Source organism: Nonomuraea solani, assembly GCF_900108335.1.
Classification (GTDB): Bacteria; Actinomycetota; Actinomycetes; order Streptosporangiales; family Streptosporangiaceae; genus Nonomuraea; species Nonomuraea solani.
Map to the genome: position 1 here is coordinate 1 of NZ_FNVT01000041.1, position 49,830 is coordinate 49,830.

Consider the following 49,830-nt stretch of genomic DNA (forward strand, 5'->3'; position numbering starts at 1 on the left):
GTCAGGCCGTCAGCGTTGCAGGGTCAGCAGGCCCGGCCGGTAGGGCAGGAGGCCGTAGTCGCCGCCGGAGTTGGGGCTGCGGCCTTGGTAGAGCAGTTGGAGGTTGCAGGGGTCGACGGTGAAGGTCTGGTCGGCGCTGGTGCGGATCAGTTCGCCGTGGCTGATGTCGTTGGTCCAGGTGGCGCCGCTGTTGGCCTTGCCGGCGAAGGGGTTGCTCTCGGTGGCGGCCTGGGGTGTCCATGTGCCGTTGAGGCTGGTGGCGGTGAAGGAGCGGAAGTAGCGGCCTTGTGCGCCGATGGCCTCGACGAGCATGAGGTATTTGTTCTGGTTGTGGAGTTTGTAGACCTGGACGGCTTCGAACAGGTTGTTCCTGGTGTCGCTCATGATCACGGTGGAGGTGCTGCCGAAGCTGGCGGGGAAGTTGCCGAGGGGCATGCTGGCCCGGTAGATCCTGCCGTTGTCGCCGGCGAAGAACAGGTACATGTTGGTGCCGTCGCCGATGAGGGTCTGGTCGATGGGCCCGGTGCCGGAGTCGGTGATGCTGCCGGAGAAGAGCACCTGCTGTGCCGACCAGCCGTTCGGGTTGGCCGGGTCGGTGGAGGTGCGGTAGGAGAAGGCGGTGCCGCCCCATTGGTAGGCGAGCACCCAGATGTTCTTGGGGGCGAAGTAGAAGAGTGTGGGGGCGACGGTGGAGTTGGACATGGCGTTCTGGCCGGCGGAGGCCATCTCGGGCCAGTTGGTGAAGAGGCTGAAGTTCATCGAGCCCCATCGGGTGCCGGTGTCGTGGGTGGTGGCGTAGACGAGGTGCCGGCCGTTGTAGGGGGCGACGGTGAAGTCCTTGAGCGAGACCCAGCCCGATTTCGGGGTGGCGAGCTGGCCGGTGGAGGTCCAGCGGTAGGTCGCGGGGAGGTCGCACGGGCCGGGGTTGCCGCCGCCGACCTGGACGAGCTGCCATTGCTGGTTGGTGCCGCCCCAGTCGTCGTATTGGACGATGCCGGCGTTGTCGGCGGTGGAGGCGCCTTGGACCTCCAGGGCCTTGTTGCTGTGGCGGGAGATGAGCCGTACGTGGCCGCCGGCCGAGTCGGCCAGGCGCCACTGCTGGTTGGTGCCGTTGCCGTCGGCCCATTGCACGATGGAGCCGCCGTTGGCGGTGGAGAAGTTGTAGACGTCGAGGACCTTGCCGGAGTGGCGGGACTTGACGCGGTAGTAGCCGCCGCCGGAGTCGACGAACTGCCATTGCTGCTGGTTGCCGTTGTTGCGGGTCCACTGGGTGATACGGCCGCCGTCGGCGGTCGAGGAGTTGTAGACGTCGAGGGCCTTGCCGCTGTTGCGGTTGACCAGGACGTACCAGGCGTTGGTGTCGACGGTGGCCGCGCCGGCGGACTGAGTCTGCAGGGCGGCGAACAGGCCCGCCAGTAAGGTGGCCACCGTCGCGAGGACGGCCAGGGATCTGAGTTTCACGGTGTGCTCCGATTCATCCGACTCGGACGAGTTGCCATTGCTGGTTGGCGCCGTTCCAGTCGTCGTACTGGACGATGCCGGCGTTGTCGGCGGTGGAGGCGCCCTGGACCTCCAGGGCCTTGCCGCTGTTGCGGTTGATCAGCCGGAAGTAGCCGCCGGAGTCGGCCGCCCGCCACTGCTGGTTGGTGCCGTTGCCGTCGGCCCACTGGACGATCGCGCCGCCGTTGGCGGTGGAGAAGTTGTAGACGTCCAGCACCTTGCCGGACAGCCGCGACTTCAGCCGGTACCAGCCGGTTTCCGAGCTGACGAACTGCCATTGCTGCTGGTTGCCGTTGTTGCGAGTCCACTGGGTGATGCGGGCGCCGTCGGCGGTCGAGGAGTTGTAGACGTCGAGGGCCTTGCCGCTGTTGCGGTTGACCAGCACGTACCAGGCGTTGGTGTCGATCGGCCCCGGGTTCGAGGTGCCGGCGTTGAGGGCGTCGAGGGTGGCGGTGTAGGCGGCCTTCTTGTTGCCCGAGGCGTCGAACAGCAGCGGGTTCGCCCCGACGCGCCAGGAGTCGCTGTCCCGGATGCCCCAGACCGTGATGCCGGTGCAGCGGGAGACCGCCAGGCAGGCGCGGGTCACCGAGGCGTAGATGTTCGCCTGGCCGGAACCCTGGGCGATGTCGAGCTCGGTGATCTGGACGTCGACGCCGAGGTCGGCGAAGCGCTGCAGATTGGCCTGGTAGTCACCGGACAGCGAGGTGCCCAGGTGGGACTGGAAGCCGACGCAGTCGATCGGCACCCCGCGCGACCTGAAGTCGCGGACCATGGTGTAGATGGCGGTGCTCTTGGCGTTGATCCCGTCGGTGTTGTAGTCGTTGTAGCAGAGCTTGGCGCCCGGGTCGGCGGCGCGGGCGGCCCGGAAGGCGGCCTCGATCCAGTCGTTGCCGGTGCGCTGGAGGATCGAGTCGCGCCGTGCGCCGCTGGTGCCGTCGGCGAAGGCCTCGTTGACGACGTCCCAGGAGTGGATCTTGCCCCGGAAGTAGGTGGCGACCTGCGTGACGTGGTTGTTCATGGCGCTGCGCAGGGTCGAGCCGGACAGGCTCTGCGCCCAGCCGGGCATCTGCGAGTGCCACAGCAGGGCGTGGCCACGGATCTTCATGCCGCGCCCGATCGCGTGGTTCACGATCCGGTTGGCGTTGGTGTAGGTGAAGGAGTTCCTGGACGGCTCGGTGGCGTCCCACTTCATCTCGTTCTCGGCGGTGACCGAGTTGAACTCCCTGTTCAGGATGTTCACGTACGTCGAGTCGCCGAGTTTGCCGGCCGCCACGGCGGCGCCGAAGTAACGGCCACCTCGTTCGGCCGCCGAGGCACCCAGGGTCGAGGCGGCATCGGCCGGCCCCGAGAACGCCATCGAGAGGCTGATGGCGACCGTGAGCAGGGACAGGAGTCGTTTCATGGACGGTTCGGGCCTTTCTGGTCACGGGGTGGTGAGGTCGAAGCGGCGTACGGTCACCGCGCCGCCGAGGGCCTGGGTGGCGTAGTTGAAGATCCCGTAGCGGTAACCCATGAAGAACTGCCAGGCGTTGTTCAGGGTGAAGGCGGGGCCGAGGCTGCTGAAGGTGGTGCCGTTGGTGCTGTAGGAGAAGCGGGCCTGCCTGCCGGAGCCGGGCCGGATGTCGGCGTTGACGCGCAGCCAGACGCGGCCGCCCGAGATGGTCGCGCTCGCCGCCTCGGTGCCGGTGCCGGTGGTCTGCCACGAGCCGTTCATGGTCAGCCCGTTGGTCATCACGACCCGGTGGACGCCGTTGTCGCGTTTGACGCCGATCCAGGCCGACTGGTCGCGCAGCATCGCCAGCCCGCTGCGGTCGCCGTTGGCCATCTGCGAGTAGTCGAGCTCGATCGTCGCCGTGGACGACGGGCCCTGGATGCGGTGGGTGAGGGTGTTGCGGGCGTTGTAGAGGTCGCCGGTGACGGTCGCGGTCTGCAGGCGCAGGCCGTTGCCGGTGGCGAAACGGCCGGTGTCGGGGTTGTGGTTCCACTCCCAGCGGTGGCCGAGGCCGCTTGTGGTGAAGGTGTCGGGGCCGGTCATCGGCGCGACGGTGCGGCTGGTCTGGATGTTCGGCTTCGGGTAGCTGACGCCCCACCCGCCGTTGACGGTCTGCACGGCCGGCCAGTCGCCGGTCCAGGTGATCGGCGCGAGCGCCGGGACGCGGCCGCCGGGGTAGGCGTCGACGAACGCCATGTAGTACCAGTCGCCGTTCTGCGTCTGGACGAGCCCGCCCTGGTGGGGCACGCCGCCGCCGGAGATGGGGCCGGGCATGTTCAGCAGGACCTGGCGCATCTCGTACGGGCCCCAGGGCGAGGTGGAGCGGAGGACGTACTGGCCGTTGGCGGGGCGGGTCAGCCAGATGTAGTAGTAGCCGTTCCGCTTGTAGAAGCGGGCGCCCTCCAGGGTGCCGACGCTGCTCGGGGTCTGGAACACCTGCTGGGCGCGCACCTGGCCGAGCCCGTCGGCCGAGAGCTGGGCGACGCTGATGGTGCCGTTGCCGTAGGCGACGTACATGGTGTCGTTGGTGTCGATCAGCAGGCCGGCGTCGTAGTAGCAGTTGTTGATCTGCGAGCGCTTGCTCCACGTGCCGTCCACGGCGGAGGCGGTGTAGACGTAGGTGCGGTTGAACTCGACGCAGCCGATCCAGTAGTAGGTGCCGTTGCTGGGCCGGTGGTTCAGGGTCGAGGCCCAGATGCCCTTCACGTACGCCCGGCCGCCGTTGAGGTCGTAGGCGCCCGAGCCGAAGTCGAGCCTCGGGACCGAATGGCCGGCGTACTCCCAGTCGACCAGGTTGTACGAGCGCAGAATCGGCGCGCCCGGCGAGTAGTGCATGGTCGAGGCCGAGTAGTAGTAGGCGTCACCGACCCGGATGATGTCGCCGTCGGCGAAGTCCTGCCAGACGACCGGGTTGGTGTAGGCGGCGGCCGTAGCGGCCGATGCCGGGGACGTGAGCAACCCGCCCACGAGAAGCAAGGACGAGAGAACCGCGAGCACGCGCCTCACACGAACCTCCAGAGGACGAAAGTTGTTAACGCTAACACTCTGTCTTGCGGAAATGCGTGGCCTATCCGGGTGAGTACGTTGCCGCGGAGTAAATCCGACGGTCAGATCCGGCGTCAACGAAGGGCATCCCTTGCCGACCTGGGCATTGCCGTCAGAACGTCGCCGTGCCTGGACATTCGCCAGGAAGGAGATCTCCCGCGCGGGTGAAAGTTTCACAGGAGTCGCCAGCCGGCGACAGGGGAATTCGAGTTAACTTACACTCCGGAATATGACCTCGACCGAAGAACCCCCCGTAAGCGAATCACCCCCTTCGGTGCCGTTGACCCTGGCTCAGTTGGCCGAAAAGGCAGGCGTGTCCACCGCCACGGTCTCCAAGGTCATCAACGGTCGTTCCGCGGTCGGCCCGACGACCCGCGCACTCGTCGAGAGACTCATCGAGGAGCACGGTTATCGCAGGCAGCGCCGCCGCATCAAACCGGCGAGCCTCATCGAGGTCGTCTTTCACGAGCTGGCCGGCGACTACCCGATCGAGATCGTCAAAGGGGTCCAGCGGGTCGCCTGGACCCATGGCCTGAGCGTGGTGGTCTCCGAACTCGGCGGCCGGCACACGCCCGGCCCCCGATGGGTCGGTGACCTGCTCGTCCGCCGTCCCGCCGGGGTGATCACGGTGTTCTCGGGGCCGGAGGAGGACCAGCGCATACGGCTGGCGACCCAGGAGATTCCGCTGGTGGTGCTGGATCCCGCGGGCAACCCGGGGCTCGGCGTGCCGTCCGTGGCCGCCACGAACTGGAGCGGTGGCCTGGAGGCCACCCGTCACCTGCTCGAACTGGGCCACCGGCGCATCGCGATGATCACCGGGCCCGCGTTCGCGCTCTCCAGCCGGGCCCGGACGGACGGCTACCGCGCCGCGCTCGACGCCGCGGAGGTGCCGGTCGATCCCGCTCTCATCCGTCAGGGAAACTTTCAGATCGAGGACGGGGTGGCCCACACCCATGAACTCATGAAACTTTCCGAGCCGCCCACCGCGATTTTCGCCGCGAATGACGGGCAGGCCATCGGGGTCTATCACGCGGCCCATGAGCTGGGGCTGCGCATACCTGATGATGTGAGCGTGATCGGCTTCGACGACATGCCGGTCTGGCGCTGGGCGCAACCGCCGCTCACCACTATTCACCAGCCCTTACGCGAAATGGGCGCCACGGCCGCGACGATGCTGATCAGTCTGGCCGAGGGGGAGTCACTTCAGCAGAAAAGAGTGGAGCTGGGGACGGAACTGGTCGTCCGCGGCAGCACGGCGGCTTTTCGGAAAAGTTGACGAGATACAGTGGCGGATTTATTTTCCTGGCTGATGGGAGCGCTCCCACAAGAGGAGGACACATGGCGCGAGATCTCAGCCGGAGAAGCGTCCTGGCGGCGGTGGGGGCCGTGCCGGTCCTCACGACCATGGCGGCCGCGGCGGTGGTCATCGACCTGTCGGCGCGGCGCCAGACCATCCGGGGCTTCGGCGGCATGACCCACGCGGCCTGGATCGGCGACCTGACGGCCGCCCAGCGGGAAACGGCGTTCGGCACCGGCGAGGGCCGGCTGGGGTTCTCCGTGCTGAGAATCCCCGTCCCCGAGAACCAGGCGGACTGGAGCCGCAATGCGGCGACGGCGAGGCGCGCGGCCGAACTCGGGGCGGCCGTCATCGCGTCGCCGTGGAATCCCCCGCCCGCATGGTGGAGACCTTCGTCCGCGGCGGCCAGACCAACGCGCGACGCCTCAGGTACGACATGTACGCCGCCTACGCCCAGCACCTGAACGACTTCACCACGTTCATGCGGAACAACGGAGTCACCCTGTACGGCATCTCCGTGCAGAACGAGCCCGACTACGCACACGACTGGACCTGGTGGACGCCCGCGGAAATGGTCAGGTTCCTGCGGGAGAACGCCGGCTCCATCAGCACCAGGGTCATCGCGCCCGAGTCCTTCCAGTACCTGAAGAACATCTCCGACCCGATACTCAACGACCCGACGGCGCTCGCCAACGTGGACATCATCGGAGCCCACCTCTACGGCACCTCGTTCGCGAACTTCCCCTATCCCCTCTTCAAGCAGAAGGGCGCGGGCAAAGAACTCTGGATGACCGAGGTCTACCACCCCAACAGCAGCGATTCGGCCGACCTCTGGCCGCAGGCGCTCGACGTGGGGGAGCACATCCACCGCGCCATGGTGGACGCCGAGTTCCAGGCGTACGTCTGGTGGTACATCCGGCGCGGCTACGGCCCCATGCGGGAGGACGGCCAGATCAGCAAGCGCGGGGCGAACATGGCGCACTTCGCCAGGTTCGTCCGCCCCGGCTACGTCCGGATCCAGGCGACGCCGAACCCGGCGCCGAACGTCCACGTCTCGGCGTACCGGGGCGGCAACTCCACGGTCGTCGTCGCCGTCAACAAGGGCACCTCCGCGCTGAGCCAGCAGTTCACCCTGGTGAACGGCACCGCGTCCGGTGTCTCGTCCTGGCTGACCGACGCGAGCAGGAACGTCGCCCCCCAGGGCACGACCGGCGTGTCGAACAACGCCTTCACCGTCACGCTGCCCGCCCGGAGCGTGACGACCTTCGTGACGGCGTGACAATCGACGCGCTTATCCTCATCCGCTCCGCTCTTTCGCGCGAACCGTTCCTGACCTTTGAGCAACTCGGCCTGGTGAACGGAGTGGAGCATGCGCAGCAAGCGAACAAGGATCCTCCTGATGCTGGTCGCCGTGATCGCGCTCGGCGTGGCGATCGCGCCCACATCCGCGACGGCGGGAGTCGCGGTCTTCAAAGCGCCGGCGTTACGTGCCTTCGACGCGGTCACCACCGTGAACGAGCGGAAGGCGTGGAAGCACATGGCGTTGATCGGTGACCAGTACGCGATTTTCAACGACCGCGGTCTCATCGAGGGACCGGCGCTGATCAAGAAGAAGTGGCCGTTCCTGCCCAAGCAGTTCACCCGCGACATCGACGCGGCCGCGATCGCCTTCAGCGGCCCCAAGTTCCGCTGGCGGCACACCTGGACCAAGGGCACCCAGGCGATCGTCTTCGAGGACGGCGGCATCGTCACCGCCCCCATCAGAATTCCCCTCCCGTACGACGGCCTGAGCGACATCAACGACGGGAACGCGATCCAGCACCTGGGGATACGAGGCGGCTCCGCCACGACCCCGTTCACCAAGTCCTTCGCGGTCCCCACCCTGCCGATCTTCGGTGAAGCGATCCTGCCCGAACGTTTCCGCAGCGACCTGGACGACTTCTCCGTGGAGATCGAGAAGAACGCGCCGAAGTTCAGTTACTACAAAGGCAACGAACGGGTCATCTTCGACGGCCGCCGGGTCATAGAGCTGGTGAATCTCGACGTCAAATGGCCGTTCCTGAACACCTGGCGGGCCGGCAAGGTCAGTTGAGGGGCACCAGGGCGGTGATCTCGGCGAGTTCCGCGGCGGTCGGTTCCCAGTCGCCGGCGGCCGCGTTGGCCCGGATCTGGTCCGGGCCGGTCGCGCCGGCGATCACCGAAGCGCAGCCGGGCAGCGCGGCCAGGGCGCCGATGGCCACCTCCAGGAGAGACCGGCCGTGCTTCTCGGCCCAGGCCGCCAGCGCCTCCACCTGATCCAGCCGCTCCGGCGTGACGAGGTGGGGCAGCCTCGCGAGCCGGGACCCGGCCGGCGGCTCCTCGCCACGCCGTACCTTTCCGGTCAGCAGTCCGTGGGCCAGCGGGAAGTAGGGCAGGACGCCGGCCCCGTGGGCCACGGCCGCCGGCACCGCCTCGCGCTCGACGCTCCGGTCCAGCAGCGACCAGTGGATCTGCACCGACACGAACGACGCGTGGCCGCCCGCGCGGGCCGCCCGCGCGGCCTCCGTGATCTGCCGGCCGTCGACGTTCGAGCTGCCGATGTGGCGCACCTTGCCCTCGCGCACCAGCTCGGTCAGGGCGGACAGGGTCTCCTCGATCGGGGTGACGCCGTCCGGGAAGTGGTACTGGTACAGGTCGATGTGGTCGGTACGCAGACGGCGCAGCGACCCCTCGACCGCCCGCCGGATGTAGGTCCGGCCGCCGCGTGCCTCGCCCCGCCCGTCGTCGGGGCCGCCGAACTTGGTGGCCAGCACCACCTGGTCGCGGCGACCGGCCAGCGCCTCGCCGAGCAGTTCCTCCGAGGCGCCGGCGGGGTCGCCGTACACCTCGGCGGTGTCGAAGAGCGTGACGCCCGCCTCGATCGCCGCGTCCACCATCGCCCTGGTCCGGGCCGCGTCGACGCCCCTGCCGATGCTGTTGCACCCCAGCCCGACGACCGACGTCGTGAGGCCGGAGTCACCTAGAGTCCGATAGCGCATGATCAGGCACCTCTCTCGGGAAGAGCGACCGGCAGCCGGTCCACTCCGTACACCGCCATGCGGTCGCGGGTCGGCACCTCGGCCGCAGGCACCGCCAGGCGAAGGTCGGGGAAGCGCTCGAAGAGCGCGGTCAGCGCCACCCGCAGTTCGGCCCGCGCGAGATGCTGCCCGAGACACTGATGGACGCCGTGCCCGAACGCCAGGTGCCCGGTCGCGGAGCGCGTCACGTCGAGCGTGTCCGGGTCGGGAAAGCGTGCGGGGTCGCGGTTGGCCACCGGCAGCGCCAGCACCACGGTCTCGCCGGCCGCGATGACGTGGCCGTCGATCTCGACGTCGACCAGCGCGGTACGCCGTACGTCGAACTGGAGGATCGACAGGTAGCGCAGCAGCTCCTCGACCGCCGGCTCCGGATCCGCCGCCAGGCGGGCCCGCTGGCCCGGGTCGGTCAGCAGCACGAACGCCCCGAGCGCGAGCATGCTCGACGTGGGCAGGTGGCCCGTGGCCAGCAGCACCATCCCGAGGTTGGTGAGCTCTTCCTCGTCCAGTTCGCCGGTCGCCGCGGCGTGCGCCAGCAGCCCGTCGCCCGACGGGCCGGCGAGTGCGCCGCGCACCGTCCCCGTGATCGACATGACGGCCTCGAACACCTGGTCCGGGCGCGAGTCCAGGTCGTTCATCACCGAGGTGGCCGCCTGGATCCGCTGCCGGTCCTCCGCCCGCACGCCCAGCAGCTCACAGATCACGAGCGCCGGAATCGGCATGGCGAACGAGGCGACGAGATCGATGGGCGAATCGGCGCCCGCCATGCCGTCGAGCGCCTCCGCCGTGTACCGCCGGATCGCGGGCATCAGCTCGGCGACGCGCCGGGGCCCGAAATGGTGGCTCAGCAGGCGGCGGAACCGCGTGTGTTCGGGCGGGTCCATGTGCGGAAATATGCCCGGCTCGGCCGGGGTGGGCTCCTCGATCGCGCGGTCGCGGCCGACCGGCTGGTGCAGCAGTTCGCGCCGGGTGCTGAACCGGGGATCCGCCAGGATGGCCCGGGTGACGGAGTAGCCGGTGGCCACCCAGCCGAGGTGCCCGTCGGGGTAGGCCAGCCTGCTGAGCGGGGGCCGGCGCCGCAGTTCGAGGGGTGGGTCGAAGGGGGTGGGCCGGTCGGTTTCCAAGGGATGGGCAATCTGGCCGTCGCTCACGGAGCGACCTCCCACCTGCGTGCTGTTGATCACAATCGAAGGGGATTATGCATGACAAACCCGGTAAATACCACCACTAGCAATATTTGATCTACCCCCTTTAGCATCGGCACTACCAGAAACAGACACATCTGCCAACACACGGGTCACATCGGTGATCCAACGATTCCTCCCGCAGGCTCATGCCCCCGAGCAGAGGTACGTATGGCACAGGTCGTGGTAGTTGGTGGCGGACCGATCGGGCTCATCCTGGCGTGCGAGGTGGCGCTGCACGGCGTACCGGTGGTGGTGCTCGAACGATTGCCCGAGATCGAGACCCACCCGAAGGCCGAGGGCATCACCGGGCGGGCCATCGACATCCTCGATCGCCGCGGTCTCATGATCGGGGTCGACGGGACTCCCGCGCAGCCGACGGCCGGCGAGCGGGCCCGCATCGCCCTGGGTGAGCGACGGGCGGACAGTCTGCAGCCCAAGGCGTTTCCCGGCGCGCGGCACTTCGCCACCATGTTCGTGCTCCGCCCGGAATCTCCCGACCTGCTGGTGCCGCAGCAAGTGCTGGAGAAGGAACTGGCCGGGCGCGCCGCGGAGCTCGGCGTCGAGGTACGGCGCGGCCACACGCTCACCGGGTTCACCCAGGACGGCGACGGGGTGCGTCTCGACGTCGACGGCCCGGACGGCCCGTACCGGATGGAGGCCGGCTGGCTCGCCGGATGCGACGGCGGCCGGAGCACGGTCCGCAAGCTGGCCGGCATCGCCTTCCCGGGCACGGACGGCATCACGACCGGATACCGCGCCTTCGCGGAGATCGACGACCCCGATTTCCACCTGCCCGGCTGGTTCCGCAAGGACAACGGCCTCCTGGTGTACGAGGAGGGGCCGCCCCGCTTCATCACGCTCGAGTTCATCGGCCCACCGGCGAACCGGGACGCGCCGATCACGCGCGAGGAGTTCCAGGAGTCGCTGCGCCGGCTCAGCGGCACCGACGTGACGGTCACCAAGGTCCACAAGATCAACCGCTTCACCGACAACGAGCGGCAGGCCGAGACCTATCGCCAGGGCCGGATCCTGCTCGCCGGCGACGCGGCCCACGTCCAGTCGCAGTGGAGCGGCCCTGGCCTGCGGCTCGGCCTGGGCGACGCCGTCAACCTCGGCTGGAAGCTCGCCGCCGTCGCGCGAGGCCAGTGCCCCGAGGACCTCCTCGACACCTACACCTCGGAACGGCATCCGGTCGGCGCGCAGACCCTGGAGGTCCAGCGCGCCTCCATCGCGCTGATGCGCCCCGGCCCGCACGTCGACGCACTGCGCCGGCTGCTCACCCACCTGCTGCTCGACGAGGACACGAACCGGCGGCTGACCGCCGTGGTCGACGACCTGCACATCAGGTACGACATGGGCGACCCGTCGCTGACCGGCCCGCTGGTCGGGCTCTACTGCCCCGACCTGCGGCTGAAGGACGCGGGCGGCACCGTACGGCTCGCCGAGCTGCAGCGCACCGGCCGGCCGCTGCTGCTCGACCTCGCCGACGATCCCGGGCTCCGGGCGCTGGCCGAGCCCTGGTCCGGCCGGGTCGACGTGGTCACCGCCGAATGCGCCGACGCCCCGGCGGACGCCCTGCTGATCCGCCCGGACGGCTTCGTCGCCTGGAGCACCCCCGCCGGCGAGACGTCGCTGCCCGACGCTCTCGCGCGATGGTTCGGCAACCCCGCCCGGACCTGACCACACGACACAGCCCTGCCGGAGGCCGGGATGACCCACACCAAGCCCATGACCCTGACCACCCTGCCCGCCTCGGCCACGATCGAAGAAGCGATCGAAGCGGTCGAAGCAGCCGGAGCGGTGATCATCGAGGATTTCATCGACGCGGAAACACTCACGGGCCTGTGGGAAGACCTGGGCCCGGACCTGGAACAACAGGCGGACGGCGACGGGCGGCTGGTCGGCGAGAAGACCCGCATCCTGCCCGGCCTGGTCCGCCGGACCACGCGGTCGGCCACGATCATGCGACAGCCGCACTTCCTCGGCGGCGCGCGGCACTTCCTGCAGCGGCCGGTGCGCGCCTGGCTCGGCGAGCAGCGCATCGAGTTCGTCCCGACGATCCAGCTCGGCATCTCGCGGGCGATCCAGATCCAGCCCGGCGTGCCGATCCAGGGCCTGCACAGGGACGACACGGCTCACCTCCGTACTCACCCGAGCCCGGAGAGCCGCGTCCAGGTCATGGTCGCCGCGAGCGAGTTCACCGCCCTCAACGGCGCCACCCGGGTGATCCCGGGAAGCCACAGGTGGGACGACGAGCGAGGGCCGCGCGAGGACGAGGCGGTGCCCGCCGAGATGCGGGCCGGGTCCGCGCTGCTGTGGCTCGGCAGCACGTACCACGGGGCCGGCGCCAACCGCTCGGACAAGCCTCGTACCGGCCTGTCCTACGCCTACGACCTCGGCAACCTCCGCCAGGAGGAGAACCAGTACCTGTCCATCCCCCTGGACGTGGTCCGCGCCTACCCCGAGGACATCCAGCGGCTGCTCGGCTACGAGGCATGCCCGCCGATGTGCGGCCTGTACGAGCTGAGCGACCCGATGCTGCTGCTGCGCGACGGGCAGGGATAGATGCGCACTCCCGGCACGTACCTGCGCAGCATCGGTGTGCACCTGCCACCCGTGGTCACCATCGAGACGGCCGTCGCCGAAGGCCGGTACCCGGCCGGCGAGGTGGAGCACTTCCGCCTGACCGGCGCGGCGGTGGCCGGCGACGTACCTGCACCGGAGCTGGGGCTGCGCGCCGCCCGGCAGGCGTTCGAGCGCTCCGGCGGACTGTCGCCGCACGACCTCGACCTCCTGCTGTACTGCGACGTCTGGCACCAGGGCCCGGACGGCTGGGAGCCGCAGTACTACCTGCAGCAGCATCTGGTCGGCGGGAACGTCCCGGCGGCCGAGCTGCGGCAAGGATGCTGCGGCCTGTTCAACGCCCTGCAGATCACCGCCAGATACCTGCGGCCCGGCGGCACCGCGTTGCTGGTCGGCGCCGACAACCACGGCACCCCGCTGGTCGACCGGTGGCGGACGATCGAGGGCACCGTGATGGGCGACGCCGGGCTGGCGCTGCTCATCGCCACCGACACCGGATTCGCCGAGCTGCGGTCGGTCAACGTGACCGTGCTGCCGGAGGCCGAGGCCGTCAATGACGGCGGCGTGCCGATGTTCCCTCCGGACGCGACCTTGGGCCGGCCGCTGGACTTCGCCGGGCGCAACCGTGAGTTCCGTAAACGTCTTCTGCACGGTGACGGCGCCCGGGTGATGCTGGCGATCCAGACGACGATGCTGGAGCTGGTCGACCGCACGCTCAAAGAGGCGGAGATCACGCTCGACGACGTCGCGCGGGTGGCCTTCCCCCATGTGCGCTGGGACGACGTGGAGCACCGCGGCGTCAACTGGTTCGGGCTGACCCTGGCCGACACCACCTGGGAGTACGGCGCGGGCATCGGCCACCTCGGGGTCAGCGACCAGTTCGTCGCCCTCGACCACCTGCTCGCCACCGGAGCGCTGGCCCCGGGCGACCACATGCTGCTTCTCGGGTTCGGCGCCGGCACCACCCTGGCCTGCGCCGTCCTGCGGATCCTGGACATCCCGCCGGAGTACGCCTCCGGAGACCTGCACTGAGGAGGCGACATGGAGACGGCGGACATGTACATCAGCGGCGTCGGCTCGTACCTGCCCGGCACCGTGGACGTGGCGCACGCGGTGGCGGCGGGCTGGTATCCGGCCGAGGAGGTCGAGCTGCACGGGCTCGCCTCGGTCGCGGTGGCCGGTGACCTCCCGGCGCCCGAGATGGCGTTGCGGGCGGCGCGCAGCGCGGTGGCCCGCAGCGGCCGCTCTCCCACCGACCTGGACCTCCTCCTTTACACCTCCACCTGGCACCAGGGTCCGGAGGGGTGGCCGCCGCAGGCCTACGTGCAGCGCCACCTGGTCGGCGACGGCGTCCTGTCGACGCAGATCAAGCAGGGCTGCAACGGCATGTTCGCCGCCCTGGAACTGGCCGCGAGCTACCTGCGGGCCGACCCAGGGCGCCAGGCGGCGCTGCTGGTCGCCGCCGACAACTACGGCACCCCGCTGGCCGACCGCTGGCGGATGCTGCCCGGGGCCGTCGCCGGCGACGCGGGCAGCGCCGTCGTGCTCGACACCGAGCCGGGGTTCGCCCGGCTGGCGTCGGTGTGCTCGGTGTCGGTGTCGCAGGCCGAGGAGATGCACCGGTGCGCCGAGCCGCTGTTCCCGCCCGGGGTCACCGAGGGCCGCACCGTGGACTTCGCCGCGCACAACGACACGTTCCGGCGCCGCGCGGTCGCCGGGGGCGAAGGGACGATGGTGCTGGTGACGCTGGACGAACGGATGGTCGAGGTGATCGACCGCGCCCTGTCGGAGGCCGGTGTCAAGGCGTCGGACGTGACCCGGATGACGTGCATGAACACCTCCCAGGAGATCGCCGACCAGATCTGTGAGCACCGGCTGGGCATCCCGGCGTCCCGCTCGGCCTGGGAGTTCGGCAGGACCATCGGCCACTGCGGCGCCAGTGACCAGCTTCTCGCCCTGGAGCACCTGGTCCGCGGTGGTGACCTGGGGCCCGGCGACCACCTCCTGATGTTCGCCTACGGCCCCGGCGTGACCATCTCGGCCGCCGTCGTGGAAATTCTCGAGTCGCCCGCGTGGTCGCGGACACGGAGAGGGGACGCGTGATGGACCGCCTGATGGACCGCCTGATGGACCGCTCGTCTGAAGCGATCGCGGTGATCGGGATCGGCTGCCGGTTGCCCGGTGGCGCCGACTCGGCGGACGCGTACTGGAATCTGCTGCGCGAGAAACGGGACACGAGCGGACCGGCGCCCGCCGGGCGCTGGCGGGATTATGCCGACCGGGGCCCGTCCTCCATGGCGGCGGTCCGCCGCACGTTGCCGCACGGCCACTTCCTGAGCGAGGTGGCGGACTTCGACGCGGAGTTCTTCGCGCTCTCGCCGCGCGAGGCGGAGCTGATGGATCCGCAGCAGCGCCTGGTGATGGAGACCGCGTGGGAGGCCCTGGAGCACGCCGGGATCTCGGCCGGCGCGCTGGCCGGGACGGACGCGGGCGTGTACGTGGGCGTCTGCACCGGTGACTATGCGCACCGGCTGCTGGAAGACCTGCCCGACATAGAGGCATATACGGGGATCGGCGCTGCCACGTGCGCGGTGGCCAACCGGGTGTCGCACGCGCTGGACCTGCGCGGCCCGAGCATGGCGGTGGACACGGCCTGCTCGGCGTCCCTGGTCGCCGTCCACCTGGCCGTGCAGGCCCTGCGGGCGGGGGAGACCGACGTGGCGCTGGCGGGCGGGGTCAACCTCATCCTGTCTCCCGGCGAGACGCTGACCCTGGACGCCGCGGGCACCCTCGCGCCGGACGGGCGGAGCAAGTCGTTCGACGCCGCCGCCGACGGCTACGGGCGGGGCGAGGGCGCGGCGGTCGTGGTGCTCAAGCGGCTCAGCGACGCCGTACGGGACGGCGACCCGGTGCTCGCGACCATCCGCGGCAGCGCCGTCAACCAGGACGGCCGCACCGTCGGCATCATGGCGCCGAACGGCCAGGCGCAGGAGCACGTCATGCGCCGCGCGCTGCGGCAGGCCGGCGTCGACCCCGGCACGGTCGGCTACGTCGAGGCGCACGGCACCGGCACCGCGGTCGGCGACCCCCTCGAAGCCGCCGCGCTGGGCGCCGTGTACGGGGCGGGCAGACCGGCGGAGCGGCCGTGCCTGATCGGCTCCGCCAAGTCCAACATCGGCCACCTCGAAGGCGCCGCCGGCGTCGCCGGCCTGGTCAAGGCCGTCCTGGCGCTGCATCGCGGCGAGCTCCCGCCGAGCCGGCTCGACACCCCCACCCCGGCCGTTGACTGGGCCGGCGCCGGGCTGCGCGTGGTCGGTGAGCCGACACCGTGGCCCGAATCCGCGCACCCGCGCCGCGCCGCCGTCTCCGGCTTCGGCTACGGCGGGACCGTCGCCCATCTGGTCCTCGAACAGGGGCCCGCGGCACCGGAGCCCGCCGAGGGACCCGCCGGGCGCCTGTTCCCGGTGTCCGCCGCGTCGCGACCGGCGTTGCGGCAGGCCGCGGGCAACCTCGTGGACGTCGCAGGCCGGGTGCCGCCGGCGAGCCTCGGGCACACCCTCGCGCTGCGCCGGGCCCACCTGTCGCACCGGGCGGTGGTGTCCGCGGTGGACGAGGGCGCGCTGCTTCGCGGGCTGCGCCACCTGGCGGCCGGCACCCCGCACGACGCCGTGATCACCGGGCGGCCGCTCACCGATCCCGGTCCCGGGCCGGTGTTCGTGTTCTCCGGCCACGGCTCGCAGTGGGCCGGCATGGGCCGGGAGCTGCTGGCCACCGAGCCGGCCTTCGCCGCCGTGATCGACGAGCTGGAGCCGATCTTCGCCGACGAGATCGGGTTCTCACCGCGCCAGACCCTCAGCGACGGCGAGCTCACCGAGGTCGACCACATCCAGACCACGATCTTCGCGATGCAGCTCGGCCTGGTCGAGCTGTGGCGCCAGTACGGGGTGCGCCCGCACGCCGTGATCGGCCACTCGGTCGGCGAGATCGCCGCCGCGGTGACGGCCGGAGCGCTGAGCCTCCCGGACGGCGCCCGGCTGATCTGCCGGCGATCCCGCCTGCTGCGCCGGGTCGCGGGCCGGGGCGCGATGGCCATGGTGCAACTCCCGTTCGCCGAGGCGGAGCGGCGACTGGAGAACCACCCCGGGGTGGTCGCCGCGATCGCGTCGTCACCCGGCGCCACGGTCGTCTCGGGAGAGCCGGACGCCGTGGCCGACGTGCTGACGAGCTGGCTCGAAGAGGGGATTCCGGCCCGCCGGGTCGCCTCGGACGTGGCCTTCCACGGACCGCAGATGGATCCGCTCATGCCGGACCTGATCGCGGCCACGGCCGACCTCGCGCCCGGCGTCCCCGGCATGCCCGTTTACTCGACGGCGCTGGACGATCCACGCATGATGCCCGGTTTCGACGGCAAGTACTGGGCGGCCAACCTGCGCCGGCCGGTGCGCCTGGCCGACGCGATCACCGCGGCCGCGGCTGACGGATACCGGGCGTTCATCGAGATCTCCGCACATCCGGTCGTCACGCATTCGGTGCTGGAAACTCTTACCGAACGCGGGCACGAGGACGTCTTCGTCGGCTCGTCGCTGCGCCGGAACCGGCCCAGCCCGCTGGCCGGCGTGGCCGCGGCGCACTGCGCCGGTCTCGACGTGGACTGGCGGCGGCTGCAACCCGCCGGCGGGCCGGTGGTGCTGCCGGCGTATCCCTGGCAGCGCCGCAGGCACTGGCGCACCCCGTCGCCGCCCGACGCCGGTGGTCGTGGCCACGATCCGGACGCGTACACGCTGCTCGGCGACCACGTCGACATCGTCGGGACGGACACCCGGCTGTGGCGGACCGTCCTGGACGACCAGACCCGGCCCTATCCCGGCAGCCACGCGCTGGAGGGCGTGGAGATCGTCCCGGCCGCGGTGCTCGCGATGACGTTCTTCGCCGCCTCCGGCGGTCAGGCGCTCGGCGAGGTGACGATGTCGGCTCCGCTGCTGACCGCCGATCGCCGCGAGGTGCAGGTCGTCCGGCAGGGGGCCGAGCTGCGGCTGGCCGCCCGGATCGCCGGTGAACCCGACGGCGCCTGGCAGCTGATCGCCACGGCCGTGATCCCCGCCGAGCCGGGAGAGCCGCCGGCATCCGGGTCGCGGCCGCTCGACTCGGCGGAGCCCGGCCTGGTCATGAGCCGGTTGGCCGCCGTCGGCGTACCGGAGACCGGGTTCGACTGGAGCGTCGAGGAGCTGCGGCGCGGGGACGGCGCGCTGCGCGCCCGCGTACGGTGCGAGCCGGCCACCACGTGGGCACCCGTGCTCGACGCGGCCATGTCGGTGGCGCCGAGCGTGTTCCCCGGCGACCCGCTGCTGCGCATGGTGACGCACGTCGATCGGCTGGTCACGCTGGGGGAGCCGGTGGGCACGGCCGACATCGAAGTGCTGCTCGACCACGAGCACCCGGACACGGCGCGGGTGCGGATCCTCGACGACACCGGCGCGGTCGTCGGCTGGCTGTCGGGGCTGCGGTATCCGGTGATCGACACCCCGGCCCCGTCCGCGAACGGCGCGCAGGGCGAGCGGTCCACCGAGTCGTGGGCCGACTTGGAGCCCGCGGAGCTGCGTACCTTCCTGATCGAGGAGGTCGGCGCGCAGATCGCCAAGGAGATGCGGCTCGCCCCCGCCGACCTGTCACCGAACCGGCCGCTGATCGAGCAGGGGCTGGACTCGGTGCTCACCGTGGTCGTCCGGCGGCGGCTGGAGCAACGGTTCCGATGCTCGCTACCGGCGACGCTGCTCTGGGCGCAGCCGACCATCGCCGCCGTCTCCGACTACATCGCCGGGGCGGTGTCCGGATCGAACGGGAACGCGCGATGAGCACCCCCGAGCACGGCACGCCGGCCTTCCCGATGGCGCGGACCTGCCCGTTCGCGCCGCCGGACGAATATCGGCGGATGCGCGCCACCGCGCCGGTCGTCCGGGCCACCCTGCCCAACGGCGCACCGGTCTGGGCGGTCACCCGCTACGCCGAGGCGCGGCAGATCCTCAGCGACCCGAGGATCAGCTCCAACACCGGCCGCCCCGAACGACCGCGCGGACCCGACGACGACCGCCCTGACGACGGCTTCTTCGTCGACCTGGATCCACCGGAGCACAGCCGGTTCCGGCGGCTGCTGATCTCGGAGCTCGGTGCCCGCCCCATGGACGCCATGCGGCCGGTCCTCCAGCGCGTCGCCGACACGGCGATCGACGAACTGCTGGAGGCCGGGGCGCCCGCCGACCTCGTCGCCCTGTACGCGCGCCGGTTTCCGGCGCGCGTCCTCTGCGCGCTGTTCGGCGTCCCGGCCGCCGACCACGCGTTCTTCGAGTCACGGCTGCGCATGTTGTCGGTGACGAGCATGGATCCGAGCGTGGCGGCTCAGGCGTCCAAAGACGTCCGCGACTACCTGCGCGAACTCGTCCGCGAGGCCGGGAGCGGAAGCATGATCGGGCGGCTGGCCGCCCGGCACCTGCCCACCGGCGAGCTGACCACGGACGAGCTGGTCAACATGGGTTTTCTCATGCTGCTCGCGGGCTACGACTCGCCCGCGAACACGATCTCCCTGGGCCTGCTCACGCTGCTGCGGCACCCGGCGCAGCTCGCCGCGCTGCGCGCCGACCCGGGCCTGCTGCCGGGCGCGATCGAGGAGCTGCTGCGCTTCCACTCGGTGCAGGACTGGGTGAGTTTCGACCGGATCGCGACCGAGGACATGGAGGTCGGCTCCGCGCGGATCCGCGCCGGTGACCGCCTGACGGTGCTGGCCGCGTCCGCCAACCGTGATGTACGGGCGTTCGAGAACCCCGACGAGTTCGACATCCGCCGCTCCGCCCACCACCACGTCGCCTTCGGCCACGGAGTGCACCAGTGCGTCGGCGCCAACCTCGCCCGCGCCGAGCTGCGGATCGCCTTCGCCACGCTGCTGACCCGGATGCCGGCGCTGCGCCTGGCGGTCGGGTGGGAGGAGTTGTCCTTCGCCGACGACGCCCCGTTCTTCGGGTTACACGCGATGCCCGTCGCCTGGTAGGACGTAGGCGTCTTCGGCCGCGTACGGGAACCAGACGTCGGGGCCGTGGCGGGCGATCAGGTCGGGGAAGACCTCCTGCCAGCCTTGACCATCCGCCACGGCGGGGACGGCCCATTCGATGACCTGGCGCAGCGCGTCGTCATAGGAGACGGCCGGGCGGTATCCGAGCTCGTCACGGGCCTTGTCCAGGCTGAACACGATCGGCTCCGGCACATTCCACGGATGGAAGCCCAGGCCGTCGGGCCGCGACGGGCCCTCGAAGGTGACGATCTCCGCCTCGTGGCCCATGACGGCGAAGACCCTGGCGCCGATCTCGGCGACGGTCAGCGGGTCGTCGGCGATGTTGAGCACCCGGGCCGCCGGTTGCCGAGCGCACAGCAGGATCAGCTCGGCGATGTTGGCGACCGCCGTGGTGGGGAACCGGCTCCGCCCGCCCTGGGCGATCACGACGTGCGGCCGCTTGTCCAGAGCCCGCTTGATGAACGACCAGTGATCGAGCGACTTGCCGTACGGGCCGTGCAGCACGCCCGTGCGCAGAATGCTGACGGGCAGGCCGGGCGTCGCCAGCAGTAAGCGCTCCAGCGCCGCCTTGCCCGCCGGATAGTCGTGGGTGTCGCGCTCGACCGTCGGCCACGTCTCCGGGATCGGCACCGGCAGGCCGGGTGCCTGGTAGACCGCTCCCGTCGAGATGACCACCAGCGAGCCGACCCGGCCGGCCAGCCGGGCGAGCTGCGCGCCGTGGTGCGGCGCGAACGCCACCGTGTCCACGACCAGATCATGGCCGTCGAGGGCCTTGAGCAGCGCGTCGGTGTCGGCCCGATCGACCTGGACCGACACCACCCCGTCGGAGGCCGGGGCGTCCGGCCGGAGCCGACGCTGCCCGAGGGTCACCGTGTATCCGGCCGCGGTGAGCCGGGCGGCCGTGGCCCGGCCGATCTGCCCGGTGCCTCCGATGATGAAGGCGCTTCGGTCGTGAACCGTCACCAGACGATCTTAACCGGACCCGATCAGCTCGTGGAGCCGCCGGGCCACGGGATCGTGCGGGCGCGCGGTGAAGATCATGTTGAGCCAGCCGCCAGCGTCGGTCCGAAGGAGATCGTCGCGGATCGACGGGTCGGCGCCGCGCTCCAGGAGCAGGCGGACCACGTGCGGATGACCGCCCGGGATCGCCCAGTGCAGGCCGGTCCGCCCGAGGTAGGGCGCGACGTCGGGGTGGACCCCGTGGTCGAGGAACCAGCGTACGACCTCGATCCGGCCGTGCTGGCAGGCATGGACGAACGCCTCTCCCACGATCTCCGCCGGATCATCGGTCGGCGGCAGCCGGGACGGAAAGCCCGCGCCGGTGTCGGCGAGATCGGGTCGCGCCCGCGCGGCGTCCGGCCGGAGGCCGCCGTCCGCGTCGAAACAGGCCCGCACCAGGTCGAGCCGGCCGCAGGCGGCGTACGTCCACAGCGCCCCCGGGACGATTCCACGCGCGGCGAGCAGGTCGACGACCTCCGTGTTGCCGTGGTGAACGGCGTTCTCCAGCGGCGTGCCGCCCCATGTCCGCACGCCAGGGTCGGCGCCGGCGTCGAGCAGCAGGCGCACGAATTCCACCCGGCCGGAGCGGGCCGCCCAGGTGAGCGGGAGAGTCAGGTCGGTGGCCTTGCCGAGCAGGACCTCGACCGCCGCGCGGGGCACGCCGAGCGCCTTCCCGAGCCGGACCCCGGGGATCGTCTCGGGGCACGCGAGCATGTGCAGCAGCGTGCCGGCCTGCCCGGCGGTCAGAGCGGCCAGCCGATCGGCGTCGCCGGCCAGCAGGGCCTCGGCCTCGCGGTGCAGCCGCCGCCGCTCCTCCCGGCGTTCGCCGAGGTCGAGCCGGGACTTCTCGGTGAACGACACGAGCTCCCGCCAGGTCGGGAAGCCGAGCTCCCGCGCGATGATCAGCCGCGCGTCGCGCAGCTCGGCGGTCGCGGCTGAGGTCGCGGTGGCGTGCCGGGGCACGTAGGCCCGCAACCGTCGCAGCGCGCCGGGATCGCCGCGGCGCAACTCGGCGAGGAGGGTGCCGGCCATCGAGGCGTAGATGCCCGGCCGCACCCCCGTGAGGCGGGAGACCGGCCGGTCTTCGGCGCGGCTTTCGACGTGGGCGCGGAACTCGGCCCAGCTCCGGAATCCGTGTTCCTGCGCGAGCACGAACTGGGCGTCGCTGAGCAGGAACCGCTCCCTGGCGCCCAGCACGTCGGCGACCCGGGCTTCCGCCGCCGTGTCGCCCGCCGCGTACGCGTGACGCAGGTGCTTGGCCCGCTTGCGGTAGTAGTCCAGGTTCGGATGGGCGGGCAGCTCGAAATGACGATCGGACATCGCGACCTCCTTCGTCGCCGAGGTCCGCTCGCCCGGCCGGAAAGAGGTCCAGCGCGCCGATGTGCCGATCGAGGTGGGAAAATCCCTGCCCGCGGACTGGCAGCGCCCTCGCACGCTCCTTTCAGACTAGCAACCGGCCGCCCAGCCGCGGTCCGCCGCGCCCGGCCTGCTCGCCGAGGCCGGCATCGCCGCCGCACAACACGCCCTTCAGCGACTCGGCGAAATACCAGCCTCGCCTGACCGGCGCTTTGCCAGACGCGCGCCAGACATCTACGCTATGTCGTAATTATGGAATAACGTAGGAGAGTGCGATGAGCGAGGACAAACTCGCCGAACTCGAACGCCGGATCGCCCGCCTGGAGAGCCGGGCCGACCCTGTCGCCCCGTCGCTCACCGCGGCGGCCACCGGCATGCTTCACCAGGCAAAGGAGGAGGACGAGCTCGGGACGGTGGGCTACGCCGGAGCCGCCCGGCTGGCCGGTGGCGAGAGCCTCTGGGACCGGCGGCTTTCTCTCACCGAGTTGCTGGCGGCCGACTGGGCGCCGGTGGCCGCCATCCTGGAGTCCCTGGGCAGTCTGCCGCGGCTGGCGCTGCTCGCCGCGCTCGTACGACAAGGCCGGTGCACTAGCGCCGATCTCCAAGGGGTCCTCGGCGGAGACGGCGAGGAGACCACGACCGGCCAGCTCTATCACCACCTGCGCGCGCTGCAGAGCGCCAGGCTGATCACGCAGCGGCGGCGCGGCGAGTACGAGCCGGCACCTCAGGCCATGCCTCAGGTCCTCACCATCCTGGCGGCCACGTTCAACCTGGCCGGCGACCCCCCGCTCGGCCCGCCCGCCGATCTCCCCAGCCCGGATCACAGCCGTCGCTGAAAGTCGCCAGGATGGCCTTGATCGCGGTCTCCACCGTGGCGTGCACGGACAGATGCGCCTCCGCGCCGGTGACCTCCAGCAGGCGGGCGGGCGTGGGGTGGACGGCGGCCAGGTGCACGGCCCCGCCGTCGCGGCGGCTGTCCATGGCGGCCAGCAGCAGCACCCGCAGGCCGCAACTGTCCATGAAGGTCACCTGGCTCAGGTCGATGATGAGGTGTTCGTGCGGGTGCCGGCGCTGGGCGGCCATGTACGCGCGCAGTTGCTCATGGGTGGTGATGTCGACCTCGCCGTCCACCGCGATCACGGTCATGCCGGGGAACCTCTGGTGCGATAGCGCCAGCCCCGCGCTGTCGGCTCGCTCTGGCCGGCCTGGCCGGCCGTCTGCCGGTTTGGTCATGCTGGGCACGTGTCCCTCCGGCGGACCGACCTGGGCCAGCGCCTCGTGATACCGGTCCGCCACCGCCAGTGTCGCCCAGCCCACAATGTGTGACAACTCCGGACTGCAAGGTCTCACCTTCGCAGAAAGTTCTAGTCGAACCTGATTCTCTTCCGGGTTCGCTGCCCGGAGGCCACCTGCCGGTCGGTGCCCGCCTCCAGCCGATCCAGCGCCGCCATGAGCCGATCCTGGCCCCCGGCCAGCCGATCGGCGGCGGCGGCCTGCCGATCCTCGGCGCTGGCCTGCCGATCGGTGGCGGCGCGATCCTGGTTCCCCTCCGAGGCCCGATCGTCGGCCAATCGCTCGTCACGCCTGGCCAGCAGCAGTTCCCGGAGCACGGTTCTGTCCTCCCGGTTCTGGGCGCGTTCGGTCGCCGCCAGCCGCCGCTCGCCTGCCAGCAGTCGCAGCTCGTGGGCGACCTTGCCACCGTGCTCGCTCAGGCGGCTCTGCCGTTCGGCGGCCGCGCGATCACGCTGCTCGGCCGCCCGGTCCCGCAACTCCGCCGCCCACAGCAGGTCGTGCAGGCGCCGGTCGGCCTCGTCCTTCGTGTCTCGCCTGGTCGTGGCGTCATGCCTGCGTTCGTCGGCCGCCTGATCCCGTTCGTGCGCCGCCCGATCCCGTAGCTGCCCGGCCTCGTCACGCCCCGCCGCCGCGCGGTCCCGTTCCCGAGCCTGCCGATCACGGCGCTGCGCGGCCCGGTCGCGCCACTCCGCGCTCTCCGGCCGCTGCTCCTCACCCGCACTCATCAACATCTCCGTCGTCCGCCATCCCGGCTCCATTTTCCAACGAGAGCCGCAACTTTCCAACGAGAGCCGCAACGGCGACAGGCCGCCGGTCAGGGGCGTTCGTTCTCATGTGGTGGGGTACATGATCCACGTCTGGGACCTGCCGCCCAGGCAGCTCCAGGAGACGCGGGTGCCGTCCGGGACCGCCAGGCAGGGCGTGGAACGGTGGTTCCGCAGGTTGGACCCACCCCAGGGCACCCAGATCTGCGCCTCACGGCCGGTGCACGGCACCAAGCTCATCTCGACCACCCCCGCCACCGGCGACCAGGACCACCTGCGCACGGTCATCTGGTCCGACCCCACCATCCCCGACCGCACCGAGGCCCTGCTGGGCAGTGGCCCCGACCCCACGCCCTGGCTGCTCAACGGCGGCCGCGTCCTGCGCGAGGCCGGCGCCACCGTTATCGCCATCCCCTGCAACACCGCCCACGCCTTCGTCCCGCGCATCGCCGGCCACGTCGGCCTGCCCATCGTCCACATGATCGGCGAGGTCGCCGGGCACCTCAGCGCGCTGACCCCGCGCGTCCACACCGCCGGACTGCTCGCCACCACCGGCACCGTCCGCGCCGGCCTGTACCAGGAGTGGCTGGACCGCGCCGGCATCCGCCTCGTCCTGCCTGAGGCCGCCAGCCAGCACGGCGAGGTCATGGCCGCCATCCGAGCCGTGAAAGCCGGTGCCCGCGACGACACGACGACCGACCTCCTGGCCCGCGCGGCCCGGCGCCTGACCGAGCAGGGCGCGCAGACGGTGATCGCCGGCTGCACCGAGATCCCGCTCGGGCTTCCCGCGGACGCCGTGGACGTGCCTCTCGTCGACCCGGCACTCGTCCTGGCCCGGGCGCTGGTCCGCCGGGCCGGCGCCGGATGGGACGGGTACTGTACGCACCATGTCACTTGACCGCCCCATCCCTCGCCCCCTCCTCAGTGACGAGGTGTTCCACCGCCTGCGCGACTCCATCGTGCGCGGCGAACTGGTGGCCGGCGAGAAGGTCAAGGACGGCGAGCTCGCCGTACGCCTCGGGCTCAGCCGCACTCCCGTACGCGAGGCGCTCGTCCGGCTTGCCGAGATCGGCCTGGTCGAGGCCAAGCCCGGCGCCTACACCCGCATCACGACCCTCAACCGCCGCGACGTCGAAAAGACTCTGGCCGTCCTGCGCTCCCTCGACCGGCTCGCCATCGAGACGGCGGTGCCGGTCATGACCGATCAGGACCTGGAGCGCATGCGCGAGGCCAACCGCGACTTCGAACGGGCCGTCGCCGCCGACGACACCACCGCGGCCCTCGCCGCCGACGACCGCTTCCACGCCGTCCCCATCGCCGCCGCGGACAACCCCGTGCTCAGCCGGATCGTCGAGCAGCTCCACCCGCAGATCCACCGCATCCTCTACCGCAAGTTCTCCACCCTGCTCGGCGGCCGCAACACCATCGAACACCACGACCAGCTCATCGACGTCTGCGCCGGCGGCGACGCCCGCGCCGCCGCCGAGCTCTCCGGACGGCACTGGTCCGAACGCGGCGGCCACATCAACGAGCTCTTCGACACCGACCAGTTCACGGAATCCGCGATCGCCTGAACCCGGCACGAAATTCCCGCGAACTCCCTTGGTGGCGGGAGTGATACCTTCCCCGAATGATGTACACCTTGGAGCAACTCCGAGGCTTTGTCGCTGTCGCCGAAGAGCTGCACTTCGGCCGGGCGGCCATGCGGCTTCGCATGACCCAGCCGCCGCTGAGCCGGCAGATTCGCAAACTCGAATCGGCCGTGGGTGTGCAACTGCTCGAACGTGACAACCGGCGCGTGGCGCTCACGCCGGCCGGTGAGGCATTCCTGGGCGAGGCGCGGCGCATTCTGACCATCGCCGAGGCCGCGTCTGATCTGGCGCAGCGCGTCCACCTCGGCACCTGCGGCTTGATTCGGCTCGGCTTCACGGCCACGGCCGCGTTCAGCGTCCTCGGCCACATGCTCAACCGGCTCGAACACGAGCTGCCGGACGTACAGATCGAACTGTTTGAAATGGTGACCCGCGAGCAGGTCGCGGCGCTCGCCGGCGAGGACCTCGACCTCGGGCTGGCACGCCCGCCGTTCGACCCCGAGTTATTCGATTCGCTGCTGCTGTATCGCGAGGCGCTCCTGCTGGCGGTGCCCGCCGGGCACCGGCTGACCCGGCTCGATCGGCCGGCGCACGCCGACGACCTCGCCGCGGAGCCGTTGATCTTCCACGGGCAGCACCGGGCTCGCTACTTCTACGACCTGGTGGTCAGCACCGTGCCGCTGGCCCAGGAACGCGTGGTGCACAGCGTGAGCCAGGTGCTCACCATGCTGTGGCTGGTGTCCGCCGGACGGGGTATCGCCTTCGTTCCCGCCTCCGCCGCCCTGAACAACGTCCCGGGCGTGGCGTACGTACCCCTGGCCGGTCGTCATCCCGAACCCGTCGAACTGCACCTGCTGTGGTCGCGGCACTCGCGCAACCCGGCGCTCGGCCGGGTGCTGCACGTCCTGAAGACCGCTTGCCCCGACGGTCCGCCCAAGCGGTGACCTTGGCGTTCACGGGGGCCGTAGCCACCGGTGATGCCATCGCGGTATCAAACGATACGGAGATGCTCTTAGACACGCATCATCAATGCTCCTAGCGTGATCGCGTAGCGCCGACCCCCCCCAAGAAAGCGATTGCGCATATGGAATCGAGCAACGTGGATCGCCGATCGCTGTTCCGTGCCGGCGCCGTGACGGCTGGTGCCGGTCTCGCGTCGATGGTGGTCTCGCCGAACCCCGCCAACGCCCAGGAACGGGGCCAGGGCAACAACGGCAGGCCCCGCATGGTGCTGGGCACCCAGCGGCGCGCGCCGTCCGAGGCCGCGCTCGTGGAGTTCAAGCGCAACGGCGTCGCCCGCGTGTGCGGCTACCCGGTGGACCCGCCGTACGACCAGAAGACCGGCGATCGCGGCTACTGGCTCGTGTCCGAGGTGGAGCAGGAGAAGGAGCGCATCGAGAGCCAGGGCCTGCGGATGGACATGGTCGCCCTGCCGTTCCTCGAATCGTCCCTGATCGACAACGACTTCCGTCCCGCGATCATGATGGGGAAGAGCCCCGAGCGGGACCGGGACATCGAGGACATCCAGAAGATGATCGAGGCCTGCGGCCGCGCCGGCGTCGGGACGATCAAGTACAACATGAGCATCCTGGGCGTGATGACCACGGGTGAGGTGCCCGGCCGCGGGGGATCGAAGCTGCGCCGGTTTCGTGCGAGCGACCTCGACTACAGCCTGCCGGACACGATCGCGGGCAAGGTCGATCCGGACACGTACTGGGAGCGCATCGACTATTTCCTGGAGCGGGTCGTCCCGGTGGCGGAGCAGTACAAGGTGCGCCTCGCCTGCCACCCCCAGGACCCGGGGACGCCGCCGGGCGGGTACCGCGGCGTGGTGGAGAACGTCCTCAGCGTCCCCGGTGGCAAGGGGCTGTTCACGTTCCTGAACCTGCGCAGCAACCGCTACCACGGCCTCAACCTCTGCTGCGGGACGCTGGCGGAGATGTTGTGGAACCCGACGCGGGAGATCTACCCCATCGTCCAGAGGCTGGCCGCGACCAAGCGGGTGTTCAACATCCACCTGCGCAACATCAAGGGACGGCGCAACGACTTCATCGAGACGTGGGGCGACGAGGGCGACATCGACCACGCGGAGATCATCAACATCCTGGCCGACGCGGGATACGACGGGGCGGTCGACCCCGACCACGTCCCCGGGAGTGACGGCGACCCGTCGAAGTCGCAGGCATACGCGCAGGGCTACGGCTACATCCTCGGCATGATCGCGGCCGCCGAACACCGGGCGGCGCGGCGGTAGCCCCGGTCAGGCAAGGGCGGACATGAACCGGCCGAGCCGCGCGATCCCCTCGCGGAGCTCGTCCGGTGACGCCGCGTACGAGAGCCGGACATGCGTGTCCGCGGTGTGGACGCCGAAGTCCCTGCCCGGGGTGAGGGCGACGTGCGCCTCGCGCAGCGCTCGCTCACAGAACCGCCAGGACGTCAGCCCGGTGCGGCTCACGTCGAAGTACACGTAGAACGCGCCGTCGGGCGGGACGGGGACCGGCAGTCCGATCCGGGACAGGCCGTCCAGGACGAGCGCGCGCCGTTCGGCCAGCTCCGCGCGGCGCGCCTCGCAGACGGCCAGCGACTCAGGGGTGAAGCAGGCGAGCGCGGCGTGCTGGGCGGGCGCGGAGGCGCAGAGGAAGTAGTTCTGGGCCAGGCGTTCCATCGCCGGTACGAGGGCCTCCGGGACGACGCACCAGCCGAGTCGCCAGCCGGTCATGCCGAAGTACTTGGAGAAGCTGTTGATGACGATGGCGCCGGGATCGGTCGACAGCACGCTGCGCGGCGGGCGGCCCTGGTCGTCGTGGTCGCTCAGGTTGAGGTAGATCTCGTCGACCAGGCGCCAGGCGTCCCGTTCGCGGGCGAGGTCGCAGATCGCGGCCAGTTCGCCGGCCGGAACGGAGGTGCCGGTCGGGTTCGACGGGGTGGCGATCATGATCCCGCGGGTGCCGTCCGACCAGCTCGACTTCACCGACGCGGCGTCCAGTTGGAAGCGGGTTTCGGCGGTGGCGGGGACGAGCGTGACGCGGGCGCCGAAGCTTTCGGCGATCTGCCGGTTGCAGGGGTACGACGGGTCCGCGATGAGCACCTCGTCGCCCGGGTCGATGAGTGCCGCGGCGGCCAGCACCAGGGCGGCCGAGGCGCCCGCGGTCACGACGACCCGGGCCGGATCGACGTCGACGCCGTGCTCGTCGCGGTAGAACCGCGCGATCGCCTGCCGCAGCGCGGGCAGCCCGAGTGCCGCCGTGTACGGCATCGGCCGTCCGTCCGTGACCTCGCGCAGCGCGTCCAGCACGGCCGGGGGCGCTCCGAAGTCCGGCTCGCCGATGCTGAGCTTGACGACGTGGTGCCCCTGGGCCTCCAGCGTCGCGGCGTGCTTGCCGAACTCCATCGCGTAGAACGGCGCGACGGCCCGCGCACGTTGCGAGATTCTCACGCCACGACCTCCGGCTCTTTCATGTGATGGCGACAGTCACGAAAGGGAAGCTTAGGCGCACTTTGCGGGGAAGTGTTCCTGGCATCCCCCTTTGTCCGTCCGGCGGGCCCTGATACTGCTCCGTGCCGCCCTGTTCCTCAACGGAGGCTGGGCGGGATAACGGCTCAGGCCGGTGGCGGTTCCAGCATGGGTACGAGGAACCGCCGGGCCACCGCGGCCAGTTGCTCGTCGTCATCCAGGTCGATGACGGCACTGGGGACTGTCAGGAAAGAGGTGGAGATCCGCACCATCATCTCGGCCACGAGGTCGACGTCAAGGCGGCTCGACACGTTGCCCGCGCGCTGCTCGCTGCGGAGCTGGCCGGCGACGAAGTGCCGTACGGTGGCGAGGGTCTGCCCACCATCGGCCGTCATGGAGGGGACCAGCAGGTCGGGTTCCGTGGCGATGAGCCCGCCGATCAGCGGGTTGCCGCGAATGGCCCGCAATGAGCTGACGAAGCCCAGCACCACCCTGTCAGCAGCGGTGCCGGCCTGCTCTATGTCGATGAGGAACCGGTCGAAATAGCGGCGGAACTCCCGGCGTACCACGTGTTCGATCAGCGTGTCCTTGGTGTCGAACCGCCGGTAGACCGTGATCCGCGACACCTTCGCCCGCCGGGCGACGTCCTCGATGGTGGAGCGCCTGATGCCCATCCGGCAGAACTGCTCGTACGCCGCGTCAAGGATGCGCGTCCGCAGCTCGTCGCTGTCGCCGACGCGCTCGACGGCATCGCAATAGGCGCGCTCCAGCAGCGAATCCGAGTCCGACAGCGCCATGAACCCGGACAGTACAGACTCCACGATGCCTCCTGTAAGGATTCTGCCTCAAACGCGGTCTTGTGATGCCCGTCACATTGTGCTCTGATGATGATACACAGATTCATGATTTGTTTCTCAGTATCATCCCTTTCTCGCATGCCCGGAGCGGACCCCCCACCTCGAAGGAGTGCTGAGCATGGCAGAGTTGAGCAGGCGCGACGTACTGATCTCGGGCACCGCCATGGGAGCGCTCGGCGCGTTAGGGATGATCTCCCCGGCCCAGGCGGATTCTCTGGCCGGCGACTGGACCTGGCCGGCCAGTGGTTCGATCGCGGGCTCCGGCAGCGGCGCCGACCCCCGATGGGTGTGGGACGAAGTGGCCGACCCGCTCCTCGCCTCACTGTTCGACCGCGGTCTCATACCCGAGGTCAACCGGCTGCTGTACGACTGGAACCGCAACGACCAGCCCCTGCCCGCCGGCCTGCCGGAGGATCTCCGGGCCTTCATCGAGCAGGCGCGGCAGCTACCGTCATGGGCCGACCCCGCCAAGCTGGACGCCGCGGCGCGGTTCCACGCGCTCAAGGGCAACTACATCGTCGTCCTCACCATCGTCGGCGCCGGAATGCTGGCCACCGCCATCCCCAAAGAGGCCCGCGCCGTCTATTACTCCGCGGGCGGCGCGAACCTGAAAGACCGGATCGCCAAGACGAACATCCTGGCGTACGCGGTCAGACCCCAGAACGCCTGGGGCGCCGGCGGCACGGCCGTGGTCGAGGCCGTGAAGACCCGGCTGGTGCACGCGGCGGTGCGGCACCTGCTCAAGTCGTCCCCTCACTGGTCCGGCCCCATCCCGATCAGCCAGGAGGACATGCTCGTCACGTGGCACACCCTGGCGACCTACTCCATGCGCGGAATGCGGGACTGGAAGGTCCGCATCTCCTCCGCCGAGTCCGCGGCGTACCTGCACTCGGTGCAGATGCTGGGCCACATGCTCGGCATCAGGGACGAGTTCCTCCCCGCCACCTGGGACACCTCCTACACCCAGTCGGACCTGGTCCTGCCCAGGAACATGGGCCCGACCCCGGAAGGGGTGGAACTCAACGCCATCCTGCGGGACATGCTCGCGGAGCTGACCAGCCCCGGCGGCGTCGACAAGCCTCTCGTCAACGCGTTCGCCAGATACCTCACCGGCGACCAGGTGGCCGGCTGGAACGGCATCCGGCGCGAGCCGCTGTGGGACCCGGTGATCAAGACCGCCTGGCCGCTCCTGGTGCAGTTCCGGGAGGGCGTGATCGGGCTGCCGCTGGTGCCCGCCGCCGCCTGGCTCCTCGACGAGATGGTCAAGAAGTGGACCACGTACTACCTCACCAAGGGCGCGCAAACCAAGATCGTGATCCCGACGGGCAACCGGCCCAGCTGATCACGCCGCTCGCGTTGACAGGCAGGCGACCTCGAAGCCCTCTCAGGTCCGGACGATCACTGCGAAGGTTCGCCTACATGGTCTTGCCCTCTGCGCCGCTTCGGGCGTGGCGGGCAAGTCCGTACCAAGTCGCAAACGCGGACTTCGCCATCCTTCGCGGGGCGCTGGGCCGGCCACGCGACGTCGTCGATCGCGAGCCACGGCGCGACGGCCAGGGCGGTGGGCGTGAGGCCGGCGAACGCCGTGACCTCGCGGTTGAGGTGGGACTGGTCGACGTAGCCGCTCTCGGTGGCGACACCGGCGGCGGCGTGACCCGCCGCGAGAAGGTGGGCGGCGTGGTCGAAGCGCACCAGCCGGGCGGCGCGTTTGGGGGTGATGCCGAGCTGGGACCGGAAGCGGGACCACAGGCGCTGGCGGCTCCAGCCGACCTCGTCCGCCAGGCCGTCGACCCGTACCCGCCCCCGGCTGGTGAGCGTCCGCCGCCAGGCGTAGGCGACCTGCGGATCGACCGGTGCGTGGGCGCCCAGCCGCCGGCCGAGGATGTCCGCCGCGATCGTGAACCGTTCGTCCCACGACGCGGCGGCGCGCAGCCTGTCCTCGGCTCGCCCGGCGTCGCGGCCCCAGACATCCGCGAGGGCTACCACCGTCCCGCTGAGCTCGTTCGACGCGCCGAACAGCGCGGCCGCCGCGACCGGCTCCAGCCGGATCTGGAGGCACTCGCCGGCTCCCCGGCCGGCTGCCCGGAGATCGCCGGGGAGGAGCCCGACGACGACACTGCCGCGCTCGCGCCGGCCACGGGTTTCGTAGACGACGCCTTCTCCCTCGCTCAGATCGACGAGCAGGGTGACGGACGGGTACGCGACCATGGCGATGTCAGTGAAGGCCGGGGCACGATGGCGGAACCCGGCCATGCTGACCCCCGGCAGCCGAACCGGCGGGCGTGGGACCGCGACGTCCACCCACGTCCGGTCAGGTGGCGTCCCGGTCGGCACGTGATCAGTCTAGGTCTCAGGGACCATGTCAGCGCCCCGTTGCCGTGAAGGCCAGCAGCAGTTTGGCGGTCGTCTCGGGCGCTTCCAGCATGGGCAGGTGCCCGACGCCGGGCAGCAGCTCGACCCGCGTGTTCGGCACCGCGTCGTACTGGTGCGCCGACGACGGCTCCCAGCGGGGATCGGCGGCGCCGAAGATCACCAGCACGGGGACCCCGAGGGCGGCGAGACGCTCGGGCATGCTCCGTTCGGCGATGTACGCGGTGTTCCGGCGCAGCACCGTCCTCATCACGCGGTAGGTGATGCCCCGTACGCCGGCGACCACGTCGCCCGGGATGTCCACGGGGCGAGCGGCCGTCGAGCTGATCCCCTTGCGAATCATGGCATCCGAACGCCTCGACCACAGGAGCGGGCCCAACGGCGGGGCCAGCAGGACCCGGAGGATGAACGGCTGCCGGAGGAGCGCGCCCGGACGTGGGCCGCTGCTGATCAGTGCGAGCGAACCCACGAGGTCGGGACGTTGTTCGGCGAGCGCGGTGGCGACGTAGCCGCCGCTGGAGTGCCCGGCCGCGGCGAGGCGCCGGAGGCCGAGGTCGTCCAGCAGCGCCGCCACCCGGTCCGCCTGCGCGGGCACGTCGTACGACGGCGCGGGCGGGGACTGACCGCAGCCCGGGAGGTCGACCCGGATGACGTGATGGTGGCCGGCCAGTGCCGGGACCACCGGGCTCCAGAAGCCGCCCGAGGCCCCCGATCCGTGGATGAGCAACAACGGCGGCGCCTGCCGCGGACCGTCATGGACCACGTGCAGCCCATGCGGGTGCTCAATGTCGAACTCACTCATGCGGGCAGTGTGCACGGGCGGTCGGCCATCGGTCTTGGACAAATGTTCCACCTGTGGAGCGGCTGCGGCACGGCCGCGACCGGCTGTGGAACCGGATGTCACGCCTGAGGGTCAGGCGCCGTCCCGGAGGAATCGGCCGGCGAAGGTCAATCCCACACCCACACGGGGGTTCACATGCAACGCATCAGCAGGAGAATGGCGGCGAGTGCCGCGGCGCTCGGCGCCGCGGCGATGGTCGCGGCGACGATCGCGTCCGTCCAGCCGGCCGCCGCCGTGCCCGCGGCCCAGGCGGGCTGCCAGATCGGATCGTTCGCACTCACGCCGGCGCTCGGCTGGCTGGCGCTGACGGCACCGCGTACGGTCACGGTCTCCAGCGCGCAGTTCATCAAGGCCGAGGTCACCGCGGACGCCGGGGTCGACGCGGCGGCCGAGATCCGGCTCGGCTGGTCGGTCAACGGGTCGGCGCCGGCCGAGGGCGTGTTCGGGCCGGCCAACTTCGCCGACCACCAGGAGTTCTTCGAGACCCGCTCGACGTTCGCGCTGGTCAGCGTGGGCGCGGGCACGACCACCATCCAGCCCTTCGTCCGGCTGAGCGGGGCCGCGAACAAGCGGGCCACCGTGCTGCGCCGCTGCTCCTCCGCGGAGGGTTCGACGAGCTGACGGGCGAGACACGCTGAGGATCGAGGCGGCGCCGGGCCGCCTCGATCCGGTACGTGACGAGCGCACCTCGCGGGGGCGTGCGTTCGATCACAGAAGTCAGTAGCGGCTGAAGGGGCCCCACTCCTTGACGGCGTATGCCTGGGCACGCCGTTCGATCTCCAAAGCCGATCGGCCGCTGAAGTGGGCGGGCAGGACCAAGGCGGTGGTATCGGCCGCCCAGTCGAGCAGGCGGCGCCGGGTGGCGCGAGCCTGGGCCGGGTCCTCGCAGAAGCAGCTGTCGTGACCGTGGTGGTGCAACTGCAACGGGGTGTGGACGATGTCGCCCGCGAACAGGGCCCGGTCGCCGCCGGACTCCAGCTTGATCACGGCATGCCCGGGTGTGTGCCCGGGCGCGGCTTCCAGGCGCAGGTTTCCGTCGATGGCGTAGGTGTCCTCCCACAGGATCACCTGTCCGGCGGCGTGCACCGGAGCGACGCTGTCCTCGAAGGCGTACTCGTTGACGCTCCCAGGGATGCCGGGATTGTTCGCCGGGTTCCAGTGGTGGAAGTCGACGGCCGGCATCAGGTAGGTGGCGTTCGGGAAGGCCGGCACCCACTCGCCGCCGATCAGGCGGGTGTTCCAGCCGATGTGGTCGAGGTGCAGGTGGGTGTTGACGACCAGGTCGACGTCCTCGGGCCGGACTCCGGCCGCGGCGAGCCGGCCGAGGTAGTCCAGGTGCTGCCGGTGCCAGGCTTCGACGGCGGGACGGTTCTTGTCGTTGCCGATGCCGGTGTCGATCAGGATGGTACGCCCCTCGCTGCGCAGCAGCCAGGTCTGCATGGCGGCGTGCACCATGCCGTCGGCGTCCAGGTGGTCGGGAATGAGCAGGTCGTGATGCTCCTGCCAGGCTTCGTCCGGCATGGTGGGGAAGAACGCCCGGGTGGGCATGATCGGGCCGTGTGTCTCCTCGACGCGGGTGACGGTGACGTCGCCGAGCTTGATCTCGTCCATGATGTGCACTCCAGAAGGGGTCAGCGGCCCGGCAGGGCGGCGATCGTGAGGGTGAGCATTTTGTGGTCTTTCTCGAAGGGGCGTGCGGCATCGGACGCTCGGTTCGGAGCGCCTGGGAAAGCCTGGGGAAGGCGTCAGCCGATCATGTCCGCGCGTCCTGCGCGATGGAGGTACGCGCGGTGAGCGCGCTGTGGACGAGCAGCGTCATCGCGGAGTGGGAGGGCGACCCGGGTTCGGTGGTGGCGATCACCAAGGCCTGGTCGTCGGCGGTCCGCAGCGTTTGCTGGGTCACCCGCATGGTGCCCACCAGCGGATGCCGCATCTCGTAGACCGCGTCGCCGCCGGCCTTGACCGGGTGGCCGGCCCACAGCGTGGCGAACTCCGGGCTCTTGACCGTCAGTTCCCCGATCAGCGCGGCCAGCAGCGGATCGTCCGGGTGGCGGCCGGAGGCCATCCGCAGGGTCGCCACCGCGGCACGTGCCTTGGCGGCCCAGTCGGCGTACAGGTCACGGGTGTGTACGTCCAGGAATAGCAGGTGTGCCATGTTGGGCCGCCGCCGCGGTGCGTCCGGAGCGTCGGGGGCCAGATGGCCGGCGTACAGGGCGTGTCCCGGCGCGTTCCACGCCAGCACGTCGCTGCGCCGGCCGAGCAGGATCACGGGCACGTCGCCCAGCGTCGCGATCAGCTGACGTGTCGCGGGGCCGACCCGTTCGGGCGCGGGCCGGCGCCGGGGTCCCCGGCCGCCGGTGGCCAGTTCGTGCAGGTGCCGGCGTTCCGCGTCGTTCAGGTGCAGCGCCCTGGCCAGCGCGTCGAGCACTTCGGGCGAGGCGTTGGGCGCCTGGCCCTGCTCCAGCCGCGAGTAGTACGACGTGCTCACCCCGGCCAGCAGGGCCAGCTCCTCCCGGCGCAGCCCGGGGACCCGGCGCCGGCCACCGTACGTGGTGACCCCCACGTCCTCAGGCCGGAGCCGGGAACGCCTCGTCTGGAGGAACTCCCCGAGCTGCCGTCTCGTGTTCATGGCTCACAGTATTCGCGGCCGGTTCACGACTCAGCCACACCCTGCCGGAGATAGGCACGGCAGAACGTCAGAGCCAATACCAGGTGATGGCGGCCTTGGCGCGTCGCTCGGCCATGAAGGCGGCGAAGCCGGCCCGGCCCGCGGCCGCGAGCGTGTCCGGGTCCGTGGGGTCGGCGGGGCGGCGTTCGCGTACGACGCCGAACAGGTGGTCCCGGCCGTGCGCGACCGGACCCACGACGCCGCCCTCGGCGGTGTCGCGGAGCGGTACGGGCAGTTCGCGCGCGACCCGCTCGGCCACGGTGACGGCCAGCTCGCCACCCTGCGCAGGGGTCAGCAGTGCCCGGGCCAGAGCCGCCAGAGGGTCGTCGCAGGAGGCCAGAGCGGCCAGGCGGTCCTCGGGACCCGTCACCCACACGGCGCTCACCCGGTCGAAATCGGCCCGGTGGCGCCGCACATGGTCTTCCGCCGTCTCCCGTTCCACCCGCGAGCGCAGGCGGCGCCTGAGAGCCAGGCCGTAGACGTGGTTGTCATACGCCGCCCGCGTCAGCCCGACCTCCTCCAGCCACCGCAGCATCTCGGCCCGGCTGAGCAGCCCGCGCCGAAGCCGGTAGGCGTCGGAGGCCTCCTGCAGCTCGGCCGGCGTCGGGTCGGGCTCCCGCTCGACCAGCCCGTCCAGGATGCAGTAGTCGATGAGCTCCTGCTGGATGGCGGGTTCGCGGGCGGCGCGGGCCCGGAGGGTCAGCAGCGCGTTCTGGATCAGGAGTTCCTGATCGTCGACCATGAGCACCACGCCCGAGGCCCAATGCGTGGAATGGTCGACCGTCCAGGGAACGCCGTCGTCGGCCGGGGCGGTCAGCGCCACGCTCCCGCCGCCGGGGTGGCTGAGGACCAGGTCGTGGTCGACGATGGGGCTGCCGGGCCGGACGTCCGTCACGAGCTGCGCGTGGGTGCCGGGATGGGCGGCGCGCCAGCGTTCGACGGCCTGCCGGGCGGCCGGCACGCCGGGCCGCCGGCGGGGGAGCGACCGCAGCAGGTCAACGGCCTCGGCCAGGACGTCGCCGAAGACGGGCAGGGGCGATGGGGCCGGGGGAGGTGCGGTGGTCATGCGGCGCTTCCTGGGTAGAGGTCGGGTTCGGCGGCGGCGAGCCAGTCGGCGATGGCCGCGGAAATGGGCAGACCGGTCGCCGCTTCGATCCAGCCCCACTGGCCGGTGGGGTTGATCTCCAGGTACACGTAGCGGCCGTCGGGGGTGAGGATCATGTCGATGCAGCCGTAGGGGAGCCCCAGCGAGGCGGTCAGCGCCAGGCAGCGGCGTTCGACGTCCTCCGGAAGGCGGTGCACGCCGTATGTGGAGAAGCTGCGTTCGTAGTGGCGGTAGTCGTAGCGGGTCGCGCGTGACCCCTGGGAATGGATCTCGGCGGCGAACACCCGCTCGCCCACGACGGTGATGCGCAGCTCAATGGATTTCGCCACGTACGGCTGCAGAATGGCCGGCGATATGCTCAGCCGATGCCGGTCGGTGAGATGGCGGCGGGTGACCGGAGTGGTGTAGAACGTGTGCCCTTCCCCGCCGACCTCGAACTCGACGAACTCCACTTCCTTGGCGATCAGTTCGCCGCCCGCCTCCTCCCAGAACGGAATGAGTTTCTCGAAGTCATTGGTGATGAGGGTGTCGGGCGTGGTGAAACCCAGTCTTGCCGCCGCGGCGAGGTTGAGCAGTTTGTTCTGCAGCCGGATGACGTCCATGGTTCTTCCGGGGAACCAGCGGCTGTCGAACGTGTCCTCCCAGCCGTTCAACAGGATCCTCGATATCTTCTCGACATACGCGCGGTGGTTGCCGTCGGTGACGGAGTCCGGGGCGCGCGGTGGGGAGGGGCGGCGGTTCCACACGGCGCTGAACAGGGAGGTTTCGTAGTCCCGGCCGCTCGTACGCAGGGTGTGGCGCCACGAGTCACCGGTCAGCCGTGAGGTGATCCGGCTTTCCGCCGGATATTCACCCGGGTCCCACCACAGGAACTCCGCGCCTCGTTCGCGGAGCTTCGGGACGACCATCTCCACCGCCGCGTCGTCTCTTTCGCTGAGTATCAGAATCAACGCATCTCCCCACGCGCCGGGGACGGCGTGCCCGTCGCGGACACGCCGTCCCCTCTGTTCCGGACCGGTTACGTACCGGAGGTACGGATATCGATCGGGTCGGACTTTCCGCCACCGAGAGAGGATGCGACCCACATGCAATCGGGGCCCTGCATCTTGGGCTTACCGCCGACGACATCCTCCAGGGAGTCCTCGGGGAGCTCCGCGATGCCGTTCAGATCGTCGATGCGAACAGACATTCTTTGTCGATCTCCTTTCGTTGTGAAGACGAACGAGATCTTGTCGGCGGCTTCTTGGAAGTCGGTTGGAAGCCGGTTGGACCCGGGTCGGGCGGGTGTGGCGATTTCCCGTTGGATTTTGTCGATCGTGCCGCTGGGAGCGCCCGGCGGCGCTCCCGTACGTTGGGGGCCGGCCGGAGTCGATAACCGGTCATTCGCCTAGATAATTGGATATTTCATGCATGCCCAGATCGTCCTCTTCGATGGCTTCGACCCCCTCGACGTCATCGCCCCGTACGAAGTGCTCCATGCCGGAGCCGTCGCCTCCGGCGGGGCGCTGACGGTGGAACTGGCGACCGCCGAGGGACCGCGCGAGGTGGTGAGCGGGACCGGCGGCCTGCCCCTGCGCGCCACGGCCGCGCTCGACCCGGCGAAGGCGGACCTGATCGTGGTGCCCGGCGCCTCGGGCCGGATCGGCGAACCCGCCGAGGCGTCCGGCACGGAGCAGGACGAGTCCATCCCCGTGCTGCTCGCACGCACCCTGGACACCGAGCTGCCCGCCCTGCTCAAGGCGGCGATGGACCGCCCCGAGACGACCGTCGCCACGGTGTGCGGCGGCTCGCTCGTCCTGGCCATGGCGGGGCTGCTGGAAGGCCGGCACGCCACCACCCACCACCTGGGCACCGACCTGCTCGACGCCACCGGGGCCCACGCGGTCCGCGCCCGCGTCGTGGACGACGGCGACCTCGTCTCGGGCGGCGCCGTCACCTCAGGGCTCGACGTGGCCCTCCACCTGCTGGAACGGGAGCTCGGCCCGCGGATCGCGCACGCCGTCGAGGATCTGTTCGCCTACGAACGCCGCGGCATCGTCTGGCGCAACACCGGCCCCGCCCCGCTGGAGTTCTGACCCCTATGAATCCCGCGGGCACCTGGGACCTTTCCCTGTCCACCCCGATCGGCGAGCTCTCCGCGGTCGTCGAGCTGCGTGAGAACGGCGGCGCCTGGCAGGGCACCGCTTCCGGCGGCGGCGAAGAGATCGAACTCCGCGACATCACCGTGCACGGCAACCGGATCGTCTGGACCCAGCCCATCACCAAGCCGATGCGCCTGAACCTCTCCTCGGGATGAGAAGATCACCTGCCGGTCCCGTCACGGGGAGAGGCGGTGGAGCGCCGGACGACCAGGCTCGGAATGACCGAGAAGTGCACCGCCGACGTGCGGCCTTCGATGCGTTCGAGCAGCAGCCGCCCGGCCATCCGGCCCATGACGACTCCGTCCTGGTCGACGGTGGTCAGCGCGATGTGGGGATGGGCGGCCAGCCTGGTGTTGTCGTAGCCGGCCACGGAGACGTCGTCAGGGACGGACAGTCCGGCTTCGTGCAGCGCGGCCAGCACCCCGAGAGCCGCCTCGTCGGAACCGGCGAAGATCGCGGTGGGGCGCGGGGAGCGGCTCAGCAGCTCGCGGGCGCCGTCGTAGCCGCCCTCCTCCGAGTATGAGGTCGCGACGACGGCGATCTCGTCGGTGAACCCGTGGTCCCGCATCACCCGCTCATAGGTCTCGGCCCTGATGCGCGGCATCTGGTCGGCCGCCCGTCCCTGCTCCTGCTGGAAGGTGATGTGCCCGATGCGACGGTGGCCGAGCGCGATCAGGTGGTCCATGACGAGCTCGGAGCCGACCCTGTCGTCGTCGACGATCAGGTCGTACGCCGGCGACCTGTCGTGCCGGCCCAGCACCACGGTCGGAATCTCGCGCGCCACCTGTTCGAGCTGGGATCGGGCGACCAGGGGAGCGATCATGAGGATGCCGTCGACTTGCCGGTCTATCAGAGCGTCCAGGGCCCGTTTCTCGGTCTTGTCGTGGGTGCCGCCCTGGATCATGATCGCCTGATAGTCGGACTCGGCGAGCTGATCCACCAGGCCGGTCATGATCTCGGCGTAGAACGGGATCCCGATGTGCCGCATGAGCACGCCGATGGTGAACGCCCGCCCGCGCAGCGCCCGCGCGGCGGCCTGGGGGCGATAGCCGAGCTCGTCGATGGCCCGCCTGACGCGGTCGCGCATGGCGTCGCTGACCCCGTAGTCGTTCCGGATGACCTTGGAGACCGCCGCCTTGGAGACCCCGGCGTGTTTCGCCACGTCGGAAATGGTCACTCTTCGTCGTCGCTCTGGCGCGACCATGGGCATCCCCTTCTCCAGCCAAGTCCTGCCGATCCTACGCCGACGAGATCATCGCATGTGTAGACCGGTTTATGAAGCCTAGCGAACAATGCGAAACACGCCCACATGGGCTAGCGGTGACGTCGTAGACCGGTACACATTTTTTCTTGACCTCCTCAGGACGCAACGGCTACGTTGACTCGCATTCGGAGCCCGCTACGGCTTCCGCCGACGATCGGAGAAAGGCGAGGATGTCCGAAGCAATCGACCGGCGCCGGCTCGTACGACGGCACAACCCCGTGTTGATGTCCGCGCACCCCGCCGGCGTCCTCACGGTCGGCAACGGTGACATCGCGCTCACGGCCGACATTTCCGGCCTGCAGACGTTCCCGTCCTTCCACGAGCTGGTCCCCGACCCGCACCGCGTCGCTCACGACGGGCTGTCCGGCCTGCCCGAGCAGCGCCCGCGCGCCTTCGACGCCGGCGACTTCCAGATCCCGCTGCGCACGCAGTCGACCTGGGGCTGGTACGAGACGCGCGCCGACCGGAAGCTCCGGATCGAGGACGCGGCCACCCTGTACGAGACCTCCCGCGGCCCGGTGCCCTACCTCGACCGCATGGGCCTGCAACGCCCCGCCGACCCGATCGCCGGCGAGTTCGTCACGGGCGCGTGGCACCACTTCAACCCCCGCCGCGCCCACCTCGGCCGCCTCGCCCTGGTCCGCCCCGACGGGACGGGGCTCGACGACCCGGCCGCCCTGTCCGGTGTCCACACCGAGCTCGACCTGTGGACGGGAACGATCCACGCCGCGTACGTCCTCGACGGCGAGCCCGTCCGCGTCACCACCGTCGCCGACCCGCGGGAACACCGCTTCGCCGTGCGGGTCGAGTCCGGCCTGCTGCCGCGCGGATGGGGCGTCGCCTGGGTGTTCGACGAACAGCCGGACGACCTGGCCGCCTTCGAACTCCCGCTCGCGCAGGAGACGGCCTGGGACCGGCGGACGGAGCGCCACTGGCAGGCACGGCGCACGGTGGAGGCACTGACCTACGGCGTGGACGTCCGCACCACCGGCGGCCTGCGTGAGGAAGCCGGCTCGGCCGTCGCCCACACGGACGCCACCGTTCTGGAAGTCGTCGTGACGCTGACGCCTGATCAGGGCCGGCGGCCCGACCAGGCCGGCTTCTCCACCGTCAGCGCGTCCGCGCGGACCTGGTGGGCGGAACACTGGAGCACCGGTGCCGCGGTCAGCCTCGCCGGCAGCACGGACCCGCGCGCCGCGGAGCTGGAACGCCGCGTCGTTCTCTCGCAGTACCTCATGGCCGTCAACAGCGCCGGTGGCACGCCTCCCGCGGAGTCCGGCCTGACGTACAACACCTGGTCGGGCAAGTTCCACCTGGAGATGCACTGGTGGCATGCGGCGCATTTCCCGATGTGGGGGAGAGGGCACCTGCTCGAACGCAGCCTGCGGTGGTACCACCAAGCCCTGGAGGCGGCGCGGGCGACCGCCCGCCGGCAGGGATATCGCGGAGCGCGCTGGCCGAAGCAGACCGATCCGTCCGCGCGCGAGTCGCCGAGCAACATCGGCGTCTTCCTCCTCTGGCAGCAGCCGCACGTGATCCACCTGCTGGAGCTGCTGCGCGGCGAGGGGCGCGAGGAGTCGTTCCTGCGCGAGCACTACCCGCTCGTCGAGGCGACCGCCGACTTCATGGCCGACTTCGCGCAGGAACGCGACGGGTCCTTCGGGCTGCCGCCGCCGCTCATCCCCGCGCAGGAGAGCTACCTCGCCGACCGGGCGACGAACACCGATCCGACCTTCGAGCTGGCGTACTGGTCGTGGGCGCTCGGCGTGGCGAACGAGTGGCGGACCCGGCTCGGCCTCGAACCGGACGAGGAGTGGGACCGGGTGGCGCGGAACATGAGCCGGCCCGCCCTGCTCCCCGACGGCACGTACGCCGCCATCGCGACGTCCCCGTGGCTCATCCGGAAGGACCACCCGTCCATGCTCATGGCGCTGGGGTGGCTGCCGGATACCGGCCTCGTCGACCCGGCCACGATGTCCGCGACGCTCGACGCCGTATGGGAGCACTGGGATCTGCAGTCCGGCTGGGGCTGGGACTACCCCGTCATGGCGATGACCGCGGCCCGGCTCGGCGATGCCGGCCGTGCGATCGAGGCTCTCCTGCTTCCCTCGCCCAAGAACGTGTTCCTCCCCAACGGACACAATCCGCAAATGCCGGGGTTTCTCACGATTTATCTCCCGGCGAACGGAGGGCTGCTGGCCGCGATGGCCCACCTCGCCACAGCGGTGAACCGGGGAGCGGAGCTTCCCGACGGCTGGATTCTCACGTCAGAAGGCCTCCGGCACCCACCCGAATGACTTGTACGCACCCGGAAGGAGAACCATGGGTACACCTCTTTCAGCAGGTCGCCGCTCCACCATCGTGGCAGCCGCATTGGCGCTCGCCCTGGCAGGCTGTTCGTCATCCGGCGACACCGGCGACACCGGGGACACCGGACTGACCTTCATGAACCAGTCGCGTGGGCAAGAGGCCGCGCTCACCCGGCTCGCGCAGCAGTACACCAAGAAGACCGGCGTCAAAATCACCATCGACACGCCCGGCCCGGCCGACTACCTGCCCAAGCTGCAGGCGAAGGCGCAGTCCAGATCCATGCCCGACATCTATTCGTCGTTCGACGCCTCCCAGATGGCGCCGTTCTACAAGGCCGGCTGGGCGATGGACCTTTCCGCCCAGTTGAACGCCGGTTGGAGCAAGAACTTCAGCCCCGCTGTGCTCAAGATGTCGACGTTCCAGGAAGGCAACAACCTCGGCGTCAAGCCCGGCGTCTATTCGGTGCACTGGGAGACGCAGACGTACGGCTTTCTCATCAACCCGGCGCTGACCGGAATCGAAAAGCCACCCGCGACGACGACCGAATTCATCGACGCGCTCGCCGCGAAGAAGGCGAAATTCGCCATCGCGGCCTCGCAGACGCCGAACATCGTCCAGGCCCTCGCCTCGAACTGGCTGACGGACGCCGAGATCGAAGCGACCCTCAACGGAAAGGCGAGCTGGAAACAGGACGGCTGGGGCAACGCCTTCCAGTTCCTGGCCGATGTGAAGAAGGCCGGCGTCCTCGCCGACGACTCCATCCCCGGCGGCCAGGACGACCACCCGAACGTGGAGTCGTCCTTCTTCACCAAGTCGATGGGCGCCATCTTCGACGCCGCCCCCGGCATCGCCGTCGGCCTCAGAACCAACCCGGAATTCGAGGACTACTTCTCCACCGGGGTTCCCAAGGCTCCCGGAAGCGTCCACGACCCACGCTCGCCGGGTGTCCCCGGGAAGGGCGCGGTGATCAACCCGAGGAGCGAGCAGTCCGGCAAGGCGCTCGCGTTCGTGAAGTGGCTGACCGAGCCCGAGCAGCAGGCGGTGTTCGCCAAGACCGCCCGCATCCTGCCCAGCAACCCCGAGCTCCTCGCCGGCGCGGACATCCCCGGCCAGCTCGCGGGCTTCGCCGCCGGTGTGAAGGGCATGCAGGTCATGTCGACGACCTTCACGCCTGACGTGATCACCGCGATCAGAGCGGAGTCCCAGCGCCTGGTGCTGGGCGAGGCGACGGTGGACGAGGTGCTCACCAACGTCCAGGCGGCGCAGGACCGTACGTCATGACGGCGATTCCCGTGCGGCGTCCACCGCGGCTGCCACGCACGCTGATCGGCTGGTTGTTCCTGGCGCCGGCCATCGCGCTCATCGGGGTCTTCACGATCACGCCGTTCGCGCAGGCGATCCTGCTGAGCTTCCAGTCCTGGGACGGCGTCAGCCCCGACACCCCCTGGGTGGGGCTGGCCAACTACGACTTCGTCGCCTCCGACCCGATCTTCTGGGCGTCCATGCGCAATGTCCTGTTCTTCGGCGTCGTCGGGTTCGTCGCCGGCAACGGGGCCGCCCTGGGCATGGCGCTGGCCGTCAACAGCGTCACGCGCGGCAGGACGTTCTTCCGCACCGTCTTCTACCTGCCGGGCGTGTTGTCGGTGGTCGTCGTCGGCCTGCTGTTCTCGTTCATCCTGGCCCCCGGATCCGGCGTGCTCAACCGCCTGCTCGGCCTCGTGGGACTGGGCACGCTCCAGCAGAACTGGCTCGGCGAGCCGGCCGTCGCGCTGCCCGTCGTGGCGGCGGTGTTCGTCTGGTTCCACTGGGGGTTCGGCTTCCTGCTCTTCCTCGCGGGGCTGCAGGACGTGCCGCAGGAGCTGTACGAGGCCGCCGAACTCGACGGCGCGACCCGCTGGTCGAAGTTCCGGTACGTCACCTGGCCGCAACTGGCTCCGGTCACGTCGATCGTGAGCCTGCTCACGCTGCTCGCCGCGCTCCAGATCTTCGGGACCGTGCAGGTGCTGACCAACGGCGGGCCGGGCCACCACACGATGGTGCCGACCCTCGCGATCTACAACGAGGCGTTCGTCAACTGGCGGTACGGCAGCGCCGCGGCCATGTCGGTCATCTTCGGCGGCGCCCTCGTGCTGCTGTCCGTACTCCAGCTCGCGATCACCAGGCGGAGGTCCCGCGTATGAGCGGGACCCGACGCGGGGTGCGCCCCGACAAGATCGGCCTGTACGGACTCCTGGGCGTCGCCGCGCTGATCGCGCTCTTCCCCCTGCTGTGGATGCTGTCCGGATCCCTGCAGAGCCTCACGGAACTGCTCTCGAACGACGGCTTCCTGCCCGCCGACCCGCAGTGGCACAACTACGTGACCGCGTGGGTCCAGGGAGACCTCGGCGTCTACCTGCGTAACAGCGTGCTCTACACCGGATCCGCCGTCGCGGGCATCCTGCTGGTGTCCAGCCTCGCCGGGTACGCGCTCGCGCGGCTCGACTTCGCCGGCAAGAGCGTGTTCACGTTCGTCATCCTCGCCGTGATGATCATCCCCGCGCCCGCCATGTTCCTCGCGCAGTACAAGCTGCTCATCTCACTCGACCTGACGAACAATCCCGTCGGCTACGTACTGATCCTGATCACCTCGGGCATCCCGATGTCGACACTCATCATGCGTAGTTTCTTCGTCAGCCAGCCCCGCGCCGTGGAGGAGGCGGCCGCCCTGGACGGCGCCGGCCCGCTGCGTATCTTCTGGAACGTGATCCTCCCGCTGGCCCGGCCCGGCCTCGCCGCCGTGGCGGTCATCCAGGGGCTGGGGGCGTGGAACGAGTACCTCATGGCGCTCGTCCTGTTCGACGACAACTCCCTCATGCCCGTCCAGCGCGGCCTGACCGCCTTCACCTCCGCCGACACGCCACAGCAGCAGATCCTCCTGGCCGCCACCACCATCTCGATCGTGCCGGTCGTGATCTTCTACCTGATGGCGCAACGTCACATCGTGAAGGGCATCGGCGCGGGCGCGATCAAATAGGAGGCTGTTTCGATGTTTTCACAGCCGTGACCTGGTGCACTGGGAGCAACTCGGCGCGCTGCCCACGCTCCGCCGCCCGCTGGTCGCCGCGGCCTGGGCGGGCGCCGGGCGCCTGGGGATCTAGCGGGTGACCGCCCTTTCGGATCGCGCGCGGGTCAGCACGTCGTGGATGAGGGCGACCACCTCGCCGGGGGCGAACTCCATGGCGTTCTCTCCGACGCTGACCTCGAAGGCGCATCGGCCGGGCTCGGACGCCGAACGTACCCGGCCCCAGAGCTGGATGCCGTGCTCGGCGAGGATCTCCTGACCTGCCCGTTCGACGGCGCGGCGGCCGGCGGGCAGGTGGATGTGGAACAGCGGGGTCTGTGGCGGGTCGGGGCAGGCGCGGGCGGTGCCGTCCGCGTTGATCGCGGCCGCGATGGCGATGGCGTGCTCGCGGTAGGCGGGCATCCGATCGGCCAGGGTGTCGAGGTGGACCAGCGCGGCCAGGGCGAGCGGCCAGGCGTCGCGGATGCCGCCGCCGAGGCGTTGCCGCCACACCCGTGCCACCTCCACGGTGGCCGCGTCGGAGGCGAGCACCGCGCCGCGTACACCCTGCAGGCTCTTGTAGAGGGAGACGTACACGGTGTCGAACAGGGCGGCGATCTCGTCGAACGGCCGCCGGTAGTAGGTCTGGGCCTCCCACAGCCGGGCGCCGTCCAGGTGCGCGGCGGCGCCGGTGGCGCGCACGAGCGCGACCTGCTCGCACAGCTCGTCCCAGGTGGGCAGCAGGCCGCCGAGGTCGCGCTGCGGCAGTTCCCAGACGGCCGCCGCCAGTGGCTCGCCGATCGCCGCCAGGTCCGCGGCCGTCATCAGTTCGTGCAGGTCACCGGTACGACGCAGCCGCAGGCCGTGGACGGCGTTGTAGCCCTGCTCCTCCCACACGTCCAGATGTGATTGCGGGTGGGCGGCGAACGTGCGGCGGCCGAGCCGGTCGGCGTGCACCCGCAACGCGGTCTGCTGGGCCATCGTGCCGCTGGGGAAGAACAGCGCGCTTTCCTTGCCGAGCAATTCGGCCATCCGCCGCTCCAGCACCGCGACGGGGCCTTCTGGGCCGTCGGCCGGGGTGTCGTCATCGACCAGGGCCAGCATCTGCTCCAGCATCAGGCGCGGCCCGCGCCGGATGGGCGCGTGCAGGAACAGCGACCGCCGCACCTGCGGGCTGGTGTCGGGCATGAATGTCTCCTTCGTTGTCGCGGTCGTCGGGAAAGGCGTTTACCTGGTGCGCTCCCAGGTGAGCAGCGTGAAGGGGCCTTCCTTCCGCTGCCGGATGACCGGGGCGTCGTCCGTCAGGTGGAATCCCGCGGCGGCGGCGACCGCCTGGCTGCCTTCGTTCGCGGGGTCGATGCGGAGAAGGACGCGGGTCATGCCCCAGTCCTGGAGGGCATGACGAGTCATCAGCTCGACAGCCCGCTTGGCCAGGCCCTGCCGCCTGTACTGGCGGCCGATCCCGTACGCGATCTCGCCTTCACCCGGGTTTCCCGTGCGGTGGAGAAGGACCTCTCCTCGTGGCCGATCGTCCTCGACGGTGATGGCCAGCTGGATGCCGCGGTCGTCCGCCCTGCTCTGGCGGGCTTTGGCCAGGTACGCCGTGGCGGCGGCCACGTCGAAGGGGGAGCGGAGCGGGGTCCAGCGGTCCATCTCCGGATCGTCGAAGAGCTCCACCATGACCGGTAGGTCCTCGTCCGTCCACTCACGTAGCCGGAGGCCGAGCCCTCGCACGTCAAGTGGCCGTAGGATCGGTGGATTGGTCTCGGGCACGCATGTCTCCTGTCGTTGTCACTGCAAACTGTACCGGGGTTGGGTATCTCGGGGGTCGGCTGGTCCGCGGATCTGGTGACCGGTCATCCGTGTTCGGCGTGCTGCCCGTGGTCGGTGACCTGGGCGTCGAACCAGGCGTGCAGCGCCTTGAGGAGGGCCGGGTCGGAGGTGCTGTAGGCGATCTGGGCCCCGGCGGGCGCCTGTGCGTAGCGGATCTCGATCCGGGTGTGGCCCGCTTCGAGCTCGCGCAGGCCGGGCATCTCGCCGCCGTGGATGGACGCGGGGTCGCCGTAGTCGCCCTTGCCGAACCCCGCGGCCTCCTCGGTCAGGTGCTCGCGGATGAGCCTGACCTGCTCGGCGTCGGAGGGGTCGTCGGAGGTGACGGTCTGCAGGCCGCCGGTGGCGGACTTGGTGAAGCGGTGCGTGGTGCGCTCCAGGTCGAACGGCATCACCTGCCGGCTCCTGGCCGCGATGTCGGCCTGCCGGGCGGCCAGCGCCTGCTGCTCGCCGCGCCCGATGAGCACGTACGCGGTCGCGGCGACGACGACGAGCGTCAGCGCCGCGACCAGCGCCTGAACGCGCCGATCCTTAAGAATCATCCATGGCCTCCGTGAGAGTGGTCAGGGCGCGCAGCACGTCGGCACGCTCGCCCTCGGGAACACGATCCAAGACGGCGGAGAACCGCTCGGCTCTGGCCTCGGCCAGCCGGGCTGCGGCCTTCACCCCGGGCGGGGTGAGCCGGACCAGCACGCCGCGCCCGTCGTCGGGCGCCGGGGTGCGCTCGGCCCAGCCGCGGTTGATGAGCTGGGTCACCAGCCGGCTGGTGGTGCTCTTCTCCAGCCGGAGCCGTTGCGCCAGGTCGCTCTGCCGCAACGCGCCGTCCCTGGCCAGCTCGCCCAGCGCGTGAGCCTCTGACACCGGGATGGGCTGCCCGCAGGGGGTCTGGTCCGGCTGGTGCAGGCCGAAGGCCCGCACGAACCGCGCCACGGCCTCCTGGAGTTCGCGATCATCCGCCATGGTTCGACCGTACAACTAGATGGTTGTCCTGTGCAACCAGATCGGCCGGCTGTGGCTTCTGGGGCTGTGCCGGAGTGGCCGGCAGAGTAGGTTCTCGCCTGTGAGTGATATTCGACTTCTCGGTCCCGAGGAACTGCCCCTGTGCCAGCGGCTCGAAAGCGATCGCGAGTGGGCCACCGACGAGGCCAAATGGCGGCTGATGTTCGAGACGGGCGAGGTCTACGCCGTCGACGCGGCCGATGGCGACGGCCTGGCCGGGTGTGTCGTGGTGACTCGCTACGGCGACTCGCTGGCCGACGTCGGCATGATGCTGGTCGCCAGTAGGTACGGCAGGCAGGGGCTCGGCACGCGGCTGATGGAGCACGCTCTGGAGGCGGCCGGGGACCGCGTCGTGGAGCTGACCGCGACCCGGTTCGGGCGGCCCGTCTACGAGCGGCTGGGCTTCCGGCCCACGGGCAGTCTGACGATCACCATGGGCCCGCTGGCGGGGGCGGCGGGGTCGTCCGCGGTCCGTGTGGCGACGCCGGACGACCACGCCGCGCTCCTCGACCTGGACGCCGAGGTCACCGGGGCCGACCGGGGCAAGGCGCTGACCGCCCTGCTGGCCAGGGCCGAGCGCACGGTCGTCACCGACGGCGGCTTCGCCTTGGCCTGGAACGCCGGCCCGCACCGTGTCATCGGCCCCGTCGTCGCGTCCTCGGAGGAGGCCGCCCGCGAGCTCATCCTGGCCGCCGCCCACGGCGCCGACCGCGACGTGCGGATCGACCTGCTGGACGCCTACCCGGGCCTGCGCCCGTGGCTCGCCAGGCTGGGACCCACCGAGGGACCCGCGGCCCTGCCGACGATGGTCTACGGCGCCGACCGGCACCCGGGCGACCGCGGGCGATACGTCGCCCCGATCCTCATCTCTATGGGCTGACCGGCCAGCCGGTCGGCCGAGGGCTGGGCGGCGTACATGCGGCTCGCCGAACTGGAGACGGCTGGACCGGCCTTTGGGCTGCGGCCGCTGCGCCGAGGACGCCTGGCTTACGGATCTTGTGTGGCATGTCGATCTCCAGGATGTTGGTTGTCGGAAATACCATAGGGGGGTATGGTGTTGGCACGGGCAGCGACCTGAGGAGGGGTGGGCATGGCCGGATACAGCGGCACCAAGCAGGACCACGCGCTGCGGTTGCGGCGGGTGGAGGGGCAGATCCGGGGTCTGCAGCGGATGGTCGAGGACGACAAGTACTGCATCGACATCCTGACCCAGGTGTCGGCGGCGACCAG

The 49,830-nt window shown here is 70.4% G+C and carries 48 protein-coding genes; 25 read left to right on the plus strand and 23 right to left on the minus strand.

Going from position 1 to position 49,830, the window contains the following annotated elements:
- Nucleotides 1–9: 9 nt before the first annotated feature.
- Genes C4V41_RS57970 through C4V41_RS57980 form a run of 3 tightly spaced genes read right to left on the minus strand, consistent with a single transcriptional unit; the run spans nucleotide 10 to nucleotide 4,498 of the window.
- Complete coding sequence (locus C4V41_RS57970) at nucleotides 10–1,428, minus strand: non-reducing end alpha-L-arabinofuranosidase family hydrolase (protein WP_200824997.1); 1,419 nt, start codon at nucleotides 1,426–1,428, stop codon at nucleotides 10–12.
- 46 nt (nucleotides 1,429–1,474) lie between these two features.
- Nucleotides 1,475–2,902: an endo-1,4-beta-xylanase gene (locus C4V41_RS57975; protein ID WP_103964599.1), complete on the minus strand. Its 1,428-nt coding sequence runs from the start codon at nucleotides 2,900–2,902 to the stop codon at nucleotides 1,475–1,477.
- 21 nt (nucleotides 2,903–2,923) lie between these two features.
- Nucleotides 2,924–4,498 carry a glycoside hydrolase family 43 protein gene (locus C4V41_RS57980; protein ID WP_200824994.1) on the minus strand — a complete coding sequence of 525 codons (1,575 nt, stop codon included), beginning with the start codon at nucleotides 4,496–4,498 and terminating at the stop codon, nucleotides 2,924–2,926.
- A gap of 268 nt (nucleotides 4,499–4,766) precedes the next feature.
- On the opposite strand from C4V41_RS57980, the gene C4V41_RS57985 reads away from it, so the two are divergent.
- From C4V41_RS57985 to C4V41_RS57995, 4 genes are all read left to right on the plus strand, one after another.
- Nucleotides 4,767–5,813: a LacI family DNA-binding transcriptional regulator gene (locus tag C4V41_RS57985; RefSeq protein ID WP_103964600.1), complete on the plus strand. Its 1,047-nt coding sequence runs from the start codon at nucleotides 4,767–4,769 to the stop codon at nucleotides 5,811–5,813.
- 62 nt (nucleotides 5,814–5,875) lie between these two features.
- On the plus strand, nucleotides 5,876–6,298 hold the full coding sequence (locus C4V41_RS66000; RefSeq protein ID WP_327537526.1) for a glycoside hydrolase: 423 nt from the start codon (nucleotides 5,876–5,878) through the stop codon (nucleotides 6,296–6,298).
- On the plus strand, nucleotides 6,196–7,113 hold the full coding sequence (locus tag C4V41_RS57990) for a glycoside hydrolase family 30 beta sandwich domain-containing protein (protein ID WP_327537527.1): 918 nt from the start codon (nucleotides 6,196–6,198) through the stop codon (nucleotides 7,111–7,113). The genes C4V41_RS66000 and C4V41_RS57990 overlap by 103 nt, the downstream gene beginning before the upstream one ends.
- Before the next feature lie 90 nt (nucleotides 7,114–7,203).
- Nucleotides 7,204–7,926 (plus strand): hypothetical protein, encoded by a 723-nt coding sequence (locus C4V41_RS57995; protein WP_146104234.1) that lies wholly within the window; start codon nucleotides 7,204–7,206, stop codon nucleotides 7,924–7,926.
- On the opposite strand, the gene C4V41_RS58000 is transcribed toward C4V41_RS57995, so the two are convergent.
- Both C4V41_RS58000 and C4V41_RS58005 read right to left on the minus strand, forming a co-directional pair.
- The gene (locus tag C4V41_RS58000) at nucleotides 7,919–8,851 is read right to left on the minus strand and encodes an aldo/keto reductase (RefSeq protein ID WP_103964602.1); all 933 of its coding nucleotides are present in this window, start codon (nucleotides 8,849–8,851) and stop codon (nucleotides 7,919–7,921) included. The genes C4V41_RS57995 and C4V41_RS58000 overlap by 8 nt on opposite strands.
- Nucleotides 8,852–8,853: 2 nt before the next feature.
- Nucleotides 8,854–10,038 carry a cytochrome P450 gene (locus C4V41_RS58005; RefSeq protein ID WP_103964633.1) on the minus strand — a complete coding sequence of 395 codons (1,185 nt, stop codon included), beginning with the start codon at nucleotides 10,036–10,038 and terminating at the stop codon, nucleotides 8,854–8,856.
- 165 nt (nucleotides 10,039–10,203) lie between these two features.
- Between C4V41_RS58005 and C4V41_RS58010 the strand changes: the two genes are divergently transcribed.
- The 6 genes from C4V41_RS58010 to C4V41_RS58035 are packed head-to-tail and all read left to right on the plus strand — an operon-like array spanning nucleotide 10,204 to nucleotide 19,696.
- Nucleotides 10,204–11,754, plus strand: coding sequence for an FAD-dependent monooxygenase (locus C4V41_RS58010; protein ID WP_268808951.1), 1,551 nt, complete (start codon nucleotides 10,204–10,206; stop codon nucleotides 11,752–11,754).
- A gap of 30 nt (nucleotides 11,755–11,784) precedes the next feature.
- Nucleotides 11,785–12,639, plus strand: a complete 855-nt coding sequence (locus C4V41_RS58015; RefSeq protein ID WP_235031058.1) for a phytanoyl-CoA dioxygenase family protein — start codon at nucleotides 11,785–11,787, stop codon at nucleotides 12,637–12,639.
- The gene (locus C4V41_RS58020) at nucleotides 12,640–13,689 is read left to right on the plus strand and encodes a ketoacyl-ACP synthase III family protein (RefSeq protein ID WP_103964604.1); all 1,050 of its coding nucleotides are present in this window, start codon (nucleotides 12,640–12,642) and stop codon (nucleotides 13,687–13,689) included. It abuts the gene before it with no gap.
- A 9-nt stretch (nucleotides 13,690–13,698) separates the two neighbouring features.
- The gene (locus C4V41_RS58025; RefSeq protein ID WP_103964605.1) at nucleotides 13,699–14,760 is read left to right on the plus strand and encodes a ketoacyl-ACP synthase III family protein; all 1,062 of its coding nucleotides are present in this window, start codon (nucleotides 13,699–13,701) and stop codon (nucleotides 14,758–14,760) included.
- Nucleotides 14,760–18,509, plus strand: a complete 3,750-nt coding sequence (locus C4V41_RS58030) for a type I polyketide synthase (RefSeq protein WP_235031059.1) — start codon at nucleotides 14,760–14,762, stop codon at nucleotides 18,507–18,509. Before C4V41_RS58025 ends, C4V41_RS58030 begins: the two co-directional genes overlap by 1 nt.
- On the plus strand, nucleotides 18,506–19,696 hold the full coding sequence (locus C4V41_RS58035; protein ID WP_103964606.1) for a cytochrome P450: 1,191 nt from the start codon (nucleotides 18,506–18,508) through the stop codon (nucleotides 19,694–19,696). The genes C4V41_RS58030 and C4V41_RS58035 overlap by 4 nt, the downstream gene beginning before the upstream one ends.
- On the opposite strand, the gene C4V41_RS58040 is transcribed toward C4V41_RS58035, so the two are convergent.
- Entirely contained in the window at nucleotides 19,670–20,680 is a 1,011-nt protein-coding gene (locus C4V41_RS58040; RefSeq protein WP_103964607.1) for an NAD-dependent epimerase/dehydratase family protein, read from the minus strand. The two genes, C4V41_RS58035 and C4V41_RS58040, sit on opposite strands and share 27 nt — an antisense overlap.
- A 9-nt stretch (nucleotides 20,681–20,689) precedes the next feature.
- A complete protein-coding gene (locus C4V41_RS58045; protein ID WP_103964608.1) occupies nucleotides 20,690–22,036 on the minus strand; it encodes an ankyrin repeat domain-containing protein in 1,347 nt (448 codons plus the stop codon).
- A gap of 311 nt (nucleotides 22,037–22,347) precedes the next feature.
- Between C4V41_RS58045 and C4V41_RS58050 the strand changes: the two genes are divergently transcribed.
- Nucleotides 22,348–22,908, plus strand: a complete 561-nt coding sequence (locus C4V41_RS58050) for a helix-turn-helix domain-containing protein (protein WP_103964609.1) — start codon at nucleotides 22,348–22,350, stop codon at nucleotides 22,906–22,908.
- Here the strand turns inward: C4V41_RS58050 and C4V41_RS58055 are convergent.
- Nucleotides 22,838–23,401, minus strand: coding sequence for an STAS domain-containing protein (locus tag C4V41_RS58055; RefSeq protein ID WP_146104235.1), 564 nt, complete (start codon nucleotides 23,399–23,401; stop codon nucleotides 22,838–22,840). The two genes, C4V41_RS58050 and C4V41_RS58055, sit on opposite strands and share 71 nt — an antisense overlap.
- Before the next feature lie 35 nt (nucleotides 23,402–23,436).
- Nucleotides 23,437–24,090, minus strand: coding sequence for a hypothetical protein (locus tag C4V41_RS58060; RefSeq protein WP_103964611.1), 654 nt, complete (start codon nucleotides 24,088–24,090; stop codon nucleotides 23,437–23,439).
- Between the two features lie 121 nt (nucleotides 24,091–24,211).
- Between C4V41_RS58060 and cuyB the strand changes: the two genes are divergently transcribed.
- The 4 genes from cuyB (at nucleotide 24,212) to C4V41_RS58080 (ending at nucleotide 27,975) form a co-directional block, all read left to right on the plus strand.
- Nucleotides 24,212–25,027 carry a cysteate racemase gene (gene cuyB / locus C4V41_RS58065; protein ID WP_103964612.1) on the plus strand — a complete coding sequence of 272 codons (816 nt, stop codon included), beginning with the start codon at nucleotides 24,212–24,214 and terminating at the stop codon, nucleotides 25,025–25,027.
- Nucleotides 25,017–25,703, plus strand: a complete 687-nt coding sequence (locus tag C4V41_RS58070; RefSeq protein ID WP_103964613.1) for a GntR family transcriptional regulator — start codon at nucleotides 25,017–25,019, stop codon at nucleotides 25,701–25,703. Before cuyB ends, C4V41_RS58070 begins: the two co-directional genes overlap by 11 nt.
- A 56-nt stretch (nucleotides 25,704–25,759) precedes the next feature.
- Entirely contained in the window at nucleotides 25,760–26,665 is a 906-nt protein-coding gene (locus tag C4V41_RS58075; protein ID WP_235031060.1) for a LysR family transcriptional regulator, read from the plus strand.
- A 155-nt stretch (nucleotides 26,666–26,820) separates the two neighbouring features.
- Nucleotides 26,821–27,975 (plus strand): mannonate dehydratase, encoded by a 1,155-nt coding sequence (locus tag C4V41_RS58080; protein ID WP_160150772.1) that lies wholly within the window; start codon nucleotides 26,821–26,823, stop codon nucleotides 27,973–27,975.
- Nucleotides 27,976–27,981: 6 nt separating this feature from the next.
- Here C4V41_RS58080 and C4V41_RS58085 read toward each other — a convergent pair whose 3' ends face one another.
- A complete protein-coding gene (locus C4V41_RS58085) occupies nucleotides 27,982–29,157 on the minus strand; it encodes a pyridoxal phosphate-dependent aminotransferase (protein WP_103964615.1) in 1,176 nt (391 codons plus the stop codon).
- Between the two features lie 164 nt (nucleotides 29,158–29,321).
- Complete coding sequence (locus C4V41_RS58090; protein WP_407670177.1) at nucleotides 29,322–29,996, minus strand: TetR/AcrR family transcriptional regulator; 675 nt, start codon at nucleotides 29,994–29,996, stop codon at nucleotides 29,322–29,324.
- Nucleotides 29,997–30,150: 154 nt separating this feature from the next.
- Here C4V41_RS58090 and C4V41_RS58095 point away from each other — a divergent pair, with 154 nt between their 5' ends.
- Nucleotides 30,151–31,374, plus strand: coding sequence for an oxygenase MpaB family protein (locus C4V41_RS58095; RefSeq protein ID WP_103964616.1), 1,224 nt, complete (start codon nucleotides 30,151–30,153; stop codon nucleotides 31,372–31,374).
- A 56-nt stretch (nucleotides 31,375–31,430) separates the two neighbouring features.
- Here the strand turns inward: C4V41_RS58095 and C4V41_RS58100 are convergent, their stop codons facing one another.
- Complete coding sequence (locus C4V41_RS58100; RefSeq protein WP_235031061.1) at nucleotides 31,431–32,366, minus strand: helix-turn-helix domain-containing protein; 936 nt, start codon at nucleotides 32,364–32,366, stop codon at nucleotides 31,431–31,433.
- Nucleotides 32,367–32,394: 28 nt separating this feature from the next.
- Complete coding sequence (locus C4V41_RS58105) at nucleotides 32,395–33,204, minus strand: alpha/beta fold hydrolase (protein WP_103964617.1); 810 nt, start codon at nucleotides 33,202–33,204, stop codon at nucleotides 32,395–32,397.
- Nucleotides 33,205–33,378: 174 nt separating this feature from the next.
- On the opposite strand from C4V41_RS58105, the gene C4V41_RS58110 reads away from it, so the two are divergent.
- Complete coding sequence (locus C4V41_RS58110) at nucleotides 33,379–33,864, plus strand: hypothetical protein (RefSeq protein WP_103964618.1); 486 nt, start codon at nucleotides 33,379–33,381, stop codon at nucleotides 33,862–33,864.
- A 96-nt stretch (nucleotides 33,865–33,960) separates the two neighbouring features.
- Here C4V41_RS58110 and C4V41_RS58115 read toward each other — a convergent pair whose 3' ends face one another.
- The 5 genes from C4V41_RS58115 to C4V41_RS62590 form a co-directional block, all read right to left on the minus strand.
- A complete protein-coding gene (locus tag C4V41_RS58115) occupies nucleotides 33,961–34,854 on the minus strand; it encodes an MBL fold metallo-hydrolase (protein ID WP_103964619.1) in 894 nt (297 codons plus the stop codon).
- A gap of 142 nt (nucleotides 34,855–34,996) precedes the next feature.
- Nucleotides 34,997–35,872 (minus strand): helix-turn-helix domain-containing protein, encoded by an 876-nt coding sequence (locus tag C4V41_RS58120; protein WP_103964620.1) that lies wholly within the window; start codon nucleotides 35,870–35,872, stop codon nucleotides 34,997–34,999.
- Between the two features lie 67 nt (nucleotides 35,873–35,939).
- A complete protein-coding gene (locus C4V41_RS58125) occupies nucleotides 35,940–36,977 on the minus strand; it encodes a TIGR04500 family putative peptide maturation system protein (protein WP_103964621.1) in 1,038 nt (345 codons plus the stop codon).
- Nucleotides 36,974–37,966, minus strand: a complete 993-nt coding sequence (locus tag C4V41_RS58130) for an MvdC/MvdD family ATP grasp protein (RefSeq protein ID WP_103964622.1) — start codon at nucleotides 37,964–37,966, stop codon at nucleotides 36,974–36,976. Before C4V41_RS58130 ends, C4V41_RS58125 begins: the two co-directional genes overlap by 4 nt.
- 68 nt (nucleotides 37,967–38,034) lie before the next feature.
- Nucleotides 38,035–38,205: a hypothetical protein gene (locus tag C4V41_RS62590; RefSeq protein WP_160150773.1), complete on the minus strand. Its 171-nt coding sequence runs from the start codon at nucleotides 38,203–38,205 to the stop codon at nucleotides 38,035–38,037.
- Nucleotides 38,206–38,422: 217 nt separating this feature from the next.
- Between C4V41_RS62590 and C4V41_RS58135 the strand changes: the two genes are divergently transcribed.
- The gene (locus C4V41_RS58135) at nucleotides 38,423–39,091 is read left to right on the plus strand and encodes a DJ-1/PfpI family protein (RefSeq protein WP_103964623.1); all 669 of its coding nucleotides are present in this window, start codon (nucleotides 38,423–38,425) and stop codon (nucleotides 39,089–39,091) included.
- Between the two features lie 5 nt (nucleotides 39,092–39,096).
- Nucleotides 39,097–39,312: a hypothetical protein gene (locus C4V41_RS58140; RefSeq protein WP_103964624.1), complete on the plus strand. Its 216-nt coding sequence runs from the start codon at nucleotides 39,097–39,099 to the stop codon at nucleotides 39,310–39,312.
- Nucleotides 39,313–39,317: 5 nt separating this feature from the next.
- Here C4V41_RS58140 and C4V41_RS58145 read toward each other — a convergent pair whose 3' ends face one another.
- Nucleotides 39,318–40,319 (minus strand): LacI family DNA-binding transcriptional regulator, encoded by a 1,002-nt coding sequence (locus C4V41_RS58145; protein WP_235031062.1) that lies wholly within the window; start codon nucleotides 40,317–40,319, stop codon nucleotides 39,318–39,320.
- A gap of 272 nt (nucleotides 40,320–40,591) precedes the next feature.
- On the opposite strand from C4V41_RS58145, the gene C4V41_RS58150 reads away from it, so the two are divergent.
- From C4V41_RS58150 to C4V41_RS58165, 4 genes are read left to right on the plus strand one after another with little or no spacing between them, the layout of a single operon-like run.
- Nucleotides 40,592–42,718, plus strand: coding sequence for a hypothetical protein (locus C4V41_RS58150; RefSeq protein ID WP_103964625.1), 2,127 nt, complete (start codon nucleotides 40,592–40,594; stop codon nucleotides 42,716–42,718).
- Nucleotides 42,719–42,743: 25 nt separating this feature from the next.
- Complete coding sequence (locus C4V41_RS58155; RefSeq protein ID WP_103964626.1) at nucleotides 42,744–44,012, plus strand: ABC transporter substrate-binding protein; 1,269 nt, start codon at nucleotides 42,744–42,746, stop codon at nucleotides 44,010–44,012.
- On the plus strand, nucleotides 44,009–44,911 hold the full coding sequence (locus tag C4V41_RS58160) for a carbohydrate ABC transporter permease (RefSeq protein WP_103964627.1): 903 nt from the start codon (nucleotides 44,009–44,011) through the stop codon (nucleotides 44,909–44,911). Before C4V41_RS58155 ends, C4V41_RS58160 begins: the two co-directional genes overlap by 4 nt.
- Nucleotides 44,908–45,744 (plus strand): carbohydrate ABC transporter permease, encoded by an 837-nt coding sequence (locus tag C4V41_RS58165; protein WP_103964628.1) that lies wholly within the window; start codon nucleotides 44,908–44,910, stop codon nucleotides 45,742–45,744. The genes C4V41_RS58160 and C4V41_RS58165 overlap by 4 nt, the downstream gene beginning before the upstream one ends.
- 120 nt (nucleotides 45,745–45,864) lie before the next feature.
- Here C4V41_RS58165 and C4V41_RS58170 read toward each other — a convergent pair whose 3' ends face one another.
- The 4 genes from C4V41_RS58170 to C4V41_RS58185 form a co-directional block, all read right to left on the minus strand.
- On the minus strand, nucleotides 45,865–46,959 hold the full coding sequence (locus tag C4V41_RS58170) for a threonine aldolase family protein (RefSeq protein ID WP_103964629.1): 1,095 nt from the start codon (nucleotides 46,957–46,959) through the stop codon (nucleotides 45,865–45,867).
- Between the two features lie 39 nt (nucleotides 46,960–46,998).
- Nucleotides 46,999–47,544, minus strand: a complete 546-nt coding sequence (locus C4V41_RS58175; RefSeq protein WP_268808949.1) for a GNAT family N-acetyltransferase — start codon at nucleotides 47,542–47,544, stop codon at nucleotides 46,999–47,001.
- Between the two features lie 83 nt (nucleotides 47,545–47,627).
- Nucleotides 47,628–48,143: a hypothetical protein gene (locus C4V41_RS58180; protein ID WP_200824996.1), complete on the minus strand. Its 516-nt coding sequence runs from the start codon at nucleotides 48,141–48,143 to the stop codon at nucleotides 47,628–47,630.
- Nucleotides 48,133–48,561 carry a MarR family winged helix-turn-helix transcriptional regulator gene (locus tag C4V41_RS58185; RefSeq protein ID WP_103964630.1) on the minus strand — a complete coding sequence of 143 codons (429 nt, stop codon included), beginning with the start codon at nucleotides 48,559–48,561 and terminating at the stop codon, nucleotides 48,133–48,135. The genes C4V41_RS58180 and C4V41_RS58185 overlap by 11 nt, the downstream gene beginning before the upstream one ends.
- 100 nt (nucleotides 48,562–48,661) lie before the next feature.
- Between C4V41_RS58185 and C4V41_RS58190 the strand changes: the two genes are divergently transcribed.
- Together C4V41_RS58190 and C4V41_RS58195 are read left to right on the plus strand one after the other, a co-directional pair.
- Nucleotides 48,662–49,480 (plus strand): GNAT family N-acetyltransferase, encoded by an 819-nt coding sequence (locus tag C4V41_RS58190; protein WP_160150774.1) that lies wholly within the window; start codon nucleotides 48,662–48,664, stop codon nucleotides 49,478–49,480.
- Between the two features lie 210 nt (nucleotides 49,481–49,690).
- A partial coding sequence (locus C4V41_RS58195) for a metal-sensitive transcriptional regulator (RefSeq protein ID WP_146104236.1) occupies nucleotides 49,691–49,830 on the plus strand: 140 nt, incomplete at its 3' end.

Excerpts from the sequence above, each read along its gene's own strand:
- C4V41_RS58135 (WP_103964623.1), top strand. The coding sequence starts at position 38,423 with ATGCATGCCCAGATCGTCCTCTTCGATGGCTTCGACCCCCTCGACGTC.
- C4V41_RS58170 (WP_103964629.1), bottom strand. The coding sequence starts at position 46,959 with ATGCCCGACACCAGCCCGCAGGTGCGGCGGTCGCTGTTCCTGCACGCG.
- cuyB (WP_103964612.1), top strand. The coding sequence starts at position 24,212 with ATGATCCACGTCTGGGACCTGCCGCCCAGGCAGCTCCAGGAGACGCGG.
- C4V41_RS58125 (WP_103964621.1), bottom strand. The coding sequence starts at position 36,977 with ATGACCACCGCACCTCCCCCGGCCCCATCGCCCCTGCCCGTCTTCGGC.
- C4V41_RS58025 (WP_103964605.1), top strand. The coding sequence starts at position 13,699 with ATGGAGACGGCGGACATGTACATCAGCGGCGTCGGCTCGTACCTGCCC.
- C4V41_RS58155 (WP_103964626.1), top strand. The coding sequence starts at position 42,744 with ATGGGTACACCTCTTTCAGCAGGTCGCCGCTCCACCATCGTGGCAGCC.
- C4V41_RS62590 (WP_160150773.1), bottom strand. The coding sequence starts at position 38,205 with ATGTCTGTTCGCATCGACGATCTGAACGGCATCGCGGAGCTCCCCGAG.
- C4V41_RS58140 (WP_103964624.1), top strand. The coding sequence starts at position 39,097 with ATGAATCCCGCGGGCACCTGGGACCTTTCCCTGTCCACCCCGATCGGC.
- C4V41_RS58115 (WP_103964619.1), bottom strand. The coding sequence starts at position 34,854 with ATGGACGAGATCAAGCTCGGCGACGTCACCGTCACCCGCGTCGAGGAG.
- C4V41_RS58160 (WP_103964627.1), top strand. The coding sequence starts at position 44,009 with ATGACGGCGATTCCCGTGCGGCGTCCACCGCGGCTGCCACGCACGCTG.
- C4V41_RS58110 (WP_103964618.1), top strand. The coding sequence starts at position 33,379 with ATGCAACGCATCAGCAGGAGAATGGCGGCGAGTGCCGCGGCGCTCGGC.
- C4V41_RS58035 (WP_103964606.1), top strand. The coding sequence starts at position 18,506 with ATGAGCACCCCCGAGCACGGCACGCCGGCCTTCCCGATGGCGCGGACC.
- C4V41_RS58105 (WP_103964617.1), bottom strand. The coding sequence starts at position 33,204 with ATGAGTGAGTTCGACATTGAGCACCCGCATGGGCTGCACGTGGTCCAT.
- C4V41_RS58060 (WP_103964611.1), bottom strand. The coding sequence starts at position 24,090 with ATGAGTGCGGGTGAGGAGCAGCGGCCGGAGAGCGCGGAGTGGCGCGAC.
- C4V41_RS57985 (WP_103964600.1), top strand. The coding sequence starts at position 4,767 with ATGACCTCGACCGAAGAACCCCCCGTAAGCGAATCACCCCCTTCGGTG.
- C4V41_RS58075 (WP_235031060.1), top strand. The coding sequence starts at position 25,760 with ATGATGTACACCTTGGAGCAACTCCGAGGCTTTGTCGCTGTCGCCGAA.
- C4V41_RS58015 (WP_235031058.1), top strand. The coding sequence starts at position 11,785 with ATGACCCACACCAAGCCCATGACCCTGACCACCCTGCCCGCCTCGGCC.
- C4V41_RS58020 (WP_103964604.1), top strand. The coding sequence starts at position 12,640 with ATGCGCACTCCCGGCACGTACCTGCGCAGCATCGGTGTGCACCTGCCA.
- C4V41_RS58150 (WP_103964625.1), top strand. The coding sequence starts at position 40,592 with ATGTCCGAAGCAATCGACCGGCGCCGGCTCGTACGACGGCACAACCCC.
- C4V41_RS58185 (WP_103964630.1), bottom strand. The coding sequence starts at position 48,561 with ATGGCGGATGATCGCGAACTCCAGGAGGCCGTGGCGCGGTTCGTGCGG.
- C4V41_RS58030 (WP_235031059.1), top strand. The coding sequence starts at position 14,760 with ATGGACCGCCTGATGGACCGCCTGATGGACCGCTCGTCTGAAGCGATC.
- C4V41_RS58180 (WP_200824996.1), bottom strand. The coding sequence starts at position 48,143 with ATGATTCTTAAGGATCGGCGCGTTCAGGCGCTGGTCGCGGCGCTGACG.
- C4V41_RS58045 (WP_103964608.1), bottom strand. The coding sequence starts at position 22,036 with ATGTCCGATCGTCATTTCGAGCTGCCCGCCCATCCGAACCTGGACTAC.
- C4V41_RS57995 (WP_146104234.1), top strand. The coding sequence starts at position 7,204 with ATGCGCAGCAAGCGAACAAGGATCCTCCTGATGCTGGTCGCCGTGATC.
- C4V41_RS58165 (WP_103964628.1), top strand. The coding sequence starts at position 44,908 with ATGAGCGGGACCCGACGCGGGGTGCGCCCCGACAAGATCGGCCTGTAC.
- C4V41_RS58120 (WP_103964620.1), bottom strand. The coding sequence starts at position 35,872 with ATGAACACGAGACGGCAGCTCGGGGAGTTCCTCCAGACGAGGCGTTCC.
- C4V41_RS58070 (WP_103964613.1), top strand. The coding sequence starts at position 25,017 with ATGTCACTTGACCGCCCCATCCCTCGCCCCCTCCTCAGTGACGAGGTG.
- C4V41_RS66000 (WP_327537526.1), top strand. The coding sequence starts at position 5,876 with ATGGCGCGAGATCTCAGCCGGAGAAGCGTCCTGGCGGCGGTGGGGGCC.
- C4V41_RS58050 (WP_103964609.1), top strand. The coding sequence starts at position 22,348 with ATGAGCGAGGACAAACTCGCCGAACTCGAACGCCGGATCGCCCGCCTG.
- C4V41_RS57975 (WP_103964599.1), bottom strand. The coding sequence starts at position 2,902 with ATGAAACGACTCCTGTCCCTGCTCACGGTCGCCATCAGCCTCTCGATG.
- C4V41_RS58095 (WP_103964616.1), top strand. The coding sequence starts at position 30,151 with ATGGCAGAGTTGAGCAGGCGCGACGTACTGATCTCGGGCACCGCCATG.
- C4V41_RS58000 (WP_103964602.1), bottom strand. The coding sequence starts at position 8,851 with ATGCGCTATCGGACTCTAGGTGACTCCGGCCTCACGACGTCGGTCGTC.